This window comes from Campylobacter sp. IFREMER_LSEM_CL1846 (assembly GCF_025772105.1).
GTDB classification, from domain to species: domain Bacteria; phylum Campylobacterota; class Campylobacteria; order Campylobacterales; family Campylobacteraceae; genus Campylobacter_D; species Campylobacter_D lari_D.
The window spans coordinates 1-49,670 of record NZ_JAKMRM010000014.1 but is presented as its reverse complement, the minus strand read 5'-3'; the positions used below and the strand labels follow the sequence as shown (position 1 = coordinate 49,670).

Here is a 49,670-nt window from a genome sequence, read left to right as displayed (position 1 = left end):
ATTTTAGTTATTTTAGTTAAAGTCCCTCAAAAATAGAAGTTATTAATGATATAAATAACGAGCTTATTAATCTACATCTTTGTATTAGAAATAAACCACAAAGCTTATAGTAAATGTGCTTAATTCTATGTTAGTGAGTAGAAAGATATTTGCAATGATAAAAAATAAAGAATTAAAGTCAAGGAATGATATAGAAAGAGCTGCTTTTTATTTTTATCTTATCAGCACTTCTTTTGGATCAAGCATGGGGCAATTTGCTATGAGTAAACAAAGAGCGCCAAAAAGATTGCTTAGAGATTTTAGCTTACATACACAAAGGCTTAAACATGCTAGTATTGAAAATAAAAGCTTTGAATATATTTTAAAAGAATATGATTACAATGAAGCTTTGTTTTATTTAGATCCACCTTATGTGGGGACTGAAAATTATTATAAAAACACTAATGGTTTTGGAATAAAAGAACATAAACTATTAAATGAGTTATTAAAAAACATCAAGGAGGTTTTAATAATGAACTTTTAAGAATAAAGTTAAGAGAATATTTTTTAATATTCTCTTTTACTTAAGCAAAGAAGCTAAAAAATCTAAAGCTTCTTTGTTGGATTTTACTTCATACTCTAAATAATCTTTCTCTAAAATAGCTCCGTATTTTAATAAGAGTAAAATAGCTCCAAAATTATTATGATTAATAGCATAAAACATAGGTTGTTCGCCCATACATTCTTTTGTGGCACTCATACCGTTTTTAAGATACTCTAATACAACATCATTGTTGCCATTGCAAATTGCTCTTATAAAATCTCTTGTATAACCTTGTTTTAAATTATTTTGTATTCTTGACATTTTTTATCCTTTTGTTTTGATAAGACTACAATAGCTTGGCTTAGCTGAATGTGTGCTGTTGTAAATTATATTGTTTTAACCCAGCTTGATACTACATTTAATAAATGATTATAGTCTTTACTTGTAGCTTCTTTAAAAAACTCATCTCTAATATTTTTGTGTATTTTAGCTTTTTTCAAAGCACTATCAACTCTAGATAAAATTGAAAAAGCATTACCATCTTCTCCGATTAATTTAACTTTTATATTTGGATATTTTATACTCATTTTTGACCCCTTAAAATTCACAAAAAGTGCTTTTTAGTTCATATCTTTGTTTTTTATCATTGTATTGAACTACAAATTTTCTACCAATTATGTATCTTTCAAATAAAGGCACTTGTATAATGGTTTTATCTTCATTCATTTCAAGTATTTTTGCAATAGAATAAGAATATATTCCCATATTATAAATAGTCATAAGCTCTAAAATATTATCTCTTACTAGATAATCTTTTTCTTTTAAAAGTCTTTTATATAAAGTTTTAAATTCATCTTCTAAATCCTGCATAATTTTTTCTTTTAATTCTTTATCAGTATAGTTTTTAATCTCTTTCATTTTTCTCCTTTTGTTGATTAAATACACAATAGCTTGGCAAAGCTTATTGTGTGCTGTTAGATCCTAGAAAGCTCTCCAATTACCATACCAACTAATAAAAAATCTCCATTTTTATAAAATATGTCTTTATATAAAGGGTTTAAAGAGTGTAAAATTACTCCATTATCTTGTTTTAAAACTTGTTTGATAAAAAGTCCATCTTTAGTATTGACTACACAAATACTTTTATTTTTAAAAGTTTTATTTCTATCTATTACGCAAATACTTCTATCTTTGATAATTGGCTCCATACTCTCACCATAACAAGTAATAAGCTCACAATCTTTTGTTTTAAAAAAATCTAATATCTTTTGATCTATTAATATATTTTCAAAGTCTAAAATATCATTAATCCCACCTCCACCTAAACTAGCATTTGTTTTATATAGTTTTAAAATTTTGTATTTGTATTCACATTCTAATTGATCTTTTGGAGAGCTTCCATAAAAGAAGTAATTAATACTAATGTTTCTTTTTTCTAAGAAGTTTAAAATGTGTGCATAGGGAATGGAGTTTCTAAATTTCATAGAATTAAAAGTGTCTGGGTGGATACCTAATTCTTTAGCTATATCTTTTGTTTTTAATTCGCGCTTACCTTCACTTGCAAGTATGTCTTTTAATTTCTCAATCACTTCTTGCATTTGCATGTTAAATCCTTTTATTTTAATTTAAAAGAATTTAACAAAAAATTGCAAAAAGCAATGAAAAGATTTTATTTTGAAAGGTTTAATTATAAGTATAATTTTTACACTATTAATTGATTTTAAAAAAAACAAATTTTTCATTAAATAAATAATAATTTATAATCTTAAATTGATTTTTTAATATATAAATTATATAATGCTTGCCAATTAAAGAATCAAAGCCATCAAAAGGACTTATATTAATGAAAAGCTTTAATACCATAGTAACAACCAGAACAATTAAAAGTGATTCTAGTGTTATGAGATTAAATCCAATTAGCGAAGCAATCAAGAATGCTATTGATGCAAAAGCAACTCATATTGATATTTGTTTTGAAGAGTGCGAAAGCGATGGTTTGTTTGATAATAGTATTTCTATCACCATTAAAGACAACGGGGCCGGCTTTAATTGTTTCGATGATCAATATATGCAAAATAGATGGACGCATTATAAAGGTGGAGATTATATTAAAAATACTTTAGGAGGAAGAAGCAGAGGCCGATATTCTTATCTTAAGTTTGTTGATTTTGAAAATGAATGTTTGAGTGATATTAAAATATATACAAAATATAACAATAAAAGTTATAGCGTTATCTTTCAAGGTGAAAATCAGAATATAGGATTTAGCGTCAAAGAAGAAGTTGCAAATCACACAGAAAATTTTACAACGAAATTATATATCAAAAGACTAGGAAATAAATTTATTAATGGCAATACAATAGAACAGATGATTGAAAAAGCAAAAAAAGAAATTATAGTTGAATTTTCAGATAAACTTCTAAAGGGTATAACTTTATCTATTAACAATATAAAAATTAATGTTGAAGAATATATAGAAGAACAACTGGAAAAAGAGTATGAATTAAAAAATGGACAAAAAATTAGTGCATATATGGTTGTTTGGAAAAATGAAATTGATTTGGCAATCGATAAAAAGCATGTTTTTTTATTTAATATTGATAACATTCCTCTTGGAAAAATACCATCTGGTTGTCAAAAATCAATATTTAACTGTCATACTGTATTTTTAACGAGTAGCTGTTTTGAAGAGGATTGTGAATTTATCGATATTAATCCTAACTATAAAAAAATTATAGAGGAAGTTAAGAATTTATATAAACCTGACTTAGATAAATTATTATATAAAGTTTGGCTTAAAAATGCAGATTTGATGGCTAATAAATTAGCAGAAGAGAGTGAATTTTTCAAAGATGAAACCGATAAAATGATACAAGAAAAAATTAAAGAAGCGTATATGGTTTTATCTTTGCCGTTGCTTATAAAACAACATAATATTAATCGCAGCAACGCATCATATTTTAGCAACTCGCTAATAGGATTAATTTCAGATAATTCTTATAATACACTTGAGAATTTGGAACTTGTTTTTAATTTAGAAAAAGAAGATCATGAAGTTTTTAATTATGTAAGAGAGAATGTTAATATTCTGAATCTAATAAAAAAATATTATAATTATATATCAAGACTTGATTTTTTACAGCATTTTGAAAATTTGGTATTAAACGAAGGGAAGGCAGAAACAAAGGAAAGAAAGGAGCTACATAAAATTGTAGAAAATAATTTATGGTTGTTTGATGAAGAATATCTAAATCTTGATTTTTTTAGCGATCAATCATTAAAAGGAATTTTTAATGAAATAAAATTACCAATAAATATAGATAGTGAAAATCAATTAAATACAATTCCAGATATTTTTATACCTCGTACTAAGGATAATGAATTAATACTTATCGAGTTAAAAGCACCAAAAGTAGAAATAAATTCATCAATACTTACTGATGTGTTTAATAAATATATCACTAAAATTCTTAAATCATTATCAAAGCAAGGAAGTAATATTGATTATGTGAAGGCTATATGCATTTCATCAAAAAAGCAAGAATTTACAGGAAGCTTAACTGGAGATAAATATAGCATAAATCCAATGACTTGGAAAGAAATAATTAGTGTAAGAAAAAAAGACTTGGAAAACCACATAAAAGATGTTAAAAGTAATTTATCTTTATCAAAATATAAAGATCTTCACAATTTTAAAGAAAAAGAAATAAAAATGGAAAGGGTTGGCAATTTAAAAAAAATATAAAAATTTGAATATTTTATATAGCAAAAAATTTCCAATATGATAATTATCTAAACAAAACTATATTTTATTTGTAACTACCTGTATGTTATTTATTTTTTAAATTATCTAGTAATGTTAAGCTTTGTACGTAACTATCCTCCAAACCTTAAAGTTATAGATAGCTACATGCTATTTTTGTATAAAAAGTGGTTAAACTATGATTATATAGTGTTTTATAAAGATAGTTACATTAAAAACAAAACATAAGTTTATTTTAAGTAAAAATGTAACTATCTTTGGAGAGTAAAACATTTTTTAGGATTTAAAATTTAAAACTAAACTTCGCCTTTACATGCCTTTTAAACAGTATTTAATCACTTTCTTGGGATAAAACGGATATTTTGGGATATTTGGGATATTTTATGCTTTGAATTGAGAAAGATAAAAATGTATTTCTATAAGCTTTAAAAGCCTATTATTTAGCATTTTTGCTAAAATTATTTAGAGATAGTTACATATTCTTTTTAAAATACCCCTTACAGGTTTTATATTGAAATAGTATTGTAAAGTGTTATATGTGATATTGTTTATAATAAAGTTTATAATAAGTCATTGTATTGGTGGATAATCGGTTATGATTATATGAGATATTTACTATGAATTAGAGGGTTTAGTTGTTCTAATAGGGTAAGGTTTTTAGTTTTACAAAAAAAGAAGGTTATAGTACTTGTTAAGTGGTAGAAAATCAGAAAAGTTATTTAGAAATTTTATTTAGTAGTAATACTTTAATTTAATATTTTTAATTAACCATAGTTGATATTTTTGGTTTTTGATATAAAATATTAATTTTTATAATGTATTGTATCTTTTTTATTTTTGGAGGATATATGAAAAAATTATTTTTAACTTTAACGCTTGGTTTTACAAGCTTATTGGCTAATGAAAAAATATTAAATATTTACGAAAGTCCCACTTGTGGATGTTGCGATCTTTGGGCTAATTATATGAAAGATAAAGGCTATAAAGTACAAATACACAAAAGTGAAGATTTTTTAAAAATAAAAGAAAAAATGAATATTCAGCCTGTGTATCAAAGCTGTCATACTGGTGTGATTGATGACTATGCTATAGAAGGGCATGTTCCTGAAGATGCAGTTGCTTGGCTTTTGGAAAATAAACCTGAGGATGTTATAGGTATTTCTGCTCCTGGTATGCCTCAAGGAAGTCCTGGAATGGAACAAGGTTATGAAGAAGAATATCCTGTAGTTTTGATGCTTAAAAATGGAGATTATAAAATTTATGGGATCTATAAAGGACATAATTTAATCAAAATAAACTAAGCAAAATTGCTTAGTTTATTTTGTATATTAAAGGTATTCTTATATGAAAAGTTTTTTCATATTGTGGAAAATTCTTAGATGCTATGCGTATAGTTTCTAAGGCACTATCATTTAATAGTTTATATTTTGATGGTTTTAATATTTTTAAGTTTAATAAGTTTTTATCCTTAGTCCATGTGAATTCTAATAAAATTTCACCACTCATCCGCATTTTTCTAGCTTGCCTAGGATAAATTAAAGCTTTATCTATAGCTTGCTTAACTTCTTTTAAAAGTTCATTGTTATTAGTTAAAGATATGCTTTCTTGAGAATTTATCAGGATGTTTTTTTCTTGAGATGTTATTTTTTGAGATTTTATTTCCTCTTTTAATCGATTTGCTGCTTTAGTATCGGTTGAAGTATTTATTTTTTTAGGTTGAACGATAGGTTTTTCTTTTACTTGTTCTATTTTTTTTATTTTTTCTTGTTTAGATTGTTCGTTTTTTACTTTAGGAGAATCTTGTAAAAATTGTTTTATAGCTATATTAAATTTTTCTTCCTTTGTAGTGTTATGTTGTATATATAAAAAATTCTTAGCATAAAGAAAAACAAAAAGTAAAGGTAAAAAGATAAATAAAGTAATGAAAAATGATTGATTTTTATGATTACTTATAAAAGTCTTCATCTTTTTTGCTCTGTTAAAATTTGAAAATTTTCATGATTTTTATTTTTTAAAATATCAATAATTTTTACAAAGCTTTCAAATTTTGCCTCTTTATCGCTTTTTAACTCTACTAAGGTTTTAGAATTTATAGTGTCAAATTTTTCTTTTATTTCTTCTATGGAAACTGTTTTTCCATCGATATAAAATTTATTTTCTTTATCGATTAAGATGCTTATTTTGTCTTTATTTTCACTTATGGAATTTGAATTTTCACTTTGAGGTAGATTGATTTTGATTTCACCATGTGCGATAAAAGTGGATATACTTAAAACAATGGCTAGTAAAACAAGCATTATATCTATAAAAGGAATAATATTTAAACCTTCATTTTTTGGCAATTTAAGCATTTTTATCCTTAAAAATACGATATGCATTACTCAAAGTTGATATTTTTCTAAGCAATCCATTATAAGCCATCAAAGAAGGGATGGCAACTAAAATTCCCAAAGCAGTAGCCTTTAAAGCTAGCGATAAGCCAATAACAATAGATTTTACATCAATATTTCCACTTGCTCCCATGTCGTAAAATGTAATCATAATCCCTACTACAGTTCCTAAAAGTCCTACATAAGGAGCGTTAGTGTAAATAATATAAAGCATAGTGATATTTTCACTAATTGCATCATCAAATTTTTCTTGGCATTGATAATCATTTAGTTTAATTTTTTTAAAAAATAAGATGCGTTCTATAGTGCACCATATAGCAATAAATGCCATTAACCCTAAAACAATAAATATAATTAAGTCAATATAAGTTTTTAAAAATTCCATACATCCTCGCTTTAAAAATTTTTGTGATTATATTACTGAAAATTAAATTATTTATTAATAACAATTATCATAATTGATATAATAAATTTATTTTAAATTAATAATTATTATCATAATATTCCAACTTTGAAAATTTTGTTTATTTAAGAAAGGAAATAATGAAAAATTATTGCTTGTCAGTTTGTGTTACTAGTCTTTTGGTCTGTAATGCTTTATCACAAGAAGTTTTATTAGATAGTTCTATAGTGAGTGCTTCGGGATTTTCTCAAGATATTAAAGAAGCTCCTGCTACTATAAATGTGATTGGTAAAAAAGATTTAGAGAGTAAGCCTTATAGAGATGTTGCTGAAGCTATTGCTGATATTCCTGGTGTAGATTTATTTGCTAGTAAAGGAAAAACAGGCTCTTATAATATTACCATGAGAGGTATTACCGGATACACTTTAATTTTAATCGATGGGCGTCGTCAAGGAATAGGTGGAGAAGTAGGACCTAATGGTTTTAATGAAATTTCAAATTCATTCTTACCACCAATTTCTAGTATAGAAAGAATAGAAGTAATAAAAGGGCCAATGAGCACTTTATATGGTTCTGAAGCTTTGGGTGGTGTTGTAAATATCATCACAAAAAAAGTAAGCGATAAATGGGAAACATCATTTAGTTTGGATAGTATTTTTAATGCACATAAAGAATGGGGTAATACTTATGGCGCAAGTATATATTCTAGTGGCCCATTGATGAATGATCGTTTGGGACTTACTTTGCGTTTTAGAGAGTTTTATAGAGAACAATCTAATGTTGAATTTAGTAATGGGAGTGGTCAAAGAGTGCAAGGTGATCAAGCACAAAGTCCTACAAAAGCAAGTAATTTTAATTTAGGAACTAGATTAAATTACTTAATAGATGATTATAATACTTTGATATTTGATATTGATTTTTCAAGAAATCATTATGATAATAAAAAAGGCCAACTCGGTACATTAACAAAACCAACAGATAAAAATGATGGCTCTTTAACAGGTGGTTATACAGATACCATGCAAGTAGATAAATTAGTAACTTATTTAAGTCATGAGGGTGTGTATGAAGATTTTTTAATTACTTCTACCTTGCAGTATAACCGTGTAAGTAACGATGGGCGTGAGGTAGTTGGCCAAGCAAATCAGCCATTTTTAGGGCAAAATAGAGATATAGTTGCTGAAGATATTATTGTAGATACAAAATCAGTTATTCCTTTAGGTCAAAGTCATATTTTAAGCGTGGGTGGTGAGTATAGACTTGAGAAAATGCAAGATAAAATTGCTAATCCTACTAATTTTGATCAATATTTATTAGCTTTTTTTGCAGAAGATGAATATAGTATAAGAGATGATTTAAGATTTACTTTTGGAGCAAGATATAATTATCATGAAATTTTTGGAAATAATATTTCACCAAGAGCTTATTTAGTTTATAATCCTACTAGTGAGCTTACTTTAAAAGGCGGTGTTTCAACAGGCTTTAGAACCCCATATGCTAATAGATTGATAGCTGGTGCTTATAATTATAGTGGACAAGGTAAGTACCCTATGTATGGAAATCCGAATTTAAAAGAAGAAACATCGCTTAATTATGAACTAGCCGCTGTTTATAATAATGATTTGTTTTATATTTCAGCAACTGGCTTTTTAACAAATTTTAAAGATAAAATTTCTAGTCAAAAATTTAGTAAAGATAGTATGATTTTGGGTATTGGAAAATGTGAAGCTGATACATGCTATCAGGCGATTAATCATGGCAAGGTTGAGTATAGAGGCATAGAACTTGGAGCTGGGATTACTCCTGTAGAGCATTTAAATTTAGATCTAGCTTATACTTATCTTGATAGTGAAATTAAAGATGCGCAAGATGAAACTATGATAGGAAAACCAGAAATTGATAGTCTAAAACACAATATCATGTTAAAAGCAAGTTATAATATCTTTAGTAAATTCACTCCATGGATAAAAGGCGAATGGCAAATAGATCGTTATATGGGTGATACAAATATTAATAGAGAGTATTATCAAGATGTCTTTTTAGCTTCTATGGGTGTGCGTTATGATATTAATAAAAAATGGAATATTAATGCGGCAATTTATAATCTTTTTGATAAAAGTTTTACAAATGATTGGGAGTCTTATAAAAACAAAGGTGAAGATACTTGGGTAAATACTTATAATCGCATAGAAGAAGGAAGAAGAATTTATATTTCAATCAACGGCAGTTTTTAATTTTGTATAGTTGGGAAGCCAAAGAGCTTATTGAGAGCTTCTTTGGTTTCGTCTTTAGGATCGTATTTTTTAGCATCTTTTTTAAAATTTTCAAAATGTTCATTTAAATTCGGAGTACTTTTTATTTCTTGTTTTATAGGAGTTTTGAATATATCTTGTAATTTTTGGGTATCTATAGTTTCTATTTTTTGAATTTTAATTTGTGTTTTTTCTCCAAAAAGTTCATGAAGCAAGACTTTGATTAATTTAAAGCCATTGTTTAGGATTTTTCTATCATCATCTTTAGCATGTGAGCTAATACTTAAAATATCATCTTCAAAGGAAATAAACTGCGTGGTTTTTTTGAAAACTTCAGCTAAATCATAATCTCTTTTGTAAATAGCTTTTAACAAACTTTCATAAGGATTAAGTTTTTCTTCTTTAATTGTTTGTATAGAAAGAATTTCTTGTTGTTTTGGGTTTGGTGTGTTATCTTGTTTTGGACTTTTGCTGTAAATAGCCTCATCAATACTTTTTAGATAAGTTGCTTCTATAAGCATGAAAGCCATAACACAAAGTACAAAACTATCATCATCGCTAGAATTTAACATAGTCTTAGCGCGCGAAAGAATTCTAAAAAATCTTTCGTAAATTAACATAGAAAAAAGATTGTTTTTGGCAAAAAATGCTTCTTTTAAAAAAAATATCATCTCATCGATGACATTACTTGCCTCGTAATCTTCAAATTCTTTTAAAAACTCAAGAACTTTATCTTTATCGCTAGCTAAAATGGCTTGATAAAATTCTTCAATTTTAGATGGATCTAAAAAGCCTAGCATCGCAGTAATTTTTTGTGTTTGTATATGATTTTGACAATATACTATGGCTTGATCTAATAAAGTTAGAGTATCTCTTAAAGATCCGTTTCCACTTCTTGCTATGAGTTTTAAAGCTTCTTTTTCATAATTGATATTTTCTTTTTCTAAAATCCACTCAAGATGATTTAAGATATCGTGGATAGAAATTTGCTTAAATCTAAAATGCTGCGTTCTTGAAAGAACCGTAGCAGGAAGTTTTAAAGGGTCAGTTGTTGCTAGTATAAATTTTACATAGCTTGGTGGTTCTTCCAAGGTTTTAAGCAAGGCATTTGCTGCTTGTGGAGTAAGCATATGCACTTCATCGATAATAAAAATTTTAAACCTAGCTAAAGATGGAGCGTATTTAACTTGCTCGATAAGCTCTTGAATGTCTTCTAAGCTTCTATGGCTTGCAGCATCCATTTCTATAATGTCTATATTAGAGCCACTGAGTGAAGATAAGCATTGAGAACATTCTCCACAAGGATTAGCACTTGGTCCCTTTTCACATACTAGAGCTCTTGAAAAAATTCTTGCACTTGAAGTTTTTCCACTTCCGCGTAATCCTGAAAATAAATAAGCATGTGCTAAGCGATTATTTTCAAGAGCATATTTTAAGCTTGTAGAAACAGTATTTTGCCCTACAAGCTCATTGAAATTTTTTGGTCTGTATTTAACAGCAAGAGCTTGGAGCATTACTACTCATTCATGATGGATAACAACTCTTCATTGCTTTTGGTTTTTAGCATTTTAGAGTATAAGAATTTTAAAGCTTCTATATCATCCATTTGTGAAATAGCTGATCTAATTGCCCAAATTTTTTGAAGTTTTTCAACACCTTGGAGTAATTCTTCTTTTCTAGTGCCTGATTTTATGATGTTAATTGCAGGGTAAATTCTTCTGTCTGAAATATTTCTATCAAGAACGATTTCGCTATTTCCTGTTCCTTTAAATTCTTCAAAAATCACTTCATCCATTCTTGAGCCTGTTTCTATCAAGGCAGTTGCTATGATGGTTAATGAGCCACCATGTTCTATATTTCTAGCTGCACCAAAAAAGCGCTTTGGCTTATGCAAGGCATTTGCATCAACCCCGCCACTTAAAACTTTACCACTGCTTGGTGTGGCAGTATTATAAGCTCTTGCTAATCTTGTAATAGAATCAAGTAATATAATGACATCTTTACCTGTTTCTACCATCCTTTTTGCTTTTTCTATAACAAGTTCAGCCACTCTAACATGATTATAGGCAGGTAAGTCAAAAGTAGAGCTAAAAACCTCGCCTTTAACACATCTTTGCATATCTGTAACTTCTTCAGGGCGCTCATCTACTAAAAGTACAATCAAATGAGCCTCCGGATGATTTTTAGCAATAGCGGTAGCTAGTTCTTTCATTAACTCAGTTTTACCAGTTCTTGGAGGTGCTACGATTAAGCTTCTTTGACCTTTTCCAATAGGAGCAAACAGATCAAGCATTCTACCTGTTAATTTTAAAGGATCATATTCTAATTTGATTTTTTCAGTTGGAAAAATTGGAGTAAGATTGTCAAATAAAGGTCTTTCTCTAGCTTCTTTTAATGGAAAATAATTAATCGCTTCAATTTTTAATAAAGCATAGTATTTTTCTTGATCTTTTGGCTCTCTAACTTGACCAGTAACTATATCTCCTACACGCAGAGCAAATTTGCGAATTTGTGAGTTTGATACATAAGCATCATTTACACTATCGCTTAAATTTGAGTCCATTCCACGCAAGAATCCATAACCTTCAGGCGAAATTTCTAAAATTCCTGTAAAGAGTATAAAGCCACCTTTTTTGGTTTGTGCTTTTAGAATTTCAAAAATAAGATCTTGTCTTCTAAATTCTCTTGGATTTTCTATTTCTGCTTCATTTGCTATTTTTACTAAGCTTTCTAAATCAAGCAACTTTAAATCTTCTATTTTATAACCTTCAACAGGAATGTGTGTTCTTTGGTGTTGTTTCTTTTCTTTTGTATTTTCCATATATCCTCATAAAATGTAGAAAATGTAGTTTTTGTTTTAGTTTATTCAAAAAAGATTTTATTAAAAAAAATACTTTTTTGTCAAATTTTAGAAATTATAATATAGCTTTGTAAATAATTTTTAAAATTGAAAGTTTGAAAAAATGATAAAATATTGTAAAAACTTATAAAGAAAGTATAAAATGAGATGTAAGCATTGCCAATTAAGCTTTAAACAAGAACAAATGATAGAAAAAAATGGAAATTATTTTTGTTGTAAAGGCTGTGAAAGTGTATATGAAATTTTACAAGAGAGTAATTTGGAGGAATTTTATGAAAAACTTGGTAATCAAACTTTAACCCCAGTAACAATAGAATATAGTATTAAAGACTATGAAAAATACATACAAAAAACAAAAGAAGGCTTTAGTGAGGTTTTTTTACTGATAGAAGAAATTCATTGTGCAGCCTGTGTTTGGCTTAATGAAAAAATTCTCATTAAAAGTGAAGGAGTGATAGAGGTTGATATTAATTCTATTACTCATAAAGCTAGAATTGTTTTTGATGAAAAAAGTATTAATCTAGTAAAAATTATCCAAAATATAGAAAGTATAGGCTATAAAGCTAGTGTGTATTTACCTACAAAAAATGAACAAAGAGCAACTCAAACCAAAAGAGATTTTTATGCGAAATTAATAGTTGCTATAGCTTGCGTAATGAATATCATGTGGATATCTGTAGCTAAATATGCTGGGTTTTTTAGTGGTATGGAAGCTGATATTAAAGATATTTTACATTTTGCTGAATTTTTACTTTGTACTCCTGTACTTTTTTACACAGGCTCGATTTTTTATAAAAATGCCTATTATGCTTTGAAATTTAAAAGTGTTAATATGGATACTCTAGTAATTGGTGGAGCAAGTCTAGCTTATATATATTCAGTGTGGGCAATGTTCTCAAGAGCTTCACAGGTATATTTTGACTCTGTGGCGATGATTATTTGTTTTGTTTTTATAGGAAAGTATTTAGAGCTTTTAAGTAAGAAAAAAGCCCTTGATACGCTCGATCATTTGAGGTCATTTTTAGGTAATGAAGTAAGGGTGTTAAAAAATGAAAAAATAGAAAATATCGATGTAGAAGAGGTGCAAATAGGAGATATTATAGAGTTAAAAGAAGGCGATAGGGTTTTAATAGATGGAGTGTGTATTAGCGGTAATATTAGTTTAGATATGTCTAGTTTAAGCGGAGAGAGCTTACCACTTGATGTGCAAAAAGATGATATGATTTATTCTGCTTCTTTAGTTTTAAGCGGGAATGCTTTATATAAGACAAATGCTCTTTATAAGGATTCTAAATTAGCTAGGATTATTGATTTACTTGAAAATTCAAGTGCTAAAAAAGCCAAAATAGAAAAAATGGTGCAACAGGTAAGTAAGTATTTTTCGCCTATTATCTTAACTTGTGCTTTGCTTTGCTTTGCTTTTACTTTTTTTGTACTAAATTTAGGTTTTGAAGAAGCCATGATACGCATGGTTTCTGTGCTAATCATAGCTTGTCCATGCGCTTTGGCTTTAGCTACACCGGTGAGTTCTTTAGTAGCAATTAGCACTGGTTTGAAGGAAAAAATTTTATTTAAAGAAGCAGGTGTTGTGGAGGATTTGAGTAAGTGCAATGTGGCTGTGTTTGATAAAACAGGGGTTTTAACAAAGGCTAGTTTAGAGGTTAAAAAAAGCTTTTTGGATGAGAGGTTAGATAAAAATGAATTATTAAATTTCTTACACCTGACTAACCACCCAGTGGCTAAAAGCATTTTGAAATTTTTAGATGAAAAAATTGATAGCAGAATAGAATTTGAAAAAGTTCAAAATTTTCAAGCAAGAGGTTATAAAGCCTTTTTGGGTAAAGATGAATTTTTAGGAGGAAATGAGAAATTTTTCAAAGAAAATCATATGCAAGTACAAGAATTTCAAACTACGCATTTTATATTTGCTAAAAATAAAACTATATTAGCAGTTTTTGAATTAGAAGATAGTATGAGAGAAAGCTCTGAAGAGTTGATCGAATTTATGAAAGAATGCAAAATGCAAATTTATATGTTAAGTGGTGATAATTTATCTGCTGTGAGTAAGGTAGCTGAAAAATTAAAAATAAATCATTTCAAAGCTTCATGTATGCCAGAAGATAAAATGCAAATAATAGCTAACTTAAATCAAACAGGTAAGGTTTTAATGGTAGGAGATGGGGTAAATGATGCTTTAGCACTTTCTTATGCAGGTGTTGGGGTTTCTTTAAAAGAAGGTTCTGAGCTTGCTATGGAAAATAGTGATATTATATTGTTAAAAAACGACTTAAAAAGCTTGCAAAAGGCTATACAAATAGCTAAAAAAACTTATCAAATTATTAAACAAAATTTAGCTTTTTCTTTATTTTATAATGCCTTGAGCATGCCTTTAGCTTTTTTTGGTTTGATTAATCCTTTAATTGCAGCTTTATCAATGTCTTTTAGTAGTATAATAGTGATTTTAAATGCTTTAAGGATTAAAAAATGAATGGTGTTTTAATGATGATGATAGGTGTTTCTATGGTTGCTTTATTTTTGGCAATTTGTGCTTTACTTTGGGGGATCAAAAATAAGCAATTTGACGATGATTATAAATTTACTACTTTAAATGATAGCGAAGAAGCTTTAAATGATGCAGTAATTTTGGAAAAAAGAAAAAAAGAAGCTTTGGAAAAGAAAAATCAAGAAAAACAGCCATAAAGGCTGTCAAATTATTTTTTTAAGCTCTCGATGTATTCTTCAATTGCTTTAAAATCTGCTTCTGTTAAACCTTTAAGGTTAATCTTCATGATTGCACCTTGGCCATAAGCATTTCTTTTACCTGCTGCATAATCTTTCATGTATTGTAATCTTTCAGCTGCAGTTAAAGTATTTAAAGCAGGAACTTTGTTAAGATAAACTTTATCTGCTTTAGCACCATGACATACTGCACATTTTTTATAAAGTGTAGCACCATCCGCAGCAAAAGCTGAAACACTAAGACATGCCAAAGCTGATAAAACAAGTAGCTTTTTCATTGTATCACTCCTATATAAATTGAAAATAAATTGTTTTTAATTATATGCTTTTTTTATTTAAAGTCGCTTAAAAAACTTTTTTACTTGATAAATTATAAAATCTTAAAAAAAATTCATTATAATTTTTTCATGAAAACAAAGGCGTTATTTTTAGATAGAGATGGGATTATTAATATAGATAAAAAATATGTTCATAAGATTAGTGATTTTGAATTTTGTGATGGTATTTTTGAACTTTGTGAATTTTTTCAAAAGCAAAATTTTTTAATTTTTGTAGCTACTAATCAATCAGGTATTGCAAGGGCTTATTATAATGAAAAAGATTTTGAAATTTTAAGCTCATATATGCTAGGTGAGTTTTTGAAAAAAGGCATTAAAATAGAAAAAATTTATCACTGCCCTCATTTAGAAAATTGTGAATGCCGTAAGCCAAAACCTGGCATGCTTTTAAAAGCACAAAAAGAATTTAATATAGATTTTTCACAATCTTTTTTTATAGGAGATAATTTAAGTGACATGCAAGCTGGAATTAATGCTGGTATAAAAAATCTATTTTTGATTAATGAAAATTATAATGATGATAAAAACTATAAGGTCTTTAAAAATTTAAAAGAACTTTTGTATTATTTAAAGGATAGGAAATGAAAATTGTGATAACAGGTGGAGCAGGTTTTATAGGCTCTGCTCTTGCTCTAGAACTTCAGGATAAACATGAAGTTTTGATTGTGGATAAAATGCGATCAAGTGCTACTTTTGAAAATGGAAATTTAGAAAGTTTTGGTCATTTTAAGAATATTTTAGATTTTGAAGGTGAGCTTTATGTGGGCGATATTAATGATGAAAAAACTTTAAAAGCTATAAAAGCTTTTAAACCTGATGTGATCTTTCATAAGGCTGCAATTTCAGATACAACTGTTTATGATCAAAACAAAGTTTTAAAGACCAATTTAAACACTTTTAAAGATTTTATAGAACTTGCTTTAGAACTTAATGCAAAACTAATCTATGCAAGTTCAGCCTCAGTTTATGGAGATGCTCCAAGCCCGCAAACTGTAAATTTAAGTGAAGCCCCTAAAAACCCTTATGCATTTTCAAAATTAATGATGGATAAATTAGCAAAAAAATACTTTAATAAAATGCATATAGTTGGGCTTAGATATTTTAATGTATATGGCAAGGGAGAATTTTTTAAAAATAGCACTGCTTCTATGATTTTGCAATTTGGACATCAAATTTTAGCGGGTAAAAGTCCGCGTTTGTTTGAAGGAAGTGATCAAATTTATCGTGATTTTGTGTATATTAAAGATGTTGTGAGTGCAAATTTACAAGCTTTAGAAGCAAAAAGTGGAATTTATAATGTAGCTACAGGTAAAGCAAGAACTTTTCAAGATATAGTAGATATTTTGCAAAAAGAATTAAACACTAATTATCCTTGTGAGTATATTCCTAATCCTTACAAAAATTCTTATCAATTCCATACTCAAGCAAAATTAGATGAGAGTTTTTCATATAAAGCTAAATTTAGTCTTGAAGAGGGTGTAAAAGATTATTTAGATGAGATCAAAAGGCTTTATGAAAAGGAAGTAAATGTTTGATTTTTTAAGTTCTAAAAAGCCAAAAATTTTAGTTGTTGGAGATTTTATGGTGGATCATTATATATGGTGTGATTGCACTAGAATTTCTCCAGAAGCTCCTGTGATGGTGATGAAATCACAAAAAGAAGATAAAAGACTAGGTGGGGCTGGTAATGTATATGCAAATTTAAAAAGTCTTGGTGCTGAGGTTTTTGCTCTGGGGCTTGTGGGTGATGATGAGAGTGGGAGGTTTTTAAAAGAGAATTTAAATGCAAAATTATTAGTGGAAAAGGATAGAAAAACCCCTCTTAAGAGTAGAGTTTTATCACATTCTCAGCAAGTTTTAAGACTTGATGATGAGAATGATTTTGATACTAAATTAGAAGATGAAATTATCCAAGAGTATAAAACAATCGCAAAAGATTATGATGCGATTGTTTTGAGTGATTATGCCAAAGGGATTTTAACTTCAAAAGTAACAAAAGCTTTGATAGAGCATGCAAATACTTTAAATTTACCTATTTTGATTGATCCAAAAGGAAGTGATTTTAGCAAATATCAAAATGCAACCTTGCTAACTCCAAATAAAAAAGAAGCTATTCAAGCTTTGGGTGTAGAAAAAATTGATAATTTAGAAAAAGCTTTGAAAAAATTAAAAGATGATTTAAATTTAGCTTATTCTATTATAACTTTATCCGAAGAAGGAATAGCACTTTTTGATGAAAAATTACATATTATTCCCGCAAAAGCTTTGGAAGTTTATGATGTAACAGGAGCTGGAGATAGTGTTATAGCTATGCTTGCTTATGCTTTAGCCTTAAAAGTTGATATCGTAAAAGCATGTGAGTTAGCAAATGATGCAGCAGCTGTTGTGGTAGCAAAAGTAGGAAGTGTGAGTGTAAGTTTAGAAGAGATTAAAAATCTAAAAAAAGCTTCTTTTGAAGATAAAATTAAAAGCAAAGAAGAGCTTGTGAAGTTGATACAAAATCAAAAAGTAGTTTTTACCAATGGATGTTTTGATATTATGCATTATGGTCATATAAAATACCTTGAAAAAGCTAAAAAACTAGGAGATATCTTAGTTGTAGGTTTAAATTCAGATGAAAGCGTAAAAAGACTAAAAGGAAACTCAAGACCTATAAATTTAGAATTCCAACGCGCATGTATGCTTGCGAGTATGTATTTTGTAGATTATGTAGTGATTTTTAATGATGATACTCCTTATGAACTGATAGAGTTTTTAAAGCCTGATGTGCTAGTTAAAGGAGCTGATTATAAAGGCAAAGAAGTAGTGGGTTCAAATTTAGTAAAAAAAGTAGAATTAATTGACTTTGAAGATGGATTTAGTACTACTAATATAATTAATAGGATTGCAAATGATAAATAAAATTGAAAAGGAATTTATTCAACATCAAAAAACTTTAGAACAAAGTTTGAATTTAAAAGAGCAAATTGCTGCGGTTGCTCAAGAATTAAAAGTGTGCTTGAAAAGTGGTGGGAAAATTTTAATTTGTGGAAATGGTGGAAGTGCTGCAGATAGCCAACATTTTGCAGCTGAACTTAGTGGAAGATATAAAAAAGAAAGAAAGGCTTTAGCTGCTATTGCTCTAAGCACTGATACTTCTGCTTTAAGTGCTATAGGAAATGACTATGGTTTTGAATTTGTTTTTTCAAGACAAGTTGAAGCTTTAGCTAGCAATAATGATGTATTGATTGGAATTTCTACTAGTGGAAAAAGCCCAAATGTGATCAAAGCTTTTGAAAAGGCCAAAGAAATTGGCACTAAATGCATAGGGCTTAGTGGAAAAGGTGGTGGAGCGATGAATGCATTATGTGAGCATAATATAGTCGTTCCAAGTGATGATACGGCCAGAATTCAAGAAATGCATATTTTAATCATACACTGCTTGTGTGATCTAATAGAAGAAGAATATTAAGTTTGGGTTATTTTCCCAAACTTAAATAATATTCAATTTGATCTTTTTGTAAAATTCTAATTAAATTTGTACTTCCTGCAACACCTACTGGAAATCCTGCAGTAAGAGTGTAAACCCCATCTTTTTTCATAAGGCCTTTTTCAACTCCAAGTTTTACAGAATTGCTTAAAAGTTCTGTTAAATTTTCATGCTTTTCTATCAATATAGCAGGTTGAACTCCCCAGACTATACTTAAAAAATTTAAAGCTTTTTTAGAATGAGTAATAGCTATGATATCCATTTTTGGACGATACCTTGCTGTTTTAACCGCAGAAGCACCACTGCTTGTAATGGTAAAAATTGCATTTGCATTTAAATCAGTAGCTAATTGTGTGCTTGATTTGGCAATGATATCAGTTTCGTTAAAGCATTTAAAATTTTCAAATTTTTCATAAGGATAGTTTTTTTCTGTTTCAATGATAGTTTGAGTCATAATATCAACTGCATTTGCCGGATCAATCCCCACCGCACTTTCTTCGCTAAGCATAACCGCATCAGTGCCATCAAGTACAGCATTAGCAACATCTGAAATTTCAGCTCTTGTGGCAGTTTTTGATTTTGCAAGCGAAAAAAGCATTTGAGTGGCAGTGATTACAGGTTTATTGGCCTCATTAGCTTTTTTAATGATGAGTTTTTGTATATTTGGTACTCTATAATAAGGCACTTCAATGCCTAAATCTCCTCTTGCTACCATTATACCATCGCTGCTATTTATAATTTCATCGATATTTTCAACAGCATCAAATTTTTCTATTTTTGCAAAAATAGCAATTTTGGCATTATTTTCATCAAGTATTTTTTTAACTTCATCAATATCATGAGCATTTTGCACAAAAGATATAGCTAAAAAATCAACATCGTTTTTAATGCCCCATGCAAGATCATCTTTATCTTTTTGAGTTATAACATCGATATTGATTTTTGTATTTGGAAAATTAATTCCTTTATTTGAACTAAGCACCCCGCTATTTTCTACTTGGGTTTGGATAAAATCTTTTTCAACTTGTATAACTTTAGTTTTAATAGAGCCATCACAAAGATAGATGTATTCTCCCACTTTTAGCATAGAAAGAATTTCGGGATGATTAATACAGACTTTATAATGTTCATTAGAAAGTTTTTCTCCTTCAAAAGTATCCTTGTAAAAGTCTAGTCTATCTCCACTTTTTAGCTCAAAAGCTTCTGGAATTTTTAAGGTTCTAATTTTTGGCCCGCTAATATCTTGTAAAATTCCAATCCTTGCATTAAGTTCAGCTGCTACTTTTCTAATGGTGGCTAGATTTTGACTATGATATTCATGAGTTCCATGTGAGAAATTTAAGCGAAAAACATTCACTCCATTAATAATCATTTGTCTTATTGTAGTTTCATTTTCACTTGCTGGCCCAATTGTTGCGACTATTTTTGTTTTTTTTAACATTTCCTATCCTTTTTATAGCAGTTCGCTAGTAAATAAATCTTCATTAAAATTAGCACCCAAGTATTGACAAATAAGTTTTGCATCTCTATAACCATTACCAAGACAACTCGTAGCACCTGGGCTTGGTGTCATATTAAAAATTATACCCGGAATTTCAGTGATGCTAGCCTCTCCAAGCATTAATTCTCCTGCTTTTTTATCAAGCACTTGAGGTCGCACTCCTCCAAAATTTTTAGCATAGTAAATATCATCTGTTTTTAAACTAGGAACTATTTTTTTAGCATCTTTTACAAAAAGTTTTTTGTTGATATAAGGAATTTCAAATAAATAATTATAAAGAATATAATTTCTAATAGTAGAATCTTTAAAAAGATTAAAACAAATTTTAATTACATTCATATCAAGATTAAGTGTTTTGAAAAATTCAGGTAAAGATTTAAAGCCATGGTATCTTTCTAGCATAGGAATAACTAAAGCAGTAGGACCAAAACGGGTGTTCATGTTAGCTAGTAAATCAGGATCGCCATGTAATGCAGCAAATGGGAGTTTTGGATTTTGCACCATATAAACCTTACCATTTAAAATTTTTCTTTTTGCCATGTAAAAACTTCCTGCAACAGGAAAGCAAGATTTGTCTAAACCTATACCCATTTTATGTGCTAAAAATAACGAGTGTGCGCCTGCATTGACAATAATAGATTTCGCGCTATATTCTTTAAAATCTCTTGTTTTTATATAAAAAATATCATCTTTTTTTTCTATAAACACAACTTCTTGATTGTAAGCAACATGAGTATCTTTACCTTGTTTGCAAGCTTGCTCTATGAGATTTTGACTCATAAGTCCAAAATCTACTGTGGTATAAATTTCACCTTCTTCTACACCCATAGCTACTATATTATCCGCCCTATCATTGACACCATCTTCACCTAAAACAACATTTGGTTCTATTTGTTTGATTTCATTTTTTGTGTAAAATTTAATATAAGGATATAATTCTTTAAATTCTTCATATCTATTTTTCATATATTCACATTCTTTTTCCCCAACTGCAAGTGCAAGTTTTTGGTGTGAATACATGAATTTATTTTGTGCATTTTGCAAGAGCCCATATTTTACAATCATATCTGCTGTTTTTTTAACTTTTTTTGCTTTTTCCAAGGTATAGTTAGTTTCTATATCACCGCAGTGGATGGTTTGTGAATTACTTGTGCTGTGACTATTTAATGTTGCAGCGTTATTGTATTTTTCTAATAATGCAATACTTTTAATATCAGTATATCTTGCTAATTCGTAAAATGCTGCAGCACCAGAAATCCCACCGCCAATCACCACGGCATCAAAGTGTTTTCGATCCATTATCATCAATTCCTTTTGTGTATGTTTGATTTTGCTAATAATATCAAAATATAGTTGTTTTGAGTTTAAATAAAGCTTATAATTGAAAAGCCAAAGATATGGTTAATCTTTTAAAGTATAAAATTTTCACAAACAGCTTTTTTCATACCTCTAAAAATCAAAAATTTATCATAAATTGCATAATCAAAAAAATTTGCAAGAAATTGCCCATCGCCACCTGTGAAATATAACTTTTTATCATATGCACTATCTTTTATAAGTAAATATATACTTTTAAAAACTCCATAACTTAAGGCATCAATAGTTCTTTGGGGAAAGGCATCAAAGTTTATTTGAGTGTTAAGTTCGTGTTTTAAGCGAGAAGAAATACTAGCAAAAGATTTTTTGTAGCTTTCAATACCAGGCAGGATAAATCCTCCAAGATGGATTGAATTTGAAACAATATCCACAGTTATTGCAGAGCCAGCATCAACTACTACCCCATCTTCTATGGTATAGCAAGCTGCTATTCTATCAACTCCTAAATTCTTATAAATAGTATCAAAATTAAAATATGGAGCAAGGTTAATAAATAAAGGATTTTGCTTTAATCTTTGCTCTAAATTTGGATTAACATTGATGTAAAACACTTTTTGTGTCGGCTCATACTGTAAAAATTGCTCTATGCTCATAGAATGAAATTTTTGCTCATTTAAAAAACTTGCAGTTGTATTGCCAATATCACACAAAAGCATAATTTTGAATTCCTTTGGTGAATAAATATTCTTTTGCTTTTGAGCAAATTAGAGACTGATGAAAAATAAAATGATTTTTAAATTTTAAATTTAAAATTTGACTTATGTTTTGAAAAATATTTTCAAATTCTAAACCATCTTTTTTTAAAATCTTACTTTTTGCAAAAGAAAATAAAAATAAACAATATTGTTTTTTTGTATTTTCTCCATAAAAGCAAATTAGTTTTTTCTTTTTGCTAAAAGCATGGATATCTAAAGAATTAATATTTTTTAAAATAATTCCATGTTTAATAAGAATATCGCTTAGTTCTTGATTCATCTTAATTTAATTGTAAAACTTTATTGTGATAGAAAAATTTACCATTAGCCATAAAACTTTTTTTATCAATAGCTTCATTTAATTTATATACGGTAAAATCTTTCAGATTTGTATTTAATTTAATTAAATAGCCAGTTTTTTCAAATATATACAAAGAATCATTATATAATGTGCTTTTGGAAAATAAAGCAAATTGAAATTTTATTTCATCAATTTTTCTAAGATTATAATCATTTTTGATAACTCTTCCATCTTTTGTTAATATAAAAATTTCTTTATCGTTAATATTTACTTCTTTGATGTTTTCGTTTAAGTATAAAGTTCTATTTGGTGTTACAACGATGATTTTTTGTGCTGTTGCGGCAACCATTGTATTGTTTTTAACATGAAGATAGATGATATTATTAAAAAATTCTTCACTACTTACTAAAATTTCTTTACTAACTTTTAGTGTACTTTTGTTAAGTATGGCTAATTTTCCATTAAGCATAGGGTATATGATAATGGTATTTAAAAAATAAGGATTAGCATAGCGACTATCTTGAGCATAAGCAGTGCCTAAATTTTGTAGCATTCTTATACCAAGATTTTTATTAGCATACACTAAAGTATTACTTGCTAAAATCAAAGCTATATCATCCCCATCTACATTAGCACTTACTACACTTTCGTTAAATTTATGAGAAAATAATTCTTCACCTTGTAAATTTAAAATTTTAAAATTCCCATCATTATCAGCTATAAGAATTTCTTCTTGACGGATATTTAAAATATTATAGTTTTTATCTATTTTTAAAGCAGTAATATTTCCTTTATTGTCTATGAAAGTATTATTGTTTAACTGAGCAATATTGTTGTTAAAATTAACTATTTTTCCATTAATATTTTTAGAATTATAAGGAAGTTGTTCTAGTTGTGTTGGTTGATAGTATTCCCTTTTAGTGCCACAAGCACTAAAAAATATTAAAGTAATAATAAATAAATAAAAATGCTTCATTTTATTCCTTGATAGTGTTTTAAGCTTGTGATAATTTGCCATAAAGGAGAATTTATAGGTATTTTATTAAATTCAACATCTGCGTTTTTAAAATCATTTTGTTTTAAAAATTCAAAACCTATTAATAGAGTATTATAATCTTTTAGAAAATCTGATTTTTGATTGTTTTGGGCAAGCACTATTTGTTTTAACAAGGGATCTATATTAAGACTCAAGGTTTGATTAAGATCTTGATTATTTTGACCCATAATATATATGGTGTATAAATTTACATTTTTTTGCTTTAATTCCTCAATTAATTTTTGATCTGAAGGATTTTTTAACAGATTATTAAAAATGATATTACTTTCTTGGATATTTTTTTCTTGTTTTATATTATAAATATAACTTCCACTAAAATAAAGAACTAAAAGAGCAATAAGAGCAATAAAATAATATTTGTATTTTCTTATAAAGCGTTCTGATTTGATAAAATTTTCCATCATTTGCTCTTGAGAGCTTAATTCTTCTTTTACTGCTTTTAAATTTTCTTTTAAAGCCATATTTTTCCTTTATTAATATAAAAAATGTTATTTTGTAATTTTAAAGTCTATAATTGTAACATATAAAAATGAAAAAATAAATTATTTTATGTTATAATTTTCAATCTAAACCAAAGAGTTTTATAAAATTAAAATTAAGGTAAATGATGCAAATTGATGATAAATTATTAACTAAACTTGAAAAGCTAAGTGCTCTAAAAATAGCAGATGAAAAAAGACAAGAACTAGAAGAGCAATTAAGCCAAATTGTTAATTTTGTGGAAAAATTAGATGAATTAAAACTTGATGATATAGAAGCCATGACTAGCACAACAAATGGTGGAACCTTATTGAGAAATGATGAGAGTAAAAAATCTGATGTGATAGATACGATAAGTAAGCATGCTCCAAATTCTCAAGATGGATTTTTTATAGTCCCTAAAATAATTGAATAAAATATTTGGAGTTTAGCGTATATGGAAAATTTTTCGTGGTTTGATGTTTTTGTTTTAGGTTTGACTGTAATTTTAGGCTTAAAAGGCTTGGTGAGTGGCTTATTTAAAGAAATTTTTGGTTTATTGGGTATAGTTGGTGGGGTTTTACTTGCTTCAAGATATGCTAAAGAGGTAGCAGAGATTATCAATAATAATTTTTATGCAATTGAAAATGAAAATCTTGCTATTTTTGCAGGTTTTTTAGTTTTGTTAATCGTGATATGGATAGCATGTATGGCCTTGGGAAATATATTATCAAAAATGTTTAGCATGAGTGGTCTTGGTTTTATAGATCGTATAGGTGGATTTTTATTTGGAAGTGCTAAAATATTTTTAATTTTTGCAATTTTAGTTGCTTGTATTAATAATATAGAATTTTTAAATTCAAGTTTAGAAAAATATGCAAACAATAGTCATACTTTAAATTTACTTAGAAAAACAGGTGAATTTATAATGAATACTGATTTTACTCAAAATAGTTTAGAAAAAATAGAAGAAAGAATTAAAGATTCTAATATAAGTCTAAATTCGGAGGTAAATAATGCAAATTGAAAATATAGAATATGATGTTTTACTTGAGCGCTTTAAGAAGACACTTAAGGATAATGGCTTAAAATATACCAAACAAAGAGAAGTGCTTTTGAAAACTTTATATAATAGTGATATGCATTATACCCCAGAAAGTTTGTATGTGGAAATCAAGCAAAAAAATCCTGAATTAAATGTAGGAATCGCTACAGTTTATAGAACTTTAAATTTATTAGAAGAATCAGGTATGGCTACTTCTATATCTTTTGGAGCTTCAGGGAAGAAATTTGAACTCGCAAATAAACCCCATCATGATCATTTAATTTGTAAAAGTTGTGGAGAAATAGTTGAATTTGAAAATTCTATTATCGAACAGCAACAAATGTTAATAGCAAAAGAATATAATTTTAAATTAACAGGGCATTTAATGCAACTTTATGGGTTATGTCCGCAATGTAGTAAAAAATAAAGGTAAAATTAATGTTTGATAATATTTTAGAACAACAAAAAATTCAAAAAGCGCAAGAATTAAAAAAGCTAGGAATTAATCCATATCCACATTTTTTGAAAAAAGAAATGAGTATAGTTGAATATAAAAATAAATTTGCATACATTAAAGATACGGAAAATCAGCGTGATGAAAAAGTATATGGAGTGTTAGCAGGAAGATTAAAACTTCTTAGAATAGCTGGTAAATCGGTATTTGCCAATATAGAAGATGAGCAAGATAATATTCAAATTTATTTTAATCAAGATATTTTAGGAGAAGAATATTTTGCTATTTTAAAAAAATATCTTGAAGCAGGAGATATTGTTTTGGTTAAAGGTTTTCCTTTTATGACTAAAACAGGAGAATTTAGTCTTCATGTAGAGCAAATTCAAATAGCTACAAAAGCCATAGTGCCTTTACCGGAAAAATATCATGGACTGACAGATATTGAGCAAAGATATAGAAAAAGATATCTTGATATGATTATGAATAGTGAAGTAAGAAAAGATTTTATTTTGCGTTCTAAAATTGTTTCTTACATTAGGTCTTTTTTTGATAATAAAGGATTTTTAGAGGTTGAAACACCAATGATGCATCCTATTGCAGGAGGAGCAAATGCAAAGCCTTTTGTGACTTATCATAATGCTTTAGGTGTGGAAAGATTTTTAAGAATTGCTCCAGAATTATACCTAAAGCGTTTGATTGTAGGTGGTTTTGAGGCAGTTTATGAGATTAATAGGTGTTTTAGAAATGAAGGAATGGATTTAACACATAATCCTGAATTTACTACAATCGAGTTTTATTGGGCTTATCACAATTATCATGATTTAATGGACTTAACAGAAGAGCTTTTTGCTATGCTTTTGGATAAATTAAATTTAGGTAAAAAGCTCGAATTTGATGAAAAAATAATTGATTTTTCTAAACCATTTGAAAGAATTACTTATAAAGATGCTTTGAAAAAATATGGCGGTTTAGATGATGAGCTTATTAATAATAAAGAATTAATCTTAGAAAAATTAAAAAAAGATGGCTTTGAAGTCAATGAAAAATTAGAATTAGGTCATTTGCAAGCTGAACTTTTTGATAATTATGTTGAAGATAAGTTGATTAATCCCACTTTTGTAATAGATTTTCCTGTTTCTATAAGTCCTTTGTCTAGAAGGAGTGACAAGGATAAGGATATTGCTGAAAGATTTGAATTGTTTATCGCGGGTAGAGAGATTGCTAATGGATTTAATGAGCTTAATGATCCGCTAGATCAATATGAGAGATTCTTAAAGCAAATTGAAGCTAAAAATGCAGGTGATGAGGAAGCATGCGAAATGGATGAAGATTTTGTTAATGCATTGGGCTATGCTATGGCACCAACTGCAGGTCAAGGTATAGGAATAGATAGGCTAGTTATGCTTTTAATTAATAAAAAATCAATTCGTGATGTAGTGCTTTTCCCAGCTATGAGGCCACTTAAAAATGAGGTAAAAGGAGAGTAAATGTTGGAAAATTTTGATAAAGAAATTTTTGATTTAACCCAAAAGGAGCTAGCAAGACAATGTGATGGTCTTGAAATGATAGCGAGTGAGAATTTCACTATACCAGAAGTAATGGAAGTAATGGGGAGTATTTTAACAAATAAATATGCAGAAGGCTATCCTGGTAAAAGATATTATGGTGGATGCGAATTTGTTGATGAAATTGAGACAATTGCTATAGAAAGATGTAAAAAACTTTTTAATTGTAATTTTGCCAATGTACAGCCTAATTCAGGTTCTCAAGCAAATCAAGGTGTATACATGGCATTGTTAAATCCTGGTGATAGAATTTTGGGTATGGATTTAAGTCACGGAGGACATTTAACTCACGGTTCTAAAGTAAGTTCTTCTGGAAAAGTTTATGAAAGTTTTTTTTATGGGGTAGAGCTTGATGGGAGAATTAATTATGATAAAGTTAGAGAGATAGCAAAAGAAGTTAAGCCAAAACTTATTGTTTGTGGTGCTAGTGCTTATCCTAGAGTGATTGATTTTGCTAAATTTAGAGAAATAGCAGATGAGGTTGGCGCATATTTATTTGCTGATGTTGCGCATATTGCAGGATTGGTTGTAGCAGGTGAGCATCCTAGCCCGTTTCCCTATGCTCATGTTGTAAGCTCTACAACACATAAAACTTTAAGAGGTCCAAGAGGCGGGATTATTATGAGTAACGATGAAGAAATTGCCAAAAAAATCAATTCTGCAATTTTTCCGGGTATTCAAGGTGGTCCATTAATGCATGTAATTGCCGCCAAAGCTGTTGGATTTAAATATAACTTAAGTGATGAGTGGAAAATTTATGCTAAGCAAATCATTAAAAATACTGCTACCTTGGCTCAAGTTCTAATAGATAGAAAATATGATTTAGTTAGCGGTGGTACTGATAATCATTTAATTTTATTAAGCTTTTTAAATAAAGATTTTAGTGGTAAAGATGCAGATTTAGCTTTAGAAAGAGCAGGTATTACAGCAAATAAAAATACGGTTCCAGGGGAAACTAGAAGTCCATTTGTAACGAGTGGTTTAAGACTTGGAACAGCAGCTTTAACAGCAAGAGGTTTTAAAGAGGAGCAAATTGCTATTGTTGCAAATTATATAGCTGATATTTTAGATGATATACAAAATACAAAACTACAAGAAGAGATTAAAGTTAAACTGAAAAATTTGGCAAGTAATTTTATTATTTATGAAAGGGCTTTATTTTGATTACAACTATGGATTTGGCTTTAATTAAAATGGTTACAAGCCATTATTATATTAAGCGTAATGCTATAATTAACAAATATGAGCATAAAGGTAGAATTTTTTTTGATAAATTCGAAAAAGTAAATGCTCCTTTGACAGCTAATGTTATACAAGAACATATGGAAAAAAAGATTATTGTAGCACACTCTTTGATTAATAGTTTTGATAAGGTTGAAAATATTGTATTTGATTACAATGGTTTTAACGCAGAGCGTTTTTGGCATAGAGCACAGCTTGTTTTAAGGGAAGAAGGTTTTATAAATTTTACTGCCTATAAAACAAGAACTAATAATCATTTGCATTTGTATATCCATAAAGGACATACTACTTTTAATGAAGCATGCTCTTTGGGATCAAAATTATCTTTGCTTTTTTCTCAAAAAATGCCTGTAGAGTGGAAAGTTTTTCCTAGTATGGATATACCTAAGGAATTTAATATTTTAACTTTACCTTATGAGGTTTATCAAAAAGAGCGTGGCGCTTCTTGGTCTAAACATATGTAATTTTTGAAAGGATGAAAAATGGAAGAAAACAACAAAAATGAATTTGATGATATTATCTTGCAAAAAAGCAATAAAAGTGAAAAACTTAAAAAAATTTTACTCAGATCGATTATTTTAATTATTGTGTTTTTGGTAGTAATGATAGCAATGAAGTTAATTAATGATCCAGGCGAGGAAAAATCACTACAAATGCCATCAGAGCCGCAAGAGCAAGCTTCTTATGAAAATAATTTTAATTCTTTGCCTATTACAGATAATACTAAAGAAGAGGATGAATTTGAAGCTTTAGCTAGAAAACTGAAAGAAGAAAGTTCATTGGCTGATGCAAATAATACCATAGAGGAAAAACAGGAAATTCCAAGCAATAGTGTATTAGATCAAATTACATCAACAGAACCAAAAGAAGAACCAGCTAAGGTGGAAGAAAAACAAGAAGAGATTAAGCCTGTAGAAAAATCTATAGAAAAACCAATTCAAAAACCTTCTGAAAAATCAAAAACTAATATTGTTGAAAAGCCAAAAGCTCCAGAGCAAAGCAATGCAAATGAATTGTTTGAGAGCATAAAAACACCGCAGACTCAAACACACCTTGCAGCAGGTACTTATATCCAAGTTTTTTCTTTAAGTAGTCTTGATCCAAAGTCCAAAGAATTGAGTATACTTAAAGAAAATGGATATGATTATAAAATTTACAAAACAACAGTAAATGGCAAAGAACTTACAAAAGTTTTAGTTGGGCCTTATAAAGAAAGCGAATTAAAGGCTGAATTAGAAAAGGTGCGTTCTAAAATCGCAAAAGGTGCTTTTACTTTTAGAGTAAAATGAAAATTTTCACAGTTATAGGTGATCCTATTGTGCATTCTAAATCCCCAAGAATGCACAATAATGCTTTACAAGTTCTTAAAAAAGACGCAATATATACAAGATACCATTTAAAAAATAAAGCAAAATTAAAAGAAATTGTTCAAAAATTTGATGGAGCAAATATTACTATACCTTTTAAAGAAGAAGCGTATAAAATTGCAGATTTTTGTGATGAAAGTGTTAAGCAAATAGGATCTGCTAATACTTTGTTAAATAAAAATAACAAAATTTATGCTTATAATACAGATTATCTAGGATTTTTAAAAGCAATTGAAAATTTTTTTTCTATTAAAAATGCTTTGATTTTAGGTGCTGGTGGCACCGCTAAAGCTTTAGCTTATGCTTTAAAATCTATAAATATTGAAGTTGCAATAGCAAATCGCTCTAGTGCTAGATTTGAAAATTTAACCATCTATCCATGTTTTTTATATGATCAACTTGATTTAAATACACAATTTGATTTGGTAATAAATACGACTAGTGTGGGTTTACATGATGAAAGTTTACCTTGTGAAGAAAGGATTTTAAAAAATATTTTTCAAAAAGCTAAGTATGCTTTTGATGTTATTTATAGTAGAGAAACATCTTTTTTAAAGTTAGCACGAGAAAATGGATTAAAAATAAAAGATGGCACGCAAATGCTTTTATGGCAAGGTGTTTTTGCTTTTGAGTTATTTTTAGAGTGTCAAAAAACAGAAGAAATTTATAAAGCCATGGAGATGGCTTTAAAACTTCCTTAGTGACTAAACCAAGATTTGATTTTATCAAACAAGCTTTCTTGTTCTATAAAAGCTTCCTCATTTTCTAAGCCAAAGCTTTTTTCAAGTTGCAATAGTAGATTTTTTTGTTCATCAGTAAGTGTTTTTGGAAATTTTATTTCAATTTGTACAATATGTGAACCAAGTTTTCCATTGTGAATATTTTTAACACCTTCGTTAGCTAATTCAAATTTTTGTTTATCTTTTGCACCCACTGGAAGTTTAAGATCAGCTTCTCCTCTTATGGTGGAAATTTTAATTGTCTTTCCAAGAGCAGCTTGGGTAAAAAATACAGGTACTATGGTATATATATCATCATCATGTCTAATAAATTTATTATCATCTTCTACAACGATTTTGATATACAAATCACCTCTTTGAGAAGAATTTGGAAGCTTATTTGCTTTGTTTTGCACTCTAAGACTCATACCACTATCAATACCTTCTGGTATATCAAGTTCTATATGATCTTTTATTTCTTCATAACCATTTCCATGGCATGTTTTACACTTATTTTTTATTATTTTCCCACTGCCCTTACAATGATCACAAGTTTGTACAAAAGTCATAAAACCTTGTCTAACACCAACTTGTCCTTTTCCTCCACAATGAGAACAAGTATCTTCTTTTCCATTTTCTGATCCACTACCATTGCATATTTTACAAAATGTTTTATAGGTAAAATCAATTTCTTTTTTGCAGCCAAAAACAGCCTCTTTGAAGCTAATCTTTACCGCTATTTTTAAATCATGTGGATATTTATTTTCCCTTTCTTTTTTACGCGTTGAGTTTCCAAAACCAAATCCATCTCCAAAAAAACTTGAAAATATATCCCCTAAATCAACATCTCCAAAACCACCAAAACCACCGGCCTGTCCTTTTAATCCTTCTTTGCCGTATCTATCGTATATACTTCGCTTTTCATCATTACTAAGTACTTCATAAGCTTCATTGACAAGTTTAAATTTTTCTTCAGCTTCTTTATCTCCTTGATTTCTATCAGGATGATATTTTAATGCCATTTTTCTATAAGCTTTTTTTATAGTTTCTTTATCTGAAGTTTGAGAAATTTCTAATATTTCATAATAATTAAGTTCCACTTTTTTCCTCTCTTGAAAAATTAATATTATAATTTTAGCAAAAAAATAAATGAATAGTTAAATTATGTGTTATAATATTAAGTTTGTAACATATTTTCACTAATAAGGGGTAGAGATGATTAATGTTTTAATGATCGAAGATGATCCAGATTTTGCAGAGTTTTTAGCAGAATATTTGGCCCAATTTAATATCAAAGTTACTAATTATGAAGATCCGTATTTGGGAATGAGTGCTGGTATAAAAAATTATGATTGTTTAATTCTTGATTTAACTTTACCTGGACTTGATGGTCTTGAAGTTTGTCGCGAAATAAGAGAAAAATATAGCATTCCTATTATTATTTCTTCAGCTAGAAGCGATTTAAGTGATAAAATTGTAGGACTTCAAATAGGTGCGGATGATTATCTACCAAAGCCTTACGATCCTAAAGAAATGCATGCAAGAATTATGAGTTTAATCCGTCGTTCAAAACGCGTAAATGAAACTCCTGAAAAAATAATTAATTCAGCTTTTAAAATTGACGAAAAAAGACATGAGATTAGTTACAATGAAGAGGTTTTAATTTTAACTCCTGCTGAATATGAAATTTTAAGTTATATGATAAGACAACATGGATTTTCAGTTAGCAGAGAGCAGCTTGTGTATCACTGCAAAAGCTTGAAAGATAAAGATTCTAAAAGTTTAGATGTAATTATTGGTAGGCTTAGAACTAAGATCGGCGATAGTTCGAAGGCACCAAAGCATATTTTTTCAGTTAGAGGGATAGGATATAAATTAATAGGATGAAAGTAACTATTAATCTTAAGATTACCGTTCTTTTCGCAACGGCTTTTTTGTTTGTTTGTGCTTTGTTTGTGCTCTTGGGTAAGGTTCAGGTTGATTCTTATTTAACCAATGAGCAAAATAGACAAAAAGAAATTGTAGAAAAAATTATATATAATTTAGAAAGAAAAGAAGGTTTTTCAATTCATGATTATCTTCTTTCTAAGTCTTTTAAAATAGTTGAAAATGAACGCAGTGCAAAACATATAGTTGCAAAAGGTGAAAAGGTGCTTAAGGTTAATTCTGCTTACGGTAGTTTTTCTTCTATTATTTATCATAATCAAATTTTTTTTTATGTTGAACAAGTTAATTTAAAGCAGCTTTATGAGCTAAATGCATCTACGCGTTTAGAGTATTTGTTTTTACTAAGTTTCTTTTTTAGTTTGATTTTGATTATATTTTTATATTTTTCTGTTTTAAGATCTTTAATGCCTTTAAAAATTTTAAAAAAGAAAATTAAAAATATTAGTGCTGGAAAAATAGAACCTTTATCCGAATATTCACAAATTAATGATGAGATTTCAGAAATTTCTTTTGAATTTGATCATGCTATTAATAAAATACAAGAATTAGTAAAATCAAGACAATTTTTTTTAAGAATGATTATGCATGAACTTAAAACACCTATTGGAAAAGGTAGGATAGTTTGTGAGATGCTAGACAATCAAAAGCAAAAAGACCGCTTAGTAGCGATTTTTGAAAGACTTGAATTATTGATTGATGAATTTGGTAAAATTGAAAAAGTTTTATCTAGAAATTGCCAGCTAAATTTGCAAACTTATCATTTGAGCTTAATTTTAGAGCAGGCTGAAGATTATCTCATGAGAGATGATTTTTATCAAAAAGTTAAGATTTCTTACAAAGAAGATACTATGATTGTTGCTGATTTAGAACTTTTTTCCTTAATGCTTAAAAATTTGATTGATAATGCTATTAAATATTCTGACGATAAAGCTTGTGAGATTATATGTTCAGGGGACTATGTAATTGTTAGAAATAAAGGGGTTCAACTTAAAAAAACTTTTGATTATTATTTGAAACCTTTTGTAAGAGAACAAAATACTCAAGTTGAAGGTATGGGATTAGGGCTTTATATTATCAATAATATTTGCAATCTTCATGGTTATAATTTAACTTATAGTTATGAAGATGGTTATCATATTTTTAAGATTGTTTTTTCAAGGTTAAAATGACTTGAAAGATTTAGAAAAATTTAATGAATTGGTAAATGCATTTTCTGCATTGCCTACTATCGGTAAAAAGTCCGCATTAAGACTTGCTTATTATGTTTGTATAAAAGATCCTTTACTAGGTTCTAAACTTGCTTATAGTATTGAAGAATCCATTAGAGGAATTAAAAAATGTATACAATGCGGGGCTTTAAGTGAAAATGAATTATGTGAAGTTTGTTCTGATATAGAAAGAAATAATAATATTATTTGTATAGTGCAAGATCCTAAAGATGTATTAATTTTAGAAGATAGTAAAAGCTATGATGGGCTTTATTTTGTACTAGAAAATACTAACGAAGAAAATATTACTAAATTAAGAGTAATGATTGAAAACAAAAATACTAAAGAAATTTTTTTCGCTTTTACTCAAGGCTTAAATTCAGATGCTGTAGTTTTTTTTATAGAGGAAAAATTAAAGGATTTAAATTTGAGTTTTTCCCAAATAGCCCAAGGTATTCCAAGCGGTGTTAGTTTGGAAAATGTCGATTTTATATCTTTACATAAGGCTATTAATCATAGAACTAAACTTGATTGATATATTTTTTAAGTAAAATTATCCATTCATTTTTGCTAATGTCATTTATAATTTCATCGGCAAAATCGCAATTTTTAACTCTATTTTTGGTAAAAAGTAAAATTTTATTTTGTGAATTTTGTATTTTATACTCATGTAGTATTTGAGTAAAATGTAAAATATCGAACTTTATGACTTCATAATCAACCAAAATTAATCTAAAATTTAATTTTAAAGCATTCTTAAAATCACTTAGGCTATCTACGATTTGATTATTTGAGCAAAATTGATTGGTTATATTTAAAATTAGATTATTTTCAAAACTAGAAGATTTAAAAATCAATACATTGTATAAATTTGCTATTTGATAACTTTCTTCTTTAAAATTTGTACTTAAAAAATTGATAAGATCTTTGACATTGACATCTACAAATGTGTAGTTTAGCGTATTTTTTATTTTCTTCTTTGAAATAATAAAGGAATATTTTTTCTCTACTTTTTGAAAATCATCAAAAATTTCACTACTAATGCCTATATCTAATAAAATACATTGTAATAAAAAATTTTCAATCATATCATCATTTACAATGCATGCGTGGATATTCTTAAAAATAATATTTTTTGTTTTTGTATTTATTTGATATTTTTTTAAAATCGGCTTTAGTGTAATGGAATTTTCTAATCGCATATAGTTAAAACTTTGAATAAGATATTGCAAGTTTTTTTGTAAAAGTTTGTTTTGTATTTTTTGATCTTGCAATTGTTTTTGCGTTAGCTCAAATGATGTTTTTAATTTTTCTTTTAGATCTATTAAAGAGGTTGAACTTGATATTTTTAAAAATTTTTCTATTTCTTGAATAATGATATTATCTTTTTTAAGTTTTTGATTTTTTATGATTAAATAAATACATGTAGCGATAAATATTAAAATACTAATAGAGGTATAAATATAGAATAATTTTTGATCAATTGGATATAAAAAATAATAATTTAAAAAACATAAAATTAAAGTCAAAAGACTAATAAATAATATCATAAATTTTCCTTGATTAATTTAGCTGTCTTTGCATTGGAAAGTGATTTTAATTCATTAAAATCGGCTTTACTGATTTTATCAAAACTACCATAATAATCTAAAAATTTTTTAATATAACCTTGAGAGATTCCAAGTTGTATCAACTTAGAGCTTTGTAGGTCCTGTTTTCTTTTTGTTTTTTGGTGAAAACTAATTGCGAAGCGATGTGCCTCATCGCGTAATTTTTGTAAAAATTGCAATTTTTTATCATCGGTAGAAAGTTGAATTTTTCCTTCTTGAGTATAAATTTTATCTTTTGCACTTCCTTTTGCTCTATAAGCTTTAGCATCTATTTTTTCTTTAGATATAGCTAAAATATCCACATTTGCTCCAGAACTTTTAATAATATCATTTGCTAGTTTCAATAAGGCATTCCCACCATCAATCAGCCATAAATCAGGCGGTGGATTTTTATCAAAGGATAAAGCTCTTTTACTAAGAATTTGAAGCATTTGATCATAATCATTTTTATAAGATAAATAATAGTGTCTATAAGAGCTTTTATCAAATTTCCCATCTTTGAAGGCTACTAAAGCACCTACAATTGCATCACCTTGCATATGAGAATTATCAAAAATTTCTATATGATTGGGATAATTTTGCAGATTGAAAAAATCTTTTAATTCTTTTAAAAATAAATAACTCTCATTTTTTAAATGCTTTTGTATGTTTATTTTTGCATTTTCTAGAGCAAGCTCGCATAGGGCTTTTTTTTCACCAAGTTTTGGCGATTTAAGGTAAAATTTTTTAGAAAATCTCTCGCTGAGTAGATCTTGCAGTAGCTTCATATCTTCAAAATCTTTGTGTGTATAAATATGAGTTGATTTTATTGGAGATTCTTGTGTGTAATTTTCTAGAATATATTGTTTATAAATTGCATTTAAGTCAAATTCGTTTTGATTATTAAGAGCTAGTATTTTATGATTTGAACTAATGATTTTACCATTATTTATTACAAAACGCACCATGGAGAGTATGTTTTCTTCGCAATAAATAGCATAAATATCAAAATCTTCTAATTTTGCAAGGTCTATTTGTATTTTTACACTTAAATCTTCAATTGTTTTAATTTGATCCCTTATAAGAGCTGCTTCTTCGTAGTTTTCACTCTTTGCGTATTCAAGCATTTTATTTTCTAAATTTTTTGTTAAAGATAAGGGATTTAAAAGAGCTTGTGTGGCTTTTTGGATAATTTTTTCATATTCTTGTTTGGAAATTTTTTGCTCGCACGGACCTTTGCAACGCTTAATCTGATAAAAAAGACAAAGTTCTTTGCAAGATTTCTTTTGTCTTAGCTCAAAAGATAAATATAAAGCATTTAAAAGCTCTTTTGCACCTTTAAAAAACGGACCAAAGTATTTTATTTTATTTTTTTTGATGATTTTTCTTGTAATCTCAAATCTTGGAAAATCTTCGTTTAAGTCTATATAAATATAAGGGTAGGTTTTATCATCTCTTAATAATATATTGTATTTTGGGTGTAATTGTTTTATAAAAGAATTTTCTAGTATTAAAGCATCGGCCTCGCTCTTTGTGGTAATAAATTCTAAATGATGGGTCTGACTAATCATCTTTTGAATTCTTAAACTATTGCTAGGATTTGGGCAAAGATTTGGAGTGAAATTAAAATAACTTCTAACGCGGTTTTTTAAATTCTTGGCTTTACCTACATATAAAAGCTTACCTTGTATATCAAAATACTGATACACGCCAGGTAAATTAGGCAAGGTTTTGAGTTCATTTTCAAGCATTTTTTATAAGCTTTCGTAGTTCTTCAAATTTATTATATAAAATAGGATTTTCAAAATGGTTTTTAAAATTTCCATTAGAAAGTTCTAGATGAGTTTTTTTATGTGCACTAAAAGTATTGTTTTTGGATATAAAGTTTTTGTCGCTAAGTATTTTTATATTTTCCACTTTTGCAAAATTACTCATTGGCTTAGCTAAAATATAGTTTTTTATGAGACTTTTAATCATTTTTTTGGTATTATCGTGATTAAGCTCCATATATGCAATGTGGTGTTTAACTAAAATAATCAAAGTATTATTTTTTATAAAGAGTTTAGTAATCATTTGTTGGTGATTATGGTTAAACAGTTTTAAAAACTCTTTATATTGCAAAAGTGCTTTTAAAGGTCTATAATGTTTATATTTTTCAGAATTAGCAAATATATCAATAACATCACAACTTGTTTTAATATCATTTTTAACTTCCATTTAATTATTGTAACATTTTTTTTATTAATATTTTTAAGTGCATGTGGTTATAAAGCTGCTCCATTTTATGAAATAAAAGATAATAATGGCAGCGTAAAGGAAATAAAAAAATTCCAATCTTTGGAGAGTGAAATATGAGTAGAATACTTTTTTTACTTTGTTTTAGTATTAGCTTTTTATTAGCAGGTCAAACTCATGAGTTAAATTTGGCTTTTAGTGCTTTGGGTATAGGTGTTTTAATAATTTTTGTATTGGGGTATTATTTTATAGCAGCAGAAGAAAAATATCATATCAACAAAACTAAGCCTGCTTTGTTTATAGGAACATTTTCTTTTATTGTCATTGGTATATATATGGTAGTAAATGATTTAGACACACAAATACTTGAAGAAAGTGTTAATCATCTTATCTTGGAAATCGCACAAATTGTGTTTTTCTTAATAGCAGCAATGACTTTTATAGAAGCATTAATAGAAAGATCGGTTTTTGAAACTTTAAAATATAAGCTTGTAAGCAGGGGTTATACTTATAGAAAATTATTTTGGCTAACAGGAATTTTGGCTTTTTTTATCTCTCCGATTGCAGATAATCTTACCACAGCTTTGATTTTATCTACTGTGCTTTTAACTATAGATAAACATAATAAAGAATTTTTAATCCCAGGTGCTATAAATATTGTAGTAGCAGCTAATGCTGGTGGAGCTTGGTCGCCATTTGGTGATATTACTACTTTGATGGTTTGGACGGCAAAAAAAGCTACCTTTTTTGAATTTTTTGCTCTTTTTCCTGCTTCTTTTATTGGATGGTTTCTTACGGCTTATTTGCTATCGCGTTATGTGCCTGATGTTGAGCCAAATTTTCATAAAGATAATCTAGAAAAAGTTGAAATTAAGCCAGGTGGTAAAGTATTTATTGTGCTTGGTTTTTTAACTATCGCTTTAGCAGTTTTTATCCATAGTATTTGCGATTTGCCTGCAATGTGGGGTATGATTTTTGGTCTTTCTTTGCTCAGCTTATATATGTATTTTTTCAATAGAAAACAAGGTAAAAAAGATTTGAATATTTTTCATTATATGACGCGTATTGAAATGGATACTTTATTATTTTTCTTTGGAATTTTATCTGCTGTGGGCGCTTTACATTTTGTTGGATGGCTTGCTTATGCTTCCGATCTTTATACAAAATTTGGAGCTACTAGTATTAATATAAGCGTAGGATTTTTATCTGCTATTGTAGATAATGTTCCAGTTATGAGTGCGGTATTAAAAGCTAATCCAAGTATGGATGATACTCAATGGCTTTTAGTAACTCTTACAGCAGGAATTGGAGGATCATTAATAAGCTTTGGCTCAGCAGCTGGTGTGGGGGTAATGGGAAAAATGAAAGGAATTTATACTTTTAATTCTCATTTAAAATATGCATGGACGATTTTAGTTGGATATATAGTATCTATTATAGTTTGGTATATACAATTTCAATTGTTAAATTTATAAAGGAGTTAGATGAAAAAAGCAGATATTTTGGTTTTGGACTTTGGTTCGCAATATACACAGCTCATTGCAAGAAGATTAAGAGAGCAGGGCGTATATGCAGAAATTTTACCTTTTAATGTAAGTTTAGATGAAATTAAAATTAAAGAGCCTAAGGGTATTATTTTAAGCGGTGGACCGGCTAGTGTATATGCAAATGATGCTTATTTTTGTGATAAAGGTGTTTTTGATTTAAATATACCAGTTTTAGGAATTTGTTATGGTATGCAACTTATGGCACATCATTTTGGTGCAAATGTAGCTCCAGCAGGTCATAAAGAATATGGCAAAGCAACTATAGATATTCAAAATGATAGTGACTTGTTTAAAAATTTACCTAAAAAACAAACAGTATGGATGAGTCATTCTGATAAGGTAGAAAATTTACCACAAGGTTTTGAGGTTTTAGCAACAAGCGAAAATAGTCCTTTTTGTGTATTTGGAGATGAAAAGCGTAAATTTTTTGCTTTACAATTTCACCCTGAAGTTCAACATAGTGAGTTTGGAAAAAGCATCTTAAAAAATTTCGCTAAGTATGCATGTAATTGTGATAGTATATGGAATATGGGATCTTTTGCAAAAACTCAAGCGCAAAAAATTAAAGAAGAAGTAGGTAATGATAAGGTATTATGTGCTGTTAGTGGTGGGGTTGATAGCAGTGTAGTGGCTGCATTACTAGCAAGTGCGATAAAAGATCAAGTGGTAGTAGTATTTGTTGATAATGGTCTTTTAAGAAGCGGTGAAAAAGAGCAAGTTGAATATATGTTTAGACATACTTTAGGTATTGATCTAATTAGTATTGATGCTAGGGAGATTTTTTTAAGTCGCTTAGCAGGTGTTAGGGATCCTGAACAAAAGAGAAAAATTATAGGAAATACCTTTATAGAAGTTTTTGAAGAAGAAGCTAAAAAACATAAAGATGTAAAATATTTAGCACAAGGAACTTTATATACTGATATTATTGAAAGTTCGGTTGTAGGGGCTAGTAAAACCATAAAATCTCATCATAATGTGGGTGGGTTACCTGAAAAGATGAATTTAAAACTTATTGAACCTCTAAAAGAAATTTTTAAAGATGAGGTAAGAGCTTTAGGAATAGAACTTGGCTTGAGTAAAGATGTAGTTTATCGTCATCCCTTCCCAGGTCCAGGGCTTGCTATACGCATTATGGGTGAAGTAAATGAGCCTAGTTTGGAGCTTTTGAGAAAAGCTGATGTGATTTTGATTGAAGAATTAAAAAGCAGTGGTTGGTATGATAAAACATGGCAGGCTTTTTGCGTGCTTTTAAATGTGCAAAGTGTTGGCGTAATGGGAGATAATAGGACTTATGATAATGCAGTTTGTGTGCGTGTGGTGAATGCAAGTGATGGTATGACAGCTACTTTTTCTCATTTACCTTATGAGTTACTAGAAAATATTTCACGCCGTATTATTAATGAAGTAGAAGGAATTAATCGTGTGGTGTATGATATTTCTAGTAAGCCGCCAGCGACTATTGAATGGGAATAGTTATTTAGTGCAAAAATAAACAAAAGCAGGAGGGAGATTTTGCCAAATGATAGGTGAAATTTCTACCTTGCTAAAAGTAGTAAAAAGTTTTTTCTTAAAAGCTCTTCCTTTTGGCGTGGGCAGTATATATGCAAATGTTGCAAAGCAACCATTTTCCTCTAAAACTTCATGAATGGATTTTAATAATAAATCTTGTTCTTTGGGATTTAATAAAGCCCAAGGAATTCCAGAAATAATTAAGTCTGCGTTGTTGATTGCTCTTTTTTCTAACATATCAGGTAGAAATTCCGCTGATCTAATTTCTAAATCTATATTTTTTATATTTTGTTGTAGTTTTTTTGCCATATGTGGATTAATTTCAACTGCAAAAAATCTTGCATCATGATTTTTTTGCTTAAGGATATATTTGGTAAAACTTCCTGTTCCAGGTCCTATTTCAATAATATTTTTTGCATGTTGGACATGAGAGGTTATGAGTTTGCTTAGTTTTTTTGAGCTTGCACAAAATGCTCCTGTTTGCTTTGGATTTTTAAAGTATTGATATAAAAACATAGATTAAATACCTAAGATAGTTATTTTTAATAAATTTTAAAATATTATTGTAAATTTATGAAAACAAAGTTAAAATAAGAATTTAATTTTTCTTTAGATCAAGGATTTGGATATGCATGGAAAAATAATGGTTTATGTGGATGGTACTGGAAGAGGAACAGTAATTAATCTTGCAAAAACATTTTTTGAATTTAACAAACATGCTTGGCACGATAAAAGAAGCATGCCAACGGTTGGTATGTTTGTTGAGTTTAGATCCGATGGAAAGCATATTACAGATTTAAGACCTTCTAAATTTCAAGAATTTGGAGATAATGATTTTATCAAAGAAAGAGATTTTTGGAAAACAGATAGTGATGATGAATTGGAGGATTTAAGACTAACAAGGCGTGATGCTTATGTTCAAGAGCTTTATAGAGAAACCGATTATGATAATCTTGATAAGATTACTCTAAATTTGACTATCCCACAAGCTATTCAAAGGTATTTTTATAATGAAACACTATCAATCAATGCTGTGAAAGATATTAATACAGATGAGGTGCCATATATTATAGATTTTTTTGCTATGAAGCGTTTTTTACATAAAGCTTTGGATACTTTGCTTTTTTCAGATAATACCATTAACCAAGCTGACTTTTCTGCTATGAAAAATATTATAGTACATCTTGAAATGGCTTATAAAGATATGAAAGATAAACAAAAACATATCAACATGGAGCGTTTGTATGATGAAGTCTTTTTGTCTCATCAATGTCATTACCAAGCACTTCTTGCTTCGATCGACAATAGGAAAAATAGAAAATTAGCACTTGATCGCCAAATGAGTACTTTGATTACAGATATTAAATCAAAACAAGCGAGAATAGAAACAGAAAGTGGCAAAAAACGACAAGAATTTGAAGAAATGATACAAAGTAAAAAACAAAAGCTTGTTGAAATAAAAAATGAAGTAGATTATTTTACAAAAAGCATTGAAAAATTAGAGGCAATGAGAAAGTCTTTCTATGAAAAAAATCTTACTATTTTTAATAATAGTTTTAATATGGCTAGAGAGAAACTTTTTGAGAAAATTAAACAAGGTTTAAATATATGTGCTACAAAATTAGATATAGAAATTTGGAAAAAATCTTTAAAATCAACAAGTATAAAAAATTCTTATTTTAAAACTGCAAGCGAAATTTCTTTCTGCACTCTTTCTTTTGCTGAACTTTATTTAAATAGATTAAATAAACATGCACTAAATCCAAATGATCAATTATTGCTTTCTTATGTTAAAAAAGTAAGAAAAGAATGTGAAAAAAGTTTTTTAATAGTTACTTCCAATCCTGATTTATATGTTAATATGAAAATCCAAATTTTTGCAATGAATCCTTATTATGTTGTTAAGCATGCACCTAAAAAAGTAAATTATCAAGGATTGATGAAAAATACTGAATTTGATATAGTTTATGTAGATGAAAAAACTATTTGGGCATCTGTTGCTGATGTTATTTTAGAAGGAAAGTATTTTTTAAAAAAGGACTCCAAAACTAAATTCAAAATTTTATAAAAATCCTTTTAAACCCTATTTTTAAGTTTTCTTAGTTATAATTAGAATGCCTAAATGGTTCGATATGGTATTAAAGAGGATCCAACACATTAATTATAAGCTGTGATGTGTGATTTACCGTGTTCTGTGACTTCGTTTGAGTTTTGAAAAAAAAGCGAGAAGCTGCAGCCTTTAAAAATCACCTAATGGCATACTTTGACTTTTTGAGGGTCAGACACTTATACTCCGGCCATTTGGGTTTTGATATTTTAAGGAAAATAATGAAAATTTTAATATTAGGAAGCGGTGCTAGGGAATATTCTATCGCTTTGGCTCTTCAAAAAACAAATGATAATTTGGAATTTTATTTTGCACCAGGAAATGGTGCTACCGCTAAAATAGGAACAAATCTTAATATGAAAGATCCTAAGGTTATTACAGCTTATGCAAAGGCATCTGAGATTGATCTTTGTATAGTTGGAAGTGAAAATTTTCTAGCAGAGGGTATAGTAGATCTTTTTAAAGAAAATAATATTGCTATTTTTGGTCCTACTAAAGCTGCTGCTATGCTTGAAGCTTCAAAATCTTATATGAAGAGTTTTTTAAAAAAATATAAAATTAAAACAGCTAAATTTTTAAATACAACAGATTATGAGAAAGCTAAGAAATTTATTATGAGTTTAACTCCTCCTATAGTGGTAAAAGCAGATGGTTTGTGTGCGGGCAAAGGTGTGATTATTGCTCAAAGCCATGAAGAAGCTTTAGAGGCTACTAAAAATATGCTTAGCGGAGAGAGTTTTGGTGAAGCCGGTAAGATTGTTGTTATAGAAGAATATCTCAACGGATTTGAATTAAGTGTATTTGCAGTTTGCGATGGAGATGATTTTATATTGTTACCTGCTGCACAAGATCATAAAAGATTACTGGATAATGATAAGGGACCAAACACAGGAGGAATGGGTGCATATGCTCCAAGTATTTTAGCAAGTGAAAATTTATTAGAGCAAGTAAAAAAAGATATAGTAGTACCAACTCTTAAAGGTATGAAAGAAGAGGGTGCTGAATTTGTTGGAGTGTTGTTTATAGGTTTGATGGTTGTAAATAATAAACCTTATGTTTTAGAATACAATGTGCGTTTTGGTGATCCTGAGTGCGAAGTTTTGATGCCTTTGATAGAAAATCCTTTGGATTTATTTTTAGCATGTGTGAATAAAAATCTTGCAAATACTCGTATAAAAATCAAAGATGAATTTGCAGTAGGTGTGGTTTGTGCAAGTAAAAACTATCCTTATAAAGATTCTCCAAAAGCATTAATTGATATAGGAGAAATTCCGCAAAATTCTCATATTTCTTATGCTGGAGTAATTTTAGAAAATAACAAACTATATGCTAGTGGTGGTCGTGTATTAGTTTGTGTAGGAACTGGAAAAAGTATTGAAGAAGCGCAAAAAAACGCTTATATGCTTTGTGATAATGTTCATTTTAAAGGAAAACAACATAGAAAAGATATTGCTTTTCAGGTTCTTAAATGAGCGCAAATCAAGAATTATTTGACAAACTAGAAAAAGAAGAGCTAAAAATAGCAAGTTTTAAAAAAAGATTTTTAGCTTATATTGTTGATAGTTTTGTGATTTTAGCTATTGTGAGTATTATTTTATTTGATAAGATTAGTTCTATGCAAACTTATGATGAAATTCACAATCTTTTAATACGTTTTGCTGGTGGAACTTTAATTTTGCAATTTACATATCATAGTTTATTTACATATTTATATGGCGCAACTTTAGGAAAAATGCTTTTGAAGATTATGGTTATTGATCAAAACTTATTAGATAAACCAAATTTCATTCAAAGTGCTTTAAGAGCAGGTGTGAGGCAAATTAGTGATATGTTGTATGGTTTGGGTTTTGCTTGGGCTTTAAGCAATATCGTTTTAAAAACTTGGCATGATTATGCGGCCAAAACAGTGGTGATAGATCTTGCGTAAAATATTACTTTCTTTGGCTTGCATAGGAAGTTTATATGCTTCTAAAGTAGATATCTATGCTTTGGATGTTGTTAAAAAAAATGATATTATAGAGGCAAAAAATAATGTAGTTGTGGTATCTGATTTTTATTTGATAACTGCAAGCGAGGCTAAATTTAATGAAACAACAAAAGATTTGGAGCTTTTTGGAGATGTTAATATCTTAAGGGGGCAAAAAGAAAGAACTAATTCTACTTATACGAAGATTAACTTAAAAGATAACACTACAGCTTTTAAAAATTTATTTTTTTCAAATAATGATTTGGAGGTTTGGCTACAATGTCATCAAGCTAAAATTGATGACAAATTTGTAATGAGTAAAAAGTCTGTTGTATCTAGTTGTAATGTTGAAAATCCTGATTGGGAAATTCGTTTTGATGAAGGCAAATTAAACAAAGAGAGTAATTTTTTACATCTTTATAATGCAAGATTATATGTAAAAAATGTTCCGGTGATGTATTTACCTTATTTTGGTTTTAGTGTAGATACTAAAAGAAAAAGCGGATTGTTAATTCCCCAAGTAGTTTTAAAACAAAGTGAAGGACTATATTATAATCAGCCAATTTATTATGTTATTGATGATAATGCGGACATTCAATTTGAACCTCAGATTAGAACAAAAAGAGGTTATGGCTTATACTCAACTTTAAGATTTATTGATACCCCTTATTCTCAAGGTGAAATTAGCGGTGGTATTTTTGGCGAAAAATCAAGTTATAAAAGAGAAGAAAATTTAAAAAATAAAGAACACTATGGTTTGGAGGTTAAATATTCAAATGAATCTTTATTTAAAAGTCTTTTAGGTAAAGAATTTCAAGAGGGGTTATGGGTTGATGCTACTTATTTAAATGATGTTGATTATATGAATTTAAGTTCTAGCGCAAAAACCGAAGCTTCTTTAGTTACTTCTAAAATAAATTATTTTTTATCAGATGATGATAATTATTATGGTGCTTATGCAAAGTATTATATAGACACTTCTAAAATTAGCAATAAAGATACTTTACAAGAATATCCATCTTTTCAATATCATAGATATTTAAATGGATTTTTTGATAATTATATACAATATAGCTTGGATGCTTCTTTTCATAGGTATTATAGACATACGGGTATTTATGCTAAAACTTTAGATTTTGATTTACCTTTAATTTATCATACGAGTTTTTTTGATGATTTTTTAAATTTTGCTTTCACAGAAAGGATATATGCAAATTTTGTAGATTATTCTAATACAGATGTTAAAAATCAAGAACATTTATTTAGAAATTCTCATAATTTTTCTCTATATACAGATCTTTCAAAGCCATATGAAAATTTTTATCATACTCTATATTTAGGGGTTAATTATTTTCTACCTGGAGCTAAATCAGGTGAAATCACTGAAGATTTTGTAGAGTTAAAAAATGGTCCTGAGCAACTTAATTTTTCAATGTATCAGTATTTTTATAATACTTTAGGCAAAAAAAAATTATATCATAACTTGAAGGTTAAATACTTTACTAAAGAAGGTAGCTTTGGTGCTTTTGATAATGTTGTAGAATATTTTTACAATGATTATATAAGTTTAAGAAATGAAGCTGAATATTCTGGAGCTGATAATCGTTTTGATAAGGTTTTTAGTGAAGCTTTGTTTGATTATGGTAAATGGAAGATTAGTTTAAACCATGCTTATAGAATGTATGAAAATGAAAAATATAATTTTATAGGAACTAAAGCCCAATATGATATAAATACTAATTATCAAATTTTTGGCGGATTGTGGTTTGATTTGAACAAAGATCCTGAAAAATGGGAAATAGGTTATACTTATCAAAGAAAATGTTGGAATTATTCTTTGATGTATCGCAAAGATATTTCACCTAAACTTACAAGTGGTGGTATTAGTGCTAAAGATCAAAGTGGTGTATATTTTATGTTTAATTTTTATCCATTAGGCGGGGTATCTTATGATTTTTCTTTAGAGGAAAATGAAAGGTCGATATGATATTTTTTGAAGATGAAAAAGATGCACTTGAGAAATTATATGATATATTACCATTAAACAAACTAAAAGATTATATTATTATTACACCTTCTTTAAAATCGATAGTTTTTGTTGATGCACTAGCACAAAAATTAGAAATTCCATATGATTTTTTATTTACAGAACAAATTAAAGCTCCTAATAATGATGAATGTCAAATAGCTATGATTAGTGAAACAAAGGAGTTGGTTTATAATGAGGCTTTAGTTAAAGCTTTTGATATAAGTTTAGATTATATTTATGGTGAAGCCAATAGAACCTACGAAGAAAAAATTTTAAAAAATGTGTATCGTTATAGAAAAGGAAATCTTTTAAAGGATTTAAAAGGAAGAAATATTTTAATATTGCATGAAGGTTGCGAAAGTGGAATTACTGCTTCTTCATGTATTAAAAGTTTGTTAAAAGAAGAAGTAAATAGTATTGTTTATGCTACTGCTTTAATGCCAAGTGATGTATATGAATATATCGGTGTTTTTGTAGATGAGGTTTATTGTGTGCAAAAAATTGATCATTTTGTGAATATTGAGTTTTATTTTAAAAATAAAACGATTTTGCAAGCTCATGAAATTTTAGATATTTTAGAAGAAAGTAAATATTATCTTCCATTAAAGAGATAAATTTATATCTAAACAATCGGTTGTTTAGATATAAATTTATAGGCAAAACAAAAACAGGCTTTTTAAGTTTTAATTTTTAAAATTTAAAAAGCTTATTTGGTTTTTGCCTATGATGAAAATATTAAAGGAAAAATCATGCGACATGAAATAAATATTAATAATCATCTTGAAATATTTGAGACTAATAAGGTTGCAAAACAAGCAGCGGGTGCAGTTTTAATGCAAGAAAAAAATGCTGTAGTTTTGGCAACTGTTGCTAGAGAAGAAAAAATGGTAGAAGAGGATTTTTTACCTCTTACGGTACAATATATAGAAAAAGCTTATGCGGCAGGAAGAATTCCAGGTGGTTATGTAAAAAGAGAAACTAAACCAGGTGATAATGAAACTTTAAGTGCAAGGATTATAGATAGAAGCTTAAGACCTCTTTTCCCAAAAGGCTATGCTTATCCAACTCAAATTGTAGTAATGGTTCTTTCTGCTGATCCTGAAGTAGATCTGCAAGTGATGAGTTTAAATGCCGCAAGCATTGCTTTATATTTAAGTGATATTCCTATAAAAGCGCCAGTTTGTGGTGTAAGAATAGGTCGTATGAATAATGAATTTGTTTTAAATCCAAGCAATAGTGAATTAAAAAATAGCACCCTGGATCTTTATGTGGCGGGTGTTAAAGATGAGCTTTTAATGATAGAAATGAGAGCTTTAGCAAACAAACAAAATGGTCAACATTGTATGAATGAGCTTAATGAGGATGATGTTTTAAAGGCTTTAGAATTTGCAGGTAATGCGATTTTGCGTGGCTCTAATGAATATGAAAGAGTTTTTGCTGCTTATAGAAAAAATTCCAAACTTGAATTTAAAATAGAAACAGATGGTGGTAAAATTGTTGATTTTATTAAAAATTCTTATACCTCAAAGATTAAAATTGCAATTAACCAAATGGCAAAAAGTGAAAGAGCAAGTGAAATCTCACAAATAGCAAAAGAGATTGAAAATGAAGCTAGCGCTATTGAAAATGAATGGAAAATTGAAGATATTGAGAAAGCTTTATATTTGTGCAAAAGAGAACTTGTTAGAAGTCAAATTCTTAATGAAAATAAAAGGGCGGATGGTAGAGGCTTGAAAGATGTTAGAAAGATAGATATAGAGACAAATATTCTGCCAAATGCACATGGATCGTGTCTTTTTACTAGAGGGCAAACTCAAGCTTTAGTTATAGCTACCTTGGGAAGTGATAATGATGCGCAAATGTCAGATTTGTTAACAGAAAAAAATCCTATATGCGAAAAATTTATGGTAAATTATAATTTTCCAGGTTTTTCCGTAGGTGAGGCTACTCCTATAAAAGCTCCAGGTAGAAGAGAGTTAGGGCATGGAAATTTAGCAAAAAGAGCTTTACATCCTAGTATTGATACGGATTATATTCATACTATTCGTTTAGTGTCTGAAATTTTAGAAAGTAATGGTTCTAGTTCTATGGCTACTGTTTGTGGTGGTGCTTTGGCTTTAAGAGCCGCAGGGGTAAAAAGTGAAAAACTAGTGGCAGGTGTGGCAATGGGACTTGTTTTTGAAGATGAAAAATATGCTATTTTAACAGATATTATGGGTCTTGAGGATCATGATGGAGATATGGATTTTAAAGTAGCAGGAAGTTACAAGGGAATCACTGCTTTGCAGATGGATATAAAACTTGGCGGTATAGAGCAACAAGTTTTAAAAGAGGCTTTATATCAAGCAAAAGAAGCTAGGGAGCACATTTTACAATTAATGGAAGAGGCCAATCAAAACATAGTTGTTAATGAAGCAATTTTACCAAAGATTGAAATTTTTAATGTAGATCCAAATAAAATCCCTGATATTATTGGCCAAGGTGGTAAAACTATAAAAGAGATTATAGAAAAATTTGAAGTTAATATTGACTTAGATAGAGATAAAGGTGAGGTTAAAATAGCAGGAATTAATCATGATTTTATTTCTCAAAGCAAAGAATATATATTAAATTTAGTTCATTCTAAAGGTTCTAATAAAAAGCGCGATAGAAAAGAAGTGCCTAAATTTGATATCGGAGAAGAATTTATAGGAAAAGTTCAAAAAGTTGTAGAATTTGGAGTTTTTGTAGAACTTAGAGATGGCGTAGATGGTTTATTGCATAATTCTAAATTCAAGGAAAAGTTAGAAATTGGTAACGAGGTTAAGGTTAAGGTGGCAGAAATTAAAAATGGAAAAGTGTCATTGGACTTAGCTTAATCGTTTAAATTTAAGCATATTTAAGAATATGCTTAAATTTTTATTTTAGATCTTGACAAAAAAATATTCTTTTGGCATAATTTCATTTTTTGATTGTCTCGTTAGCTCAGCCGGTAGAGCATCTCCCTTTTAAGGAGGGGGCCGTTGGTTCGAATC

Annotated in this window: 49 protein-coding genes and 1 pseudogene; 29 read left to right on the top strand and 21 right to left on the bottom strand. The window is 28.5% G+C overall.

Features of this window, described 5'->3' with window-relative positions; genetic code table 11:
- Positions 1-20 precede the first annotated feature (20 nt).
- Positions 21-520, top strand: a pseudogene (locus L8W40_RS07050) (DNA adenine methylase); the annotation flags it as partial.
- Between the two features lie 39 nt (positions 521-559).
- Here L8W40_RS07050 and L8W40_RS07045 read toward each other — a convergent pair.
- The 4 genes from L8W40_RS07045 to L8W40_RS07030 all read right to left on the bottom strand — a co-directional run bounded on the left by L8W40_RS07045 (position 560) and on the right by L8W40_RS07030 (position 2,127).
- Positions 560-844: a hypothetical protein gene (locus L8W40_RS07045; RefSeq protein ID WP_214114445.1), complete on the bottom strand. Its 285-nt coding sequence runs from the start codon at positions 842-844 to the stop codon at positions 560-562.
- A 65-nt stretch (positions 845-909) separates the two neighbouring features.
- Positions 910-1,104, bottom strand: a complete 195-nt coding sequence (locus tag L8W40_RS07040) for a hypothetical protein (RefSeq protein WP_318529488.1) — start codon at positions 1,102-1,104, stop codon at positions 910-912.
- A gap of 16 nt (positions 1,105-1,120) precedes the next feature.
- The gene (locus tag L8W40_RS07035; RefSeq protein ID WP_133374360.1) at positions 1,121-1,441 is read right to left on the bottom strand and encodes a hypothetical protein; all 321 of its coding nucleotides are present in this window, start codon (positions 1,439-1,441) and stop codon (positions 1,121-1,123) included.
- A gap of 56 nt (positions 1,442-1,497) precedes the next feature.
- On the bottom strand, positions 1,498-2,127 hold the full coding sequence (locus tag L8W40_RS07030; RefSeq protein ID WP_263665039.1) for a helix-turn-helix transcriptional regulator: 630 nt from the start codon (positions 2,125-2,127) through the stop codon (positions 1,498-1,500).
- Positions 2,128-2,366: 239 nt separating this feature from the next.
- Here L8W40_RS07030 and L8W40_RS07025 point away from each other — a divergent pair, with 239 nt between their 5' ends.
- Together L8W40_RS07025 and L8W40_RS07020 are read left to right on the top strand one after the other, a co-directional pair.
- Positions 2,367-4,268, top strand: a complete 1,902-nt coding sequence (locus tag L8W40_RS07025; protein ID WP_263665038.1) for an ATP-binding protein — start codon at positions 2,367-2,369, stop codon at positions 4,266-4,268.
- A gap of 866 nt (positions 4,269-5,134) precedes the next feature.
- Positions 5,135-5,587 (top strand): DUF411 domain-containing protein, encoded by a 453-nt coding sequence (locus L8W40_RS07020; protein WP_214114371.1) that lies wholly within the window; start codon positions 5,135-5,137, stop codon positions 5,585-5,587.
- 10 nt (positions 5,588-5,597) lie between these two features.
- On the opposite strand, the gene L8W40_RS07015 is transcribed toward L8W40_RS07020, so the two are convergent.
- The 3 genes from L8W40_RS07015 to exbB are packed head-to-tail and all read right to left on the bottom strand — an operon-like array spanning position 5,598 to position 7,061.
- On the bottom strand, positions 5,598-6,251 hold the full coding sequence (locus L8W40_RS07015; RefSeq protein WP_214114369.1) for an energy transducer TonB: 654 nt from the start codon (positions 6,249-6,251) through the stop codon (positions 5,598-5,600).
- Positions 6,248-6,637 (bottom strand): TonB system transport protein ExbD, encoded by a 390-nt coding sequence (gene exbD, locus L8W40_RS07010; RefSeq protein WP_214114368.1) that lies wholly within the window; start codon positions 6,635-6,637, stop codon positions 6,248-6,250. The genes L8W40_RS07015 and exbD overlap by 4 nt, the downstream gene beginning before the upstream one ends.
- Entirely contained in the window at positions 6,630-7,061 is a 432-nt protein-coding gene (exbB, locus tag L8W40_RS07005; RefSeq protein WP_214114372.1) for a TonB-system energizer ExbB, read from the bottom strand. Before exbB ends, exbD begins: the two co-directional genes overlap by 8 nt.
- A gap of 158 nt (positions 7,062-7,219) precedes the next feature.
- On the opposite strand from exbB, the gene L8W40_RS07000 reads away from it, so the two are divergent.
- Positions 7,220-9,313: a TonB-dependent receptor domain-containing protein gene (locus tag L8W40_RS07000; protein ID WP_214114111.1), complete on the top strand. Its 2,094-nt coding sequence runs from the start codon at positions 7,220-7,222 to the stop codon at positions 9,311-9,313.
- On the opposite strand, the gene L8W40_RS06995 is transcribed toward L8W40_RS07000, so the two are convergent.
- Both L8W40_RS06995 and rho read right to left on the bottom strand, forming a co-directional pair.
- Positions 9,310-10,845 carry a DNA polymerase III subunit gamma/tau gene (locus L8W40_RS06995; RefSeq protein WP_214114113.1) on the bottom strand — a complete coding sequence of 512 codons (1,536 nt, stop codon included), beginning with the start codon at positions 10,843-10,845 and terminating at the stop codon, positions 9,310-9,312. The genes L8W40_RS07000 and L8W40_RS06995 overlap by 4 nt on opposite strands.
- 2 nt (positions 10,846-10,847) lie before the next feature.
- Complete coding sequence (gene rho, locus L8W40_RS06990) at positions 10,848-12,152, bottom strand: transcription termination factor Rho (protein WP_214114115.1); 1,305 nt, start codon at positions 12,150-12,152, stop codon at positions 10,848-10,850.
- A 181-nt stretch (positions 12,153-12,333) separates the two neighbouring features.
- On the opposite strand from rho, the gene L8W40_RS06985 reads away from it, so the two are divergent.
- The gene (locus L8W40_RS06985; RefSeq protein ID WP_263665037.1) at positions 12,334-14,679 is read left to right on the top strand and encodes a heavy metal translocating P-type ATPase; all 2,346 of its coding nucleotides are present in this window, start codon (positions 12,334-12,336) and stop codon (positions 14,677-14,679) included.
- Complete coding sequence (locus tag L8W40_RS06980; RefSeq protein WP_133319850.1) at positions 14,676-14,891, top strand: cbb3-type cytochrome oxidase assembly protein; 216 nt, start codon at positions 14,676-14,678, stop codon at positions 14,889-14,891. The genes L8W40_RS06985 and L8W40_RS06980 overlap by 4 nt, the downstream gene beginning before the upstream one ends.
- A gap of 11 nt (positions 14,892-14,902) precedes the next feature.
- On the opposite strand, the gene L8W40_RS06975 is transcribed toward L8W40_RS06980, so the two are convergent.
- Positions 14,903-15,208: a c-type cytochrome gene (locus tag L8W40_RS06975; RefSeq protein ID WP_133319851.1), complete on the bottom strand. Its 306-nt coding sequence runs from the start codon at positions 15,206-15,208 to the stop codon at positions 14,903-14,905.
- Between the two features lie 129 nt (positions 15,209-15,337).
- On the opposite strand from L8W40_RS06975, the gene L8W40_RS06970 reads away from it, so the two are divergent.
- Genes L8W40_RS06970 through gmhA form a run of 4 tightly spaced genes read left to right on the top strand, consistent with a single transcriptional unit; the run spans position 15,338 to position 18,719 of the window.
- Entirely contained in the window at positions 15,338-15,853 is a 516-nt protein-coding gene (locus L8W40_RS06970) for a D-glycero-alpha-D-manno-heptose-1,7-bisphosphate 7-phosphatase (RefSeq protein WP_263665036.1), read from the top strand.
- Positions 15,850-16,803, top strand: a complete 954-nt coding sequence (gene rfaD / locus L8W40_RS06965) for an ADP-glyceromanno-heptose 6-epimerase (protein ID WP_263665035.1) — start codon at positions 15,850-15,852, stop codon at positions 16,801-16,803. Before L8W40_RS06970 ends, rfaD begins: the two co-directional genes overlap by 4 nt.
- Entirely contained in the window at positions 16,796-18,169 is a 1,374-nt protein-coding gene (gene rfaE1, locus L8W40_RS06960) for a D-glycero-beta-D-manno-heptose-7-phosphate kinase (RefSeq protein ID WP_214114015.1), read from the top strand. The genes rfaD and rfaE1 overlap by 8 nt, the downstream gene beginning before the upstream one ends.
- Positions 18,159-18,719: a D-sedoheptulose 7-phosphate isomerase gene (gmhA, locus tag L8W40_RS06955; RefSeq protein ID WP_214114013.1), complete on the top strand. Its 561-nt coding sequence runs from the start codon at positions 18,159-18,161 to the stop codon at positions 18,717-18,719. The genes rfaE1 and gmhA overlap by 11 nt, the downstream gene beginning before the upstream one ends.
- Positions 18,720-18,726: 7 nt before the next feature.
- Here gmhA and pyk read toward each other — a convergent pair whose 3' ends face one another.
- The 6 genes from pyk to L8W40_RS06925 all read right to left on the bottom strand — a co-directional run bounded on the left by pyk (position 18,727) and on the right by L8W40_RS06925 (position 24,129).
- Positions 18,727-20,178 (bottom strand): pyruvate kinase, encoded by a 1,452-nt coding sequence (gene pyk, locus L8W40_RS06950; RefSeq protein WP_214114012.1) that lies wholly within the window; start codon positions 20,176-20,178, stop codon positions 18,727-18,729.
- Between the two features lie 12 nt (positions 20,179-20,190).
- The gene (locus L8W40_RS06945) at positions 20,191-21,537 is read right to left on the bottom strand and encodes an FAD-dependent oxidoreductase (RefSeq protein ID WP_220567164.1); all 1,347 of its coding nucleotides are present in this window, start codon (positions 21,535-21,537) and stop codon (positions 20,191-20,193) included.
- A 110-nt stretch (positions 21,538-21,647) separates the two neighbouring features.
- Positions 21,648-22,271, bottom strand: coding sequence for a type III pantothenate kinase (locus L8W40_RS06940; RefSeq protein ID WP_133319858.1), 624 nt, complete (start codon positions 22,269-22,271; stop codon positions 21,648-21,650).
- Positions 22,258-22,590, bottom strand: a complete 333-nt coding sequence (locus tag L8W40_RS06935) for a hypothetical protein (RefSeq protein ID WP_263660759.1) — start codon at positions 22,588-22,590, stop codon at positions 22,258-22,260. Before L8W40_RS06935 ends, L8W40_RS06940 begins: the two co-directional genes overlap by 14 nt.
- Position 22,591: 1 nt before the next feature.
- Positions 22,592-23,587, bottom strand: coding sequence for a hypothetical protein (locus tag L8W40_RS06930; RefSeq protein WP_263665034.1), 996 nt, complete (start codon positions 23,585-23,587; stop codon positions 22,592-22,594).
- Positions 23,584-24,129 (bottom strand): hypothetical protein, encoded by a 546-nt coding sequence (locus L8W40_RS06925; protein ID WP_263665033.1) that lies wholly within the window; start codon positions 24,127-24,129, stop codon positions 23,584-23,586. Before L8W40_RS06925 ends, L8W40_RS06930 begins: the two co-directional genes overlap by 4 nt.
- A gap of 146 nt (positions 24,130-24,275) precedes the next feature.
- On the opposite strand from L8W40_RS06925, the gene gatC reads away from it, so the two are divergent.
- The 8 genes from gatC to L8W40_RS06885 are packed head-to-tail and all read left to right on the top strand — an operon-like array spanning position 24,276 to position 30,501.
- Positions 24,276-24,563, top strand: a complete 288-nt coding sequence (gene gatC / locus L8W40_RS06920; RefSeq protein ID WP_133319862.1) for an Asp-tRNA(Asn)/Glu-tRNA(Gln) amidotransferase subunit GatC — start codon at positions 24,276-24,278, stop codon at positions 24,561-24,563.
- A 21-nt stretch (positions 24,564-24,584) separates the two neighbouring features.
- On the top strand, positions 24,585-25,154 hold the full coding sequence (locus tag L8W40_RS06915) for a CvpA family protein (RefSeq protein ID WP_133319863.1): 570 nt from the start codon (positions 24,585-24,587) through the stop codon (positions 25,152-25,154).
- Positions 25,144-25,599, top strand: coding sequence for a Fur family transcriptional regulator (locus L8W40_RS06910; RefSeq protein WP_043019516.1), 456 nt, complete (start codon positions 25,144-25,146; stop codon positions 25,597-25,599). Before L8W40_RS06915 ends, L8W40_RS06910 begins: the two co-directional genes overlap by 11 nt.
- Before the next feature lie 11 nt (positions 25,600-25,610).
- Positions 25,611-27,113: a lysine--tRNA ligase gene (lysS, locus tag L8W40_RS06905; protein WP_263665032.1), complete on the top strand. Its 1,503-nt coding sequence runs from the start codon at positions 25,611-25,613 to the stop codon at positions 27,111-27,113.
- Positions 27,114-28,355 (top strand): serine hydroxymethyltransferase, encoded by a 1,242-nt coding sequence (locus L8W40_RS06900; protein ID WP_133319865.1) that lies wholly within the window; start codon positions 27,114-27,116, stop codon positions 28,353-28,355.
- Complete coding sequence (locus L8W40_RS06895) at positions 28,352-28,897, top strand: DUF1882 domain-containing protein (protein ID WP_133319866.1); 546 nt, start codon at positions 28,352-28,354, stop codon at positions 28,895-28,897. Before L8W40_RS06900 ends, L8W40_RS06895 begins: the two co-directional genes overlap by 4 nt.
- 18 nt (positions 28,898-28,915) lie before the next feature.
- A complete protein-coding gene (locus tag L8W40_RS06890) occupies positions 28,916-29,722 on the top strand; it encodes an SPOR domain-containing protein (protein ID WP_263665031.1) in 807 nt (268 codons plus the stop codon).
- Complete coding sequence (locus L8W40_RS06885; RefSeq protein ID WP_263665030.1) at positions 29,719-30,501, top strand: shikimate dehydrogenase; 783 nt, start codon at positions 29,719-29,721, stop codon at positions 30,499-30,501. Before L8W40_RS06890 ends, L8W40_RS06885 begins: the two co-directional genes overlap by 4 nt.
- Here L8W40_RS06885 and dnaJ read toward each other — a convergent pair.
- The gene (dnaJ, locus tag L8W40_RS06880) at positions 30,498-31,619 is read right to left on the bottom strand and encodes a molecular chaperone DnaJ (protein ID WP_263665029.1); all 1,122 of its coding nucleotides are present in this window, start codon (positions 31,617-31,619) and stop codon (positions 30,498-30,500) included. The genes L8W40_RS06885 and dnaJ overlap by 4 nt on opposite strands.
- A gap of 115 nt (positions 31,620-31,734) precedes the next feature.
- On the opposite strand from dnaJ, the gene L8W40_RS06875 reads away from it, so the two are divergent.
- The 3 genes from L8W40_RS06875 to recR are packed head-to-tail and all read left to right on the top strand — an operon-like array spanning position 31,735 to position 34,209.
- On the top strand, positions 31,735-32,406 hold the full coding sequence (locus tag L8W40_RS06875) for a response regulator transcription factor (RefSeq protein ID WP_066006696.1): 672 nt from the start codon (positions 31,735-31,737) through the stop codon (positions 32,404-32,406).
- Positions 32,403-33,635 carry an ArsS family sensor histidine kinase gene (locus L8W40_RS06870; RefSeq protein ID WP_220567174.1) on the top strand — a complete coding sequence of 411 codons (1,233 nt, stop codon included), beginning with the start codon at positions 32,403-32,405 and terminating at the stop codon, positions 33,633-33,635. Before L8W40_RS06875 ends, L8W40_RS06870 begins: the two co-directional genes overlap by 4 nt.
- 1 nt (position 33,636) lies before the next feature.
- Positions 33,637-34,209 (top strand): recombination mediator RecR, encoded by a 573-nt coding sequence (gene recR / locus L8W40_RS06865; RefSeq protein WP_263660753.1) that lies wholly within the window; start codon positions 33,637-33,639, stop codon positions 34,207-34,209.
- Here the strand turns inward: recR and L8W40_RS06860 are convergent.
- From L8W40_RS06860 to L8W40_RS06850, 3 genes are read right to left on the bottom strand one after another with little or no spacing between them, the layout of a single operon-like run.
- Complete coding sequence (locus L8W40_RS06860) at positions 34,196-35,224, bottom strand: hypothetical protein (RefSeq protein WP_263665028.1); 1,029 nt, start codon at positions 35,222-35,224, stop codon at positions 34,196-34,198. The genes recR and L8W40_RS06860 overlap by 14 nt on opposite strands.
- On the bottom strand, positions 35,221-37,014 hold the full coding sequence (gene uvrC, locus L8W40_RS06855; protein WP_263665027.1) for an excinuclease ABC subunit UvrC: 1,794 nt from the start codon (positions 37,012-37,014) through the stop codon (positions 35,221-35,223). Before uvrC ends, L8W40_RS06860 begins: the two co-directional genes overlap by 4 nt.
- Entirely contained in the window at positions 37,007-37,480 is a 474-nt protein-coding gene (locus tag L8W40_RS06850) for a hypothetical protein (protein ID WP_263665026.1), read from the bottom strand. Before L8W40_RS06850 ends, uvrC begins: the two co-directional genes overlap by 8 nt.
- A gap of 134 nt (positions 37,481-37,614) precedes the next feature.
- Here L8W40_RS06850 and nhaD point away from each other — a divergent pair, with 134 nt between their 5' ends.
- On the top strand, positions 37,615-38,973 hold the full coding sequence (gene nhaD, locus L8W40_RS06845; RefSeq protein WP_263665025.1) for a sodium:proton antiporter NhaD: 1,359 nt from the start codon (positions 37,615-37,617) through the stop codon (positions 38,971-38,973).
- A gap of 9 nt (positions 38,974-38,982) precedes the next feature.
- Positions 38,983-40,518: a glutamine-hydrolyzing GMP synthase gene (gene guaA / locus L8W40_RS06840; RefSeq protein ID WP_220567179.1), complete on the top strand. Its 1,536-nt coding sequence runs from the start codon at positions 38,983-38,985 to the stop codon at positions 40,516-40,518.
- Here the strand turns inward: guaA and L8W40_RS06835 are convergent, their stop codons facing one another.
- The gene (locus tag L8W40_RS06835) at positions 40,519-41,070 is read right to left on the bottom strand and encodes a class I SAM-dependent methyltransferase (protein WP_263661656.1); all 552 of its coding nucleotides are present in this window, start codon (positions 41,068-41,070) and stop codon (positions 40,519-40,521) included.
- A gap of 112 nt (positions 41,071-41,182) precedes the next feature.
- Here L8W40_RS06835 and L8W40_RS06830 point away from each other — a divergent pair, with 112 nt between their 5' ends.
- The 6 genes from L8W40_RS06830 (at position 41,183) to L8W40_RS06805 (ending at position 49,514) form a co-directional block, all read left to right on the top strand.
- Complete coding sequence (locus L8W40_RS06830; RefSeq protein WP_133319879.1) at positions 41,183-42,622, top strand: hypothetical protein; 1,440 nt, start codon at positions 41,183-41,185, stop codon at positions 42,620-42,622.
- A gap of 260 nt (positions 42,623-42,882) precedes the next feature.
- The gene (purD, locus tag L8W40_RS06825) at positions 42,883-44,133 is read left to right on the top strand and encodes a phosphoribosylamine--glycine ligase (protein ID WP_263659811.1); all 1,251 of its coding nucleotides are present in this window, start codon (positions 42,883-42,885) and stop codon (positions 44,131-44,133) included.
- Complete coding sequence (locus L8W40_RS06820; RefSeq protein ID WP_133319881.1) at positions 44,130-44,588, top strand: RDD family protein; 459 nt, start codon at positions 44,130-44,132, stop codon at positions 44,586-44,588. Before purD ends, L8W40_RS06820 begins: the two co-directional genes overlap by 4 nt.
- On the top strand, positions 44,578-46,614 hold the full coding sequence (locus L8W40_RS06815) for an LPS-assembly protein LptD (RefSeq protein WP_263665045.1): 2,037 nt from the start codon (positions 44,578-44,580) through the stop codon (positions 46,612-46,614). The genes L8W40_RS06820 and L8W40_RS06815 overlap by 11 nt, the downstream gene beginning before the upstream one ends.
- On the top strand, positions 46,611-47,270 hold the full coding sequence (locus L8W40_RS06810) for a phosphoribosyltransferase (RefSeq protein WP_133319883.1): 660 nt from the start codon (positions 46,611-46,613) through the stop codon (positions 47,268-47,270). The genes L8W40_RS06815 and L8W40_RS06810 overlap by 4 nt, the downstream gene beginning before the upstream one ends.
- 135 nt (positions 47,271-47,405) lie before the next feature.
- Entirely contained in the window at positions 47,406-49,514 is a 2,109-nt protein-coding gene (locus tag L8W40_RS06805; RefSeq protein ID WP_263665024.1) for a polyribonucleotide nucleotidyltransferase, read from the top strand.
- Positions 49,515-49,670 lie beyond the last annotated feature (156 nt).

Excerpts from the sequence above, each read along its gene's own strand:
- L8W40_RS06935 (WP_263660759.1), bottom strand. The coding sequence starts at position 22,590 with ATGAATCAAGAACTAAGCGATATTCTTATTAAACATGGAATTATTTTA.
- L8W40_RS06835 (WP_263661656.1), bottom strand. The coding sequence starts at position 41,070 with ATGTTTTTATATCAATACTTTAAAAATCCAAAGCAAACAGGAGCATTT.
- uvrC (WP_263665027.1), bottom strand. The coding sequence starts at position 37,014 with ATGCTTGAAAATGAACTCAAAACCTTGCCTAATTTACCTGGCGTGTAT.
- L8W40_RS06850 (WP_263665026.1), bottom strand. The coding sequence starts at position 37,480 with ATGGAAGTTAAAAATGATATTAAAACAAGTTGTGATGTTATTGATATA.
- exbB (WP_214114372.1), bottom strand. The coding sequence starts at position 7,061 with ATGGAATTTTTAAAAACTTATATTGACTTAATTATATTTATTGTTTTA.
- L8W40_RS07045 (WP_214114445.1), bottom strand. The coding sequence starts at position 844 with ATGTCAAGAATACAAAATAATTTAAAACAAGGTTATACAAGAGATTTT.
- L8W40_RS07025 (WP_263665038.1), top strand. The coding sequence starts at position 2,367 with ATGAAAAGCTTTAATACCATAGTAACAACCAGAACAATTAAAAGTGAT.
- rfaE1 (WP_214114015.1), top strand. The coding sequence starts at position 16,796 with ATGTTTGATTTTTTAAGTTCTAAAAAGCCAAAAATTTTAGTTGTTGGA.
- nhaD (WP_263665025.1), top strand. The coding sequence starts at position 37,615 with ATGAGTAGAATACTTTTTTTACTTTGTTTTAGTATTAGCTTTTTATTA.
- L8W40_RS06875 (WP_066006696.1), top strand. The coding sequence starts at position 31,735 with ATGATTAATGTTTTAATGATCGAAGATGATCCAGATTTTGCAGAGTTT.
- exbD (WP_214114368.1), bottom strand. The coding sequence starts at position 6,637 with ATGCTTAAATTGCCAAAAAATGAAGGTTTAAATATTATTCCTTTTATA.
- L8W40_RS06830 (WP_133319879.1), top strand. The coding sequence starts at position 41,183 with ATGCATGGAAAAATAATGGTTTATGTGGATGGTACTGGAAGAGGAACA.
- L8W40_RS07035 (WP_133374360.1), bottom strand. The coding sequence starts at position 1,441 with ATGAAAGAGATTAAAAACTATACTGATAAAGAATTAAAAGAAAAAATT.
- L8W40_RS06980 (WP_133319850.1), top strand. The coding sequence starts at position 14,676 with ATGAATGGTGTTTTAATGATGATGATAGGTGTTTCTATGGTTGCTTTA.
- L8W40_RS06915 (WP_133319863.1), top strand. The coding sequence starts at position 24,585 with ATGGAAAATTTTTCGTGGTTTGATGTTTTTGTTTTAGGTTTGACTGTA.
- L8W40_RS06925 (WP_263665033.1), bottom strand. The coding sequence starts at position 24,129 with ATGGCTTTAAAAGAAAATTTAAAAGCAGTAAAAGAAGAATTAAGCTCT.
- L8W40_RS06805 (WP_263665024.1), top strand. The coding sequence starts at position 47,406 with ATGCGACATGAAATAAATATTAATAATCATCTTGAAATATTTGAGACT.
- L8W40_RS06975 (WP_133319851.1), bottom strand. The coding sequence starts at position 15,208 with ATGAAAAAGCTACTTGTTTTATCAGCTTTGGCATGTCTTAGTGTTTCA.
- L8W40_RS07000 (WP_214114111.1), top strand. The coding sequence starts at position 7,220 with ATGAAAAATTATTGCTTGTCAGTTTGTGTTACTAGTCTTTTGGTCTGT.
- guaA (WP_220567179.1), top strand. The coding sequence starts at position 38,983 with ATGAAAAAAGCAGATATTTTGGTTTTGGACTTTGGTTCGCAATATACA.
- L8W40_RS06820 (WP_133319881.1), top strand. The coding sequence starts at position 44,130 with ATGAGCGCAAATCAAGAATTATTTGACAAACTAGAAAAAGAAGAGCTA.
- L8W40_RS06890 (WP_263665031.1), top strand. The coding sequence starts at position 28,916 with ATGGAAGAAAACAACAAAAATGAATTTGATGATATTATCTTGCAAAAA.
- L8W40_RS07020 (WP_214114371.1), top strand. The coding sequence starts at position 5,135 with ATGAAAAAATTATTTTTAACTTTAACGCTTGGTTTTACAAGCTTATTG.
- L8W40_RS06995 (WP_214114113.1), bottom strand. The coding sequence starts at position 10,845 with ATGCTCCAAGCTCTTGCTGTTAAATACAGACCAAAAAATTTCAATGAG.
- L8W40_RS06810 (WP_133319883.1), top strand. The coding sequence starts at position 46,611 with ATGATATTTTTTGAAGATGAAAAAGATGCACTTGAGAAATTATATGAT.
- L8W40_RS06930 (WP_263665034.1), bottom strand. The coding sequence starts at position 23,587 with ATGAAGCATTTTTATTTATTTATTATTACTTTAATATTTTTTAGTGCT.
- L8W40_RS07030 (WP_263665039.1), bottom strand. The coding sequence starts at position 2,127 with ATGCAAATGCAAGAAGTGATTGAGAAATTAAAAGACATACTTGCAAGT.
- L8W40_RS06900 (WP_133319865.1), top strand. The coding sequence starts at position 27,114 with ATGTTGGAAAATTTTGATAAAGAAATTTTTGATTTAACCCAAAAGGAG.
- lysS (WP_263665032.1), top strand. The coding sequence starts at position 25,611 with ATGTTTGATAATATTTTAGAACAACAAAAAATTCAAAAAGCGCAAGAA.
- purD (WP_263659811.1), top strand. The coding sequence starts at position 42,883 with ATGAAAATTTTAATATTAGGAAGCGGTGCTAGGGAATATTCTATCGCT.
- L8W40_RS06870 (WP_220567174.1), top strand. The coding sequence starts at position 32,403 with ATGAAAGTAACTATTAATCTTAAGATTACCGTTCTTTTCGCAACGGCT.
- L8W40_RS06945 (WP_220567164.1), bottom strand. The coding sequence starts at position 21,537 with ATGGATCGAAAACACTTTGATGCCGTGGTGATTGGCGGTGGGATTTCT.
- L8W40_RS06985 (WP_263665037.1), top strand. The coding sequence starts at position 12,334 with ATGAGATGTAAGCATTGCCAATTAAGCTTTAAACAAGAACAAATGATA.
- L8W40_RS06940 (WP_133319858.1), bottom strand. The coding sequence starts at position 22,271 with ATGCTTTTGTGTGATATTGGCAATACAACTGCAAGTTTTTTAAATGAG.
- gatC (WP_133319862.1), top strand. The coding sequence starts at position 24,276 with ATGCAAATTGATGATAAATTATTAACTAAACTTGAAAAGCTAAGTGCT.
- L8W40_RS06860 (WP_263665028.1), bottom strand. The coding sequence starts at position 35,224 with ATGATATTATTTATTAGTCTTTTGACTTTAATTTTATGTTTTTTAAAT.
- pyk (WP_214114012.1), bottom strand. The coding sequence starts at position 20,178 with ATGTTAAAAAAAACAAAAATAGTCGCAACAATTGGGCCAGCAAGTGAA.
- rho (WP_214114115.1), bottom strand. The coding sequence starts at position 12,152 with ATGGAAAATACAAAAGAAAAGAAACAACACCAAAGAACACACATTCCT.
- L8W40_RS07015 (WP_214114369.1), bottom strand. The coding sequence starts at position 6,251 with ATGAAGACTTTTATAAGTAATCATAAAAATCAATCATTTTTCATTACT.
- L8W40_RS06885 (WP_263665030.1), top strand. The coding sequence starts at position 29,719 with ATGAAAATTTTCACAGTTATAGGTGATCCTATTGTGCATTCTAAATCC.
- gmhA (WP_214114013.1), top strand. The coding sequence starts at position 18,159 with ATGATAAATAAAATTGAAAAGGAATTTATTCAACATCAAAAAACTTTA.
- rfaD (WP_263665035.1), top strand. The coding sequence starts at position 15,850 with ATGAAAATTGTGATAACAGGTGGAGCAGGTTTTATAGGCTCTGCTCTT.
- L8W40_RS06970 (WP_263665036.1), top strand. The coding sequence starts at position 15,338 with ATGAAAACAAAGGCGTTATTTTTAGATAGAGATGGGATTATTAATATA.
- L8W40_RS06910 (WP_043019516.1), top strand. The coding sequence starts at position 25,144 with ATGCAAATTGAAAATATAGAATATGATGTTTTACTTGAGCGCTTTAAG.